The organism is Methanosarcina sp. 1.H.T.1A.1 (assembly GCF_000979295.1).
Classification (GTDB): Archaea; Halobacteriota; Methanosarcinia; order Methanosarcinales; family Methanosarcinaceae; genus Methanosarcina.
In genome coordinates, this window is sequence record NZ_JJQY01000120.1 from 1 (window position 1) to 55035 (window position 55035).

Consider the following 55035-nt stretch of genomic DNA (forward strand, 5'->3'; position numbering starts at 1 on the left):
CCACCGAGATCTACACCTCTCTATTCGTCGGCAGCGTCAGATGTGTATAAGAGACAGCCCCTATACTGTGCCTTACAGGGGCATTTATGCGGTCTGTGACGCGAAAAACGAGTATGCGGAAATTATTGAACACTCCAATTGCTACAGTGGGGCAGCCTGGTCCCTTTACCATTATGCAAAAGCTCCTCTTATCCTGAAAGCCCGTTCAACGGGAAATATGATCCGCTATTTTATGAAAACCGGAACCTCAAAACTCGAACTCAAACCCTCGGTTGCAGCCGCAGGCATAGAATCCGTGATCGTGCAGGGGGACGAAGTTGAGATCACCTATGCAGGGCTTGGAGGCGGAGGGGTTGGTGCAACCCGCTGCAGAGCGCTTGCAGACGGAGTTCTGAGCTACAGGATTTCCGAATCCGGAGGAGAGCGCTGTGCTAAGGGGACAGTTGTGGTTCCCCGCAGGGACCGCGTCCTTATAGGCATAGATGACACCGATTCAAAGGATATCGGAGCCACCTGGACCCTGACTCACAACATCGCAAAGGAACTGGACTGCCAGGAAGCCGTTTACCTATCCCATGCCCTTGTCCAGCTCTTCCCTGTCCCGGAAAAAACCCAGAACTGCATGTCAACGGTTCTGGAATTCGGCTGTGTGGACGAAAAAGCGAAGTCCAGGCTCGTAGACTCTTTTAAAAAAGCCCTTGAAAAATACAGTGCGTCCAGAGAAACAGGGCTTGTAGTACTATCTGATTTTTATGCAAAAGGGCTTTACTCCTACAGCAACCGCTGCCGGACCGAAAGGGTCTCGAAGGCAGACACCCTGCGCTGCGCTGAAGAAAATAATGTGGAAGTCCTGCTTGACGGCAACGGGGTAATAGGTGCTCTTGCCTCCCTGCCCTGGTTCGGAAGACCCGAAGAATCTATTGTCCCTGGGACCGAGATAAAGCCAATGAGCCTGGAAAAAACTAATTAAAAACTAATTAAAAACTGATTAAACGGTACCGGAATCTACCGAAACTCCTATAATTCCCGGATGGGGGGCCAACTTGAAAGAAGAAGCAGCACTATGTAACGGGTTTGAAGCCCTTTATCTTGCAGCCATTGACAGTGATGTTACACTTATAACAGGAGTCCCCGGATATCCTGTTACCTCCCTGATGGAACTTTTTTTGAAAACAGATAACCCATCAACCAACGCACACGGTCCAACTTATAGAGCCAGATGGCTTACAAACGAGAAAGTTGCGCTGGAAATAGCACTCGGAGCGTCGGTTTCAGGCAAAAGGGCTCTTGTGCTTGTAAAACACGTTGGGATGAATCTGCTTTCCGACCCCCTTATAACCTCGGTTACGCACACTATAGGCGCAGGTCTGGTAATCATTGCAGGAGACGACCCGGGTGTGAAAGGTTCTCAGAATGAGCAGGACTCCCGCTGGTATGGCAGGATAGCTGAAGTTGCAGTATTTGATCCAGTTGATCCTTATGCTGCGTACAGAACTCTCAGAAGGGCTTACGAACTTTCTGAAGAAACCCGTGTTCCGGTAATTCTAAGGGTAACCGCAGGTCTGGAGAAGAGTAAAGGAAAAGTCCGGCGCCTTCCTGCGTCTTCAACTGTCCACCCCGGGTTTGACCGTTCTATCTGGGGACTCCGGATGGTGGAAAAACACCAGCATTTCCATTCTAAAGTTTATCCGGTACTTGAAGCAGAAGCCGAAAAGACTGACCTTAACGAAATTAAAGAAGGAACTCAAGAGATCGAAGCGGAAGCACAGATTTCTGAACAGAAAAGAGTCGAACGGATTAAAGGAGTCGAACGGATTGGAATTATCTCCTCGGGTTTTGCGGTTTCAATTGTGGAAGATACGCTGAAAAAATCAGGCTGCTATCCCGGAGTTTCTCATCTTGTCCTCAACCTTGTAAATCCCCTTCCTCTGCAGAAAATCGGAAATTTCCTTAAAAATAACCGGAGAGTACTGGTAGCTGAAGAGTCAGAACCCTTCATAGAAGAGCAGATCCGGATTTCAGGCAATGTCTGCGGCAAAAAGACGGGACACCTCCCATACGGGCAAATAATGCCTGAAGATATCGAGTTTGCCCTTGAGCATATCGAAGAAGAAAAGGTTTCAAGACCTGCGGATTTCAAACTTATTGAATCCAGAAAGAAAGGCAGGGCTTCAATCTGCGAAGACTGCCCCTATCTCCCTCTCTACAATTTCCTCCGCATACCTGATATTCAGGTCGCCGGAGACATGGGATGTTCGGTCCGGAGCGCACCCGAACCCCTCGCAGCAGTTGATGTCAGCTTTGCCCTGGGCTCGGCAATCTCGGTTGCTTGCGGCTTTGAGAAAAAAGGCATAGCCGTAATCGGAGACTTTGCCCTTGCACATTCCGGCATCCTCGGGCTCTTAAATGCCGCAAGTGAAGGTTATGAAGTGCTTGTGCTTGTGCTCCAGAACGAAGTCGCAGCCATGACCGGAGGGCAGAAAGTCCCTGAACTCAGGAAAGTGGTAGAAGCGATAGTGCCTGATGTGTCTTTTTTTGATTTAGATGGAGAAGAAGGAATAGAAGACGGAGACGGAGAAAAAGAAAGCAAAAGTAATACCAGGCAGGAGACTGGAAAGGAGACAGTAAAGGAGATAGGAAAGGAGATGGGAAAGGAAGGAGAAAAGCTGACTCCCGGTTCAGAACTTTCGGACCTGATCCTGGAAAAACTCGCCCTTCCGGGAATTTCAGTTATTTTTATAAAAGGCCGGTGCAGAAAATATTGAGGCATCGGGCTCTTTAATTTTAACTTGCTTTAACTTTTGATGTATCTGAATCGGTTAATAGATTCAGATACAGATTTTTCTGCCGGTTTTACTTTGCAGCTTTTCTCTTCTTTGGCATTAAAGCACTTTCAACTTATTTAAGAATCGGTGCCTGTTATTCAAAGAATTCATGTGTGTTTTTTCGTTTCTTCTTCTTTTTTCGTAAGACCGCTCTCCTTCGTCGAGCGTGACAAAAACGACTCAAAGCAGCGAATGATGCTTTATAGGTCAGAAAGCTCTCTAAATTAGTCCTCTTGAGCAAAGCTCACTGATATAACCAGAAATTAGTCTGCTTGAGCGAAGAGAAACTCATTGCTAAAATCCATAAATTAGTCTGCTTGAGCGAAGCGAAACAGACCTCGTGCTCCCGAAGCGAAACTCGGGAAGCGAACCTCGGGAAGCGAAACTCGGGAAGCGAAACTCGGGAAGCGAAACTCGGGTGACTCAACGTTTGAGCGAATATACTTCGACCATGTGATGCGGGTAGTATCGCATTTTTGCTTCTCTGAGGCCGCCGACGCCGAGGTCGCTCTCCCTGTTGATGTACTCCACCTCGCCAGCAAGAACCGCTGCAGTTTCCTCATTGATAGCCTTATAGATCCCTTCGCAGTCCGGCAGCCCTTTCTCGAAATGGATGAGCGCCGTATCCGCGTTGAGGATTTCAAAGAGGGAGAAGGCGCCAATCTCTGAATCGACCCGGATCAAAAGGCCCCTCAGGGGAAGTTCGGAGAAATGCTCTACTGCATAGAGGGCTGCCTCTATTTCGTTGGCAAGGACGATATTTTTCTTGCACCCCTTCCACTCACACCACTTCTTCAGGAATTCCCTCACCTCTTCCAGGTTTTGGGATGTTATCGGCTCGACAGTGTTCAGGCAATTTTTCCGGAACCTGTTGAGATGGCTGCGGATCTTAAGGTATTTCTTTCCCGGAAGTTCCGCAAGGTCGGCAGCTCTGTACACATACTCGAAGTTGTTCCGGTCCGGCACCAGCACGAGCCCGGGATCGAGCCCCTGCATCCACCTCGCAGTATCCGGATCGATGAGCACAAGGGGCGTATCGTCGCTCACATCCAGCGCCAGTCTTATGAGCTCACGCATAAGTGCAGGGTCCCGGGGGCCGATTGGCGGGTGGAACCGGGTAACCCCTGCGGTGGTGCACGCAAGAATCACATTCCCGTTCACGTACGTGTACCTGTAAGGTGTAAAATGGTTCCAGCAGACCATATTCGTGAACGTGTTGCCGCTATGGGTTTGCGGGTAAAGCGCGTAATGACGCTCGAAAAAGCCCCTGTCGGCAAGAGTGACCGGTTTGAAATCTTCTTGACAAAGCATTTTAAACAAGACTCTGATTTGGCTTTAAATTTATTTGAATTGACAAAAACCATATACGGCCAGTTAATTAATCTCCAAATAATAATATTTTGCTAAATAATCGTTTATCCATTAGAATTTAAATGGATGAGGCTTGCTTCTATATTTACACTTACTTCTACAAATTACATTAAAATACTATCTTCAATCTAACAGGACTTACGGCCCCTGAATAGTGAAATCGAGTACATGAACCGCTTCAAACTTATTAGTATTATGTTAACTGATCAATTTAAAAAAGTACTAAAATGGAAGGAATAAAAATGGCTGAAACTGAGATAAAACCCGGTTTGAATATCCGCACTGCACAAAAAGAGGACGCCTCTCTAATTCTTGAATTCATCAAAGGGATTGCCGAGTTCGAAAATCTCTCCTACCTGGTCACAGCTACCGAAGAGACCCTGACAGAGTCCATGTTCGGGGAAAGGCCCTATGCCGAAGTTTTCTTTGCCGAACTCGATGGGGTGCCTGCGGGTTTTACGGTCTTTTTCCACAACTTCTCCACCTTTGTAGGAAAGCAGGGGCTCTATATTGAAGATATTTTTGTGAAACCCGAGTTCCGGGGAAAAGGAATCGGAAAAGCAATGTTTCTGCACTGCGTAAAGCTTGCAAAAGAAAGGAACTGCGGGAGAATGGAGTGGACAGTGCTTGACTGGAACCCTGCAAGGGAGTTCTACGAATACTTTGGGGCCGGGCCTGTTGACGGCTGGCACATTTACAGGATGGGTGCGGAAAAATTCGAAGATGCGCTTGAAAAATAAGCTTGAGAGAGTTGACTTACTCTCCTCTCCGCCCCTTTGATGCCCAGCTCTTGAAATATGACCTCCTTCCCTAATTACGCATCAGGGGGTTCAGGTCGTGTCTTCTTGCTGGATAAAAGAGTGGTGTTCCAGGCGGTAGATTCTTTTTTCAAGGTTCTCTATTTGAGTCAGGATTTCTTCTACTGCGGCTCCTTCCCCCAGTGCCGCAGCTTCAACCCCTTTCCCTCCCGATTTTTCAGCAAGTTCCTGGGCCATCTGCATGTACTTTTCTGCCTTCATGACCGGGAAGGTCTCGAACCTGCAGAGCCCTATAAATGGAAGGTTTGCAGCCGCATAAGCCTTCTCGCCGTCAGCCTCATAAATCAGGAACATGCGGTAGCCTGTAAGGTCTACCCACTCGTCGATTACTTTCAAGCCCTTCGGGTATTCGTAGTTCATGTAGCAGTTCTTGACCTTTTCAGAGTCTTTCGGCTCCCAGGTTACGATATCCATCAATAACATTGTGCCTGACACCCCCTAGATTAAATATGGGTCCAAATCCTGTTCAATCTAACTTGAAGCGGATTCAAAAATATATTTAGCAAAGTTTAGTATTGTTTCTCTTCAAATGGGCATAAACTTTCAGGAAGAAATGTTCAGAAAAAAAGGTTCGGAAAAAGACCTGAAATAGGATCTCTCCTGAAAAATCACGTAATTATCTGGAGAATTTCACCTTCCTGATCTAAAAGAAACTGGAGAATTCCACCTTCCTGATCTAAAAGATAATCTTTTATGATACGGAGGCAATCATATTTTACAGAATTTTCGGTACGTTGCCGACCTGTCTATGGGGGAAAATTGTATGCAAATAACTCCATTTTTTGTGAGGGGCATAGCACACAGTTCATATATTCTTGCAGGGAAGCAAAGCTGTGCGGTCATTGACCCGCAAAGGGATATGGATGTCTATATCAAAGAGGCAAAATCCAGGGGCCTGAAAATTACTCACATCCTGGAGACCCATCTGCACGCAGATTTTGTCTCCGGGCATATGGATCTTGCTGAGCTTACGGGAGCACCTATCTACGCCCCGAAAGCTGCTAACTGTGAGTTTGAACATGTAGGGCTCATTGAAGGGAATACTTTCGAAATCGAGGACACGATTGTAAGGATACTGGAAACGCCGGGGCATACCCCTGAACACATCTGCTATGTGGTTTCGGATACTTCCCGAGGTCCTGATCCGGCTGCTGTTTTTTGCGGGGATGCACTTTTTGTCGGGGATGTGGGCAGACCAGACCTTTTCCCCGGAAAAGCCAGGGAACTGGCTTCCATGCTTTACGACAGCCTGCACAAAAAACTGCTTTCCCTTCCCGACTCCTGTGAGGTCTATCCTGCACATGGGGAAGGCTCTCTCTGCGGAAGGGCTATGGGAGCTAAACGTTCGAGTACAATCGGATATGAACGCAAATACAACTATGCTCTCCGGATCCCTGATAGGGAAGGGTTCATAGAAAACCTTACAACAAATATGCCTCCCGCGCCGGACCATTTTAGCCGTTGCACCGAAATCAACCGGAAAGGGCCCACAAAACTCAAAGAAATTCCGCCTCTCAGGGAGATCCCCCCGGGGGAGTTTTTCAAATTTGCCGGAAGGGAGGATACAGCAATTCTTGACACCCGCCATTACGAAAGTTTCGGAGGAGAGCATGTCCCCGGTTCCTGGTGTATCGACCTCCGGAGCAACTTTGCTACCTACGCAGGCTGGCTCCTGCCTCCGGATAAGCAGATCCTGCTCGTCTCAGATAGTGAGGAAAATGCAAGGAAATCTGCGGTCTGGCTGTGCAGGGTTGGGCTTGACAGTATTGTCGGTTTTCTGTCAGGGGAAATGTTTGCCTGGGTAACTGCCGGATTAAGGGCTGCCCATGTGCCACAGCTATCGATTCCTGAGCTCTATGAAGGGGTCCGAAGTAAAAATCCTCCTGTAATTTTAGATGTCAGGGTTCCTTCCGAGTATGAGAGTTTCCATATAGAACATGCAGTAAATATTCCGGTTCAGGAACTGAGGGAAAGGCACATGGAACTTGACCCTGAAGCCGAATATGCAGTAATTTGCAGCACAGGCCACAGGTCAGGTATGGGGTGCAGCATTCTCAAAAAACACGGATTTTCCAGGGTGAATAACACTGCAGGCGGACTGACCGGATACAACGCTGCGGGTTTCGGACCTGAGTGTCCGATGTGTGCTCTTTCCTGGGCTGGAAAAGCAGGCCGGAAAGAGGCAGAGGTCTTCCAGAAAGTGAAGAATATATGAGCGTCATTTCCTTTATTAAGCCGCTCTTCCCGGTTCCTGTGGCGTCTGATGAAGAACTTTCTGAGACTTCCCTGTCGCGTATCCTGTAATTTTTGAGGGCAGGGCATCTGTTGAACTGTATAGCAAGTTAAAGGGCAAGCTCCTGAAAATAGTAATTCATGGACTCCGGATTTTACCGGATGGTTTTAATTAATTCTCTCAATTGCGTTTTTTTCTTGTTTTTCCTCCTCAGGGAGGCTCACCGGAAGGGTTGAAGATCTCTTGATTCCGAATACTTCAGTCCTGTTTTTATTTCCTTTCCGATATTTACCTGTCACTTTTATAACTAATATAGGGGGCTGAAAATAAATAAAACTGTCTAAAAATTAACGGGCGTGGTAGATAAATATTTATAATAAGTATAAGTAGTTTATAATGAGGTAAAAACAAAAAAGAACTTTATAGTGGGGGAAGACATAATGAAAATTAGAGTAGTTAGTTCCAGGGAAGAAATTTTTACACTTAACCCTAATGAGCGCGTTGTTCATCTTGCCTTCAGGCCTTCGAACAAGGACATCTTTGCACTGGTGGAAACCTGTCCGAAGATTGAGGTAATACAGCTTCCTAAATCTTACAGGCGCACGGTCTCAAAGTCCATAGAAATGTTCCTTGAGATGCAGAGAATCCAGCTTATCGAAGGAGATGTCTGGGGGCACAGGAAAGACATTAATGAATATTACAGTATCCCGTCCTCAGTGATTGAAAAGATAAGAGAACTGAAGATGGAGGGTACACCTGCTGAGAGAATCGAAGAAAAGGTTTCAAGGGAAAGCAAGCTGAACCCTGAAATGATTGCTTATATCCTGACCAAGGAAGCCCCTGCCTGAAAATCTTATCGGGACAGGATTTTCCTACAGGATTTTCCTACAGGATTTTCCTACAGGATTTTCGTATCCTCTTCAATGCAGATAAGGTAATGTTGAAATATTCAAAATCTTTCAAGAACCCTTGTTTGCGATACAATCTCCAGCTTAAAACTTTAAGTTTAAGGACTCTGGAAGGTACCCTGACTTGAGATAATAGTGAACATCTATCTAGCGAAAGCTATCAGGTCAGGGGGACTCCGGGGAGACTCCATCAGTTTTTCCTGTAAATGTTTAATTTTCAAAAATCTTTTTTAGTAGTTTTTTATAGTTTTTCAGAATCCAGTTTAGACTTTTTGCTAATCAGTATCAAGTTTAAACTTTTTGCTAATGTTTAATCTAATTAATCCGGACTTATTAAAAGACTCTGCTTTTTTCCCAGGTAAGTTGGGCGAGGGAAGGTAATAACTTATATATTTTAGGCGGTTGTAATCTTTTTAGTCTTACCTGTAATTTTTTTTAGTTATTATAACACTAATAGGAGACTGAAGGGTGAAACTGGAACTTATAGAGCTGATTTTTCTTTCCGATAAGCGAAAACAGTTATTGCTTTTTCTGAAAAGTGGACCCAAAAATATGGATGAAATTACGGAAGCCCTTCAGGCAACTTCCACTTCCATCCTTCCCCAGATTAAAAAATTAAAAGATATGTCCCTGGTTGTTCAGGAGGACAAAACCTATATTCTTTCTCTGATAGGAAAGGTTCTCGTTGAAAAAATGCAGCCCCTTGTCAGCACTATAGAACTTTTTGAAGATAACTTTGAGTACTGGTCGGAAAAGGACCTGCAGGGGACACCTTCTTCTTTTCGGAAGAGGCTGGGAGAACTTGGTAAATGTAAACTGATCCAGCCTGACCTGGACCGCATGTTCGAACTTGACCCGGAAGTTGTGGAAAATCTGTCCAAGTCCAGCCATGTTCTTGAAGCCATAGCCTACTTTCATCAGCCTATGATTTATCTCTGCCAGGAGCTTGCAAAAAAGGGAGTTGAATTCTCTTTTCTAATGCCGGAGTCTGTTCTTCAGCGGTACTATACTGATTATATGGAGGACTTCCGAATTATGATGTCTCTTGATAATGTGAAATTTTTCCGGTATTCGGGAGAACTGAAGATTGCAAATCTTGCCGTTAGTGATAAGTTTTTCCTGATATCTCTTTTCCCGAAGAATCAGAGGCACTTTGAAAGAGAGAGCCTTATATGCTACGAACCCTCTTCCAGGCACCTGGGTACCGAACTTTTCAACGAGCTACTGCTGGATTCGACCCCTGTTACCGAAATTCCCCCAGAATAATTAAAACTCTGGTCATAAAATGATACTGTACAGGACTACTTATACAAATAAAGATACTGTACAGGACTACTTATACAAATACCTCTACTACTTATACAAATACCTCTATTACTTATACAAATACCTTCTACCGAAAAACTCGGCATAGAAACATTGTAAATCCTTTCATACAGGAGGTAGTATCATAATAGGTTTTTACGAACAGAGGGCAGCCTACGGTAAACAAATAAGATTGCTTAATTTTGCAGGTCTGCTGCTTATCCTGGCATTTTACATGTTTTCTCTCACAGGGCTTTTTGGCTTTGGTACTGATCCTGAGGACAAGTACGCTCTGCCTTTTATCCTTCTCATTTACCTTGCTGCAATGTGGGGCTTTTTTGGCATGAGATTCCTGATTACTTCCGACAGTGTGGTTGCAGTTTTTCCACCATTCAGGTACAACATTCCCTTTTCAGATATCAGCTCTGTGGAGATCATGGACAAATTCCCGTGGTATATGGGGTGGGGAGTCAGAATACAGGGGCGCAGGCTAATTTTTGCGGGAAAACACGCAAAAGCTGTAGCAATCAGAAAAGATAAGGGTTTTTTCAGGACTGTTGTACTGGTTTCTGAAAGCCCTGATGAATTCAGGAAACGAGTGGAAATGGCCATGAAATAATTCAGGCCACTCATTTTTTAACAGTCCAGGCTGGTTTACTTTATTGCTGCTTTTGTTACTCTGCCTTTTTGCTTTTATGCTTCAGTTTTTCTGCAATGTCAATACCGAGCCGTTTGCATTCCTGCAGGTCCTTGTCTGTGGGCTTATGAAGGATCCGGAGTACGGGGTCCACAACACTCATCCCCATTTCCCGCATTTTTTCGGCTATCAATATGGGTGCTTCTCCGCTCCACCCGTAAGACCCGAAAGCAGCTCCTATCTTGCCCTGTGGGTTTGTGGAAACAAGGGTTTCATCCATGAACTTTTCCATGGGCAGCAGCATTTTGTAGTAAAACGTCGAAGATCCAACTGCAATTGCTTCTGCTTCATTGAGTTCTTCGGGCTTTACATCATAGAAACTGACAACCTTTACATCCACATTCTTTGACTCAATCCCGTTCCCTATTGCCTCGGCCATAGCTTTTGTATTCCCTGAGGTACTGAGATAAACTACTATTGCTTTCAACCTGTATCCCCCTAGCGATCTAATAAAGTCTGATAACGTCTGATAAAGTCTGATAAGGCAAACCCCGGAAAAATGAGAGCAAAAACCGGCAGTTGCGTATCTAAAGCTCAGAGCTTGAAGGCGTAACCCTGGGGCTTTCCTCGCTCCCCAATCCAGCATTATTTATAAAAATTATTTTAAATAAGGGTTTCGTCGTCCGGATATAGTTCGAGCTTCAGATTGGTTGCCTTTATAAAAGGTCTGCCTCTATGCGAATAGGGGCTATATGGGTAACTACCTGGAGGGCAACGCTCTCGAGGAAATCGCGGACGTTCTGGGGAATCCTGTCCACAGTATGGGAAGCAAAGTTCAGGCTGCCTATTATCTCTCCCCTGTGCTTCATAGGGATTACTGCAACTGCAGTGATCTTTTCTTTCCTTAGCAGATCTGCCATCTCTTCAGCAAAAAAGTCCAGTTTATAAATGGGTTTCTCGGTCCAGACCTGCTTTGCTTCCGGGGAGTCTGCCCTGTATGCAGAAACACTTTTCACAAATTCGGAGGAGAGCCCTCTGTGCGCCACCAGGTTAATCTGGTCCAGAAGCTCGTCTTTCAGGTATATGCCTCCGGCATCGATCTCTTTTATTTTCAGGCAGGCATCAAGGATACGGGAAAGCATGGTCTGGAGGTTCCAGGTGTTACTCAGGTACATCCCGAGTTCTCGCTGAATCTCGAGCATTTCCTGTGCTTCTTTTCTTTCGGTAACATCAACAATTATTCCTTGAAAGTGAACCGGGATACCTTCCTTATTTCGCTTGATATACGTTCTCTCTTCAACCCAGCGAATATTGCCATCTGCGGTGATAATTCTATACTCCATCTCAAAAGAGTCACACCCTTCTCTAATTGAGTGTGCAAGGTTTTCAGAGACCGAATTGATGTCCTCTTTATGAATTATGTCTCCGTAAAGGATTTTACCCGATGTGAAGTCTTCTACAGTATATCCAAACTGCGTTACATTTTCTGAAACGAACTCTACAGGCCAGTTTTCCACAGTTTTCCACAGGAAAGCTACTGCTGAGCTTTTGTTGATTATCGTTTTCAGCAATTTCTGCATTTCGAGAGATTTTCTCAGGGCTTCTTCAATTTTTTTCCGGGGGGTTATGTCCAGCACTATCCCCTGAAAACCGGTTACGTTTCCATCTACTTCTCTCTGGATAAAAGTCCTTTCGTTTACCCAGCGCAGGTCTCCGGCTTTTGTAAAAATCCTGTATTCTGAATTAAAGCTTACTTCCCCTTTCTGGACGTGTCTTTCGAGTTCTTCTTCAACCTTTTTCAGGTCATCGGGATGTATTATCTTTCCGTACAGGATTTTCTGTGATAGAAAATCGTCAACTGTATATCCAAACTGTATCACATTCTCCGAGACAAAAGCTGCAGGCCAGTAGTTTTCATCCCTCCACAGAAATACCACTGCCGGGCTGTTGTTGATTATTGTTTTCAACAGTTTCTGAATCTTAAGGACTTTTTCCAGTTTTTCTTCACTTCTCTTCCGCTCGGTGATGTCGAGAACCACTCCCTGAAAGTGAGTTACCTCTCCTTCCGGGTTTCTCTGGATGAAGGTCCTTTCGTTTACCCAGCGCAGGTCTCCGGCTTTTGTAATAATCCTGTATTCCATATTGAAATCCGGAGCTCCACTCCGTATTCTTTTTTCAAGCTCCTCTTCAACTTTTCCAAGGTCATCAGGGTGTATAATATCCCCGTACAGTACCCTGCCCGAGATAAAATCCTCTACCGTATATCCAAAGTTCCCCACATTTTCGGAAACAAATTCCGCAGGCCACTTTTCTTCGTTTTTCCAGAGAAATACCACTGCCGGGCTGTTATTGATTATAGTTTTCAGGGCTTCTTCTCTTTCCAGAGCTGCATGAAGAGCTTTTCCCCTTTCGCCATTTGCAGCATCTGCTACATGGGGATAAGTATCTGTTTCTTCTCTGTTTTCAGAAGTTTCGCTGTCCATTATCTTCTAACCGCCTGCACAGGGATGTTTTCAATAACTTCTTCCGGGATAATGCGTTGGAAATTGTCAGTATGCCTGATCGCAAATTCTTCTGCATTCTAATTTACAGATCTGTTGATTAGCCGTCGACAAGTTTGCCTGTAATTTTCTGTCCGCTTTCTATTATATAATTGTGTTTTTATCGAATATCAGTTTTTTTGATCCCGGAATCTCTTTTTCCAGTTTAGCTGCACTCTGTAAAGTTGAAAACTATTTATTCATAAATCTCCGGGCTCTCTCAAAACTGTCTCTGCCAGCCATATTCGTTTTTGAAAAACAATGGAAATCTATATATAGTATTTTAAAGGTAATAAGATTCCGTATTCCGTGTTTGTAATAAGTGCCTGCCAGCCAGAAGACCTCCATCTCCACACCACCAAAAATGGCAGGCTGGAGAAAACTGTGAACCCGCATGATCTGTCATGAACCCTTCAAGAACCCCTACAGAAGAATAGTAGCATCCAATCCGGATGTCAACCGACCAAACATAAAGCTAAAACGGGTTTCAGGAAACCACGCACAGTACAGTAAAGACCCACGAATACGGAATACCTAATATGGCAAAACTAAATGGCTAAAATCAAAAATAGCTCAAATCTAAAAAAGGCTAGAGTGGCAAAATAGTCCAAAAAACATAAAACCTCCATAAAAGGATCTGCGGTACGGTTTTGAGGGAAGCCTTACTGCGATTCCTTTGCTTCTCAAACTCTTTTGTCCGATTAGCTTACTTATTTCTGTTCTTCTTATTCCTATCTCTTTACTCTGGCTCTTTTACTTCAGCTCTGCTTACCCTGTGCCGAAATAAAACTCTGAATTTTTAACGAAAAGAAAAAGGGAGGGGGAAGGGAAAAAGGAAACAGAAAGGAAAAAGGATGTATAAGTGAAAAAAAGAATTAGTGAGAAAAATAATCTGGTGAACGGGTGCGACCCTGTTGTAGTTAAATTTTTTGTGGTGTGTTGCTTGGATGTGATCTTGTAGATGTAGTCCAGGGCAGGTCCGTTCACTATGCTAAATTCAAAATCTCTGACTGGTTATATAAATATTTGGATACTATTATATTAAATTGCCTTTTTGTGATATTATGTATCGGTTTTAATGGTTCAAAGGGAGGTTTTTGTCCCGATTTAATCCTTCTATTGCCAGAAGGCAGTTGTCATTCTTTCCATAAACCATTCCGGCCTATTTTTTTGATAGATCTTTTTTCACTGCTGTTTTCTGTACTTTTATTACCAACCTTTCTATAAGTTTTTGTAGATTTTCAGCATTTTTCTATATGGCTTTTTTACAGTTTTTTCGTCCCCAACCTGTTTATACTATGAAGTTTTTTCCTATCTATACATTATAACAAATTATACTGATCGTTTTCAATATCAAGATCATAAGGAGACTTGCAATGAGAAGCGCCATTATCAAAGAGGGGCCTGAACGTGCCGCCAACCGTTCCCTCCTTAAAGCAACGGGGGTTACGGATTCGGAAATGAAGAAGCCGTTCATCGCAGTTGTCAATTCCTGGAATGACATAATCCCTGGCCACATTCACCTGAATAAACTTGCTGAGGCTGTAAAAGCCGGAATCAGGAACGCTGGGGGAGTTCCTTTTGAGTTCCATACCATAGGGGTCTGCGATGGGATTGCAATGGGGCATGAGGGTATGAAATATTCCCTCCCAAGCAGGGAGGTTATAGAGGACACGATCGAACTGATGGTCAGAGCCCACCAGTTTGACGGTATGGTCCTAATCCCTACCTGTGATAAGATCGTACCAGGACACCTTATGGCAGCAGGCAGGCTTGATATCCCTGCCATTGTTGTGACCGGAGGGCCAATGCTTCCGGGATACGTGGACGATAAATACACTGACCTTATCTCAGTCTTTGAAGGGGTCGGAGCCTACAGGGCAGGCAAAATTTCCGAAGCCGAACTTAAAAGGCTTGAAGATCTTTCCTGTGCAGGGGCCGGGTCCTGTGCCGGAATGTTTACCGCAAACACAATGGCGTGCATGACTGAAGCCCTTGGGCTGAGCCTTCCTGGCTGCGCAACTGCCCATGCAGTGGATGCAAAAAAGACGCGCATTGCCAAGGAATCCGGAGAGCGCATTGTAGAGCTTGTAAAAGAGAACATCACCCCAAGAAAGATTGTTACTCAAAGGTCCTTTGAGAACGCCATAATGGTTGATATGGCAGTCGGAGGAAGCACAAATACTACCCTGCACCTTCCTGCCCTTGCCCATGAGTTCGGGCTTGAGCTGCCCCTTGAGGCCTTCGACGAATTGAGCAGGACAACTCCCCATCTGATTTCCCTCAGACCCGGCGGCCCGAATTTCATGCTGCACTTTGACAGGGCAGGCGGGGTCGAGGCAGTCATGCAGAGGCTTGCTTCAAAACTCCACCTTGACCAGCTTACAGTTAACGGTAAAACTATCGGGGAAAACCTGAATGAGCTTGACATAGTTAACCCGAAGCTGAATAAGGAGATCATTACAACCCTTGAGAATCCAGTCCATGCCGAAGGAGGAATTGCAGTTCTCAAAGGCAGCCTTGCCCCTGATGGCTCGGTTGTAAAGCAAACCGCAGTTGACCCCAGGATGCGTGTCCATACAGGCCCTGCAAGAGTGTATGATTGTGAAGAAGATGCCATGCAGAGCATTCTTGCAGGGGATGTGAAGCCCGGAGACATTATCGTTATCCGTTATGAAGGCCCCAAAGGAGGACCCGGAATGCGCGAAATGCTTGCAGCCACAGCCGCAATTGGAGGTATGGGTCTGCTCGAGTCCGTGGCTCTGATCACTGATGGGCGTTTCTCCGGAGGGACTCGCGGACCATGTATAGGGCACGTCTCTCCTGAAGCCAGTGAAGGGGGACCAATAGGTCTCGTAAAAGAGGGGGACCTTATAGAAATCAACATTCCTGAAAGGGTCCTGAACCTGAAAGTCTCTGAAGAAGAGCTCCAGAAGCGGAAAGCTACCTTTGTGCCTCCGAAAAAGGAAGTCACAGGTTACCTTGCCAGGTACCAGCGTTCCGTCCATTCCGCAAACACTGGCGGGATAGTGGACTGAAACCGTTTAATACTCTATTTTCAAGGAGGTCTTTTCCTCCTTTTTTTTCTTTGTTTGGATTCAGGTATTTTCTTTCAGGATTTCATTGTTTTTCCTATCTTTGAACTGCACCTGCTGGAAGAGCATCCTTAGAAGTTTCCAGATACAGCCCTCCGGGAAACGTTTATAGTGCCCAAAAACGATCTTTTATGCAGCCTTATTATTCCAAACAATTTATCCAAAACCATTCATTCAAAACCATTTATTCCAAACAATTTATTCAAAACCATTTATTTCAAACAATTTATTCAAAACCATTTATTCAAAACTATTTTTTTATTGAGAAATTCAGGAGGCTGAAATTCTGGAAGTAGAGGGGTTATGTTCAATCTGCGGGCGCCCGGCTAAACTTCATACCTGCCATTTATGCGGAAAACTTGTATGTAGCCAGTGTATGGATCGTAGAAAAGGTATCTGTATAAGGTGTGCAGGTGGGAGGGAAGGGTCTGAACCCGACTCAGGGGATATCGGGACATTTAAGTAAATCAATCAAAAGTAAATCCGTCAAAAGTAAATAAGTCAAAAAAATAGATTTTCGAAAGGAGTAGCCAGAAATCTTTACGTTTTTCCGGCTTACAAGCTTACTCATATTAGCTTACGCTTACCAGCCGTGGATTTCTCCTTCAGGTTCATCCTCATCAAGGTAAAAACGAAACTCTTTTTTTTCGGTATCTTCCACGAACACGAACTTCTCTTCAACCCCCACTTTAGCAAAAGAAAGGGCGTCGTCCCCGTCTCTTACAGCCGGCAGGATGTCTACATCTACATGGTCATAGATCTCGCTCTCCGGCAGAAATGCTGTGATGATAAACCAGTCAATGTCCCCTGCATAATCCTTACTTACATAGCGGCTCTGGTCAGGTGGAATTTTGGTAGCTTTCTGGTGCATCTGGGCTCCGTCAGCCCTGTAAGCTACAAAACGGACGGTATGTCTTGTTTTATTTTTGATTATAGCCAGTATCTCACTCCCCTATCTTTTAAATTTTTTAAAATAACCCCATTTCAAGGAAATTTATATTATGGATTAAATTCTGCCGAGTAAATACTTTTGGAAGCAGAGTTTCTGAAAAGTGTTTTGTTGCTTAAAAGTGGATGCCGTTTTCACCTGTCAATTATTTATGAATGATGTGGATGTTAATTGCAAGTTAAAGTCTACTAAAGCCATGGATGTTAACTTTGAATGGAAATCTTCTGGATAAAAGCTGAAAATGAAACCCGAAAATGAAACCCGAAAATGGGGGTCTGAAAACAGGAGTCTGAAAATGGGGGTCTGAAAATGACTGAAAACAGGACTCTGATAATAAGGGTTGAAGTGAAATAAGGGTTAAAATAGGGCTGGAAGCAAGAAGCTCTACGAATCAAATTTTTAAAAGGCAACCCGAAGGCTGCCATAATTTCGCTTAAACTGGCGGTTTCTTAAATAGCAGAAGGCGAAACCTGTATTTTTGAAGAAATCAGACCAGCAGGTTAATCGGGTGCCTGGCTGCAGGTTCGATATCAAGGTCAGCTACTGACTCTGCAATCATTATGTCGCTCATGGCAGCCATGGGAAAAACGTATGGGGCATATTCTATGGGGCCGTAGAGAATAAAATCCCCGCCTGCCGCCTGTTGCAGGCAGGTTGAGCCTATATCGCAGATTTTATACAGGACCGGGTCTTTTTCTTTCTGCCGGGTCAGCCAGTTCCAGGCTGAGGGAGCATTATGAATTCCAGAGCCTGTAGGATGCCCCCATTTTGCTTTTGCGGTAATGGTCATTCTGAGAGCTATTCCGGCCCCGTTTCCCATAGGGGTGATGCTCGGGTCGATAAGCTTGTTAACTATTCCACACCTGTCTGCAATTGAGAGAAGGCCCTCTTCTAACAGGCCTGCACCTGTTTCGAGCATTTCCATCCTGCCCTGGAGGGAGGAGTCCATTGCATTAAAACCCAGGATAATAGAACTGTCAATATCGGACTGCGCAAGAGCTTCTATTTCAGAAGCATTTATGCTCATGTTTATGGAGTTATAGACTGCTCTATCTGCAAGCCCTATTTCACTCACATACTGTGCTGCATGTGCACGTACGGTCCCTTCGGGGGAATCGATGAGAAAAGGAGAATCCGAGATCTCTGCAATAAAATCAATATAGCGCGTGATGCTTTCGTTGGTAGTGCCAAAGATATGGACTATATGGGGATTTCCGGTAGTATCCGAACTCGACTCCTGCAGGTTTACGAGTTTTTCGGCAGCGGCCCTATCAAAAAGTCCTTTTGCCGCGTCTTCTACGATTTCGTGTTTATTATAAAAAATAGTCCCTGCAAGTACGGTAGGTAGTTCTCCAGGCTGTCCGCCTACCTTTACCCCTGCAATGTTAACAATTTCCTGTTCTTTCTGGAACTTAAACATCTTTACGCCCTCAAAATCCACACTTTTCAAAATTCACTTACTTCTTCTGATCAATTCACTTACTTCTTATGATCAATTCACTTACTTCTTATGATTTCAGGATTCGAATTGAATCTCTTAATTATGAAACATCCATATAAAACATACTAACTCTAAATATATTTTCAAATCAATATATCCCCGGATTGAAAGATCAGAGATTTTCTGCCAGGCAGATAATTCCTGCCATTGAATCCATTACGAATTCTCCTGAGATTATTACATCCCCTGAAGTGGGAACTGCAAAAGAGGACTGCCTCTTTTTCGGGGCACAGACAACCATGGGCTCTTCAGAGTATGCTTCTTCCCTGTCCTTATAATCTTCAACGACCTTCCGGATCTCTTCTGTGTCGTTCAACCCTATTCTGTCCAGGAGTGTAACCTGCTGCTGGAAACGGTCGACTGCGTCTCTGGAGATATTTTCTATAAAGGGAATTGCACCCTGCGAACCTATAATCCTGCCTTTTTCGTCAATCCCATTTGCGTGGATTGCAAGCAGGGAGTGGCCTGCCAGATGTCCCCTTGACTCGGTCCCGCAGATCAGGACATACCGGATATTGGAGTTTGAAATTACATTTACAATTATTTTTTCGACGCCAAGGTTTTCGGTCTTTGAACTCCCCCAGATGGCAGCATCAGGGCAGGCATCAAAGTGGCTTGCAAGGGTTACGACTGCAATCCTGGAATCAGGTTTTCCTGTGATGTAGTCCCCTTTTACAGGGGGCCAGTTCTCTGCAACGGTCTTCAGTGAATCACCTTTTTTCTTTCCTTGTGAAGGTAGGAGAGGGCACTTGCAAGCATGATGGCTTTTGTGAAATGCCCGCCTACCCTTGACGTGTCTACAAACACATAATCGTCCATTAATACCGGAGCTCCGAGTCCGTCACCTCCGCCAAGGAAGGCAATGGTCCGGAAAATAAGGTTGCCGGATATCCCGTCAGGGGCAATAATGAAGTTCGATTCCTTTATGGCGTCTTCAATAAGAATGGTATAGTGCCTGGTATCAATTCCGAGCTCCAGAGCTCGTCCTGTTACAAATTCCCCATCTGCGAGGGTTCTGTCCACGCGCCTGTCCCTTCCTATATCCCCTATCCTGCCTCCGGAAAGCACTCCGACTACAGGCTCGACTCCTAACCTCCTTATATACTCTGCACCAAGGGTAATCATACGGAGCTTATCTGCGATCGTGTTTCCTTCATCGATTCCAACAGGAGCGAGGAAAAAAGGTGTGCCGTCCGCTGTCAGAAGGAGGGCAAGTCTGCAAACCCTTTTCATGCCAAGGGCTTCTTTCAGGTTTGAGATCGTTCCTGATGCCTTTGCAGTGCCTCTTATAGCTGCATCCACCTTTCTTGAAACCAGGAGTTCCGAAAGGACTTTTTCGGGGTCGTCGGTATCCACAACCTCAAGTTCTGTCCCGATCTCGTCAATTTCTTTTTTGTTCCCTACAAGGACAACCTGTGCATATCCCAGTTCCTGGGCTTTCCAGGCACTCTCAAGAGTTTTGGGATTCGGTTCCCTTATTCCCATAGCTACCCTCGCCCTGTTCGTCCGGGCTCTTGCTTCGATAGCTTCAAGGAGGGCATACATGCCGTTCTTTTCCATATCCATCCAGACTTTTATGTAAGATTTGAAGTAGTTCAAAGAAAGACAAACACACACATTAATTAATTTTGCCCCCCGAGTTATCCCTCGGGAGTACGCAGTCCTTTTCGCTTCGCTCAAGAGGACAAACTTCTGGACAAGTAACACTACTTTAGATTCACTCAAAAGGGCTAACTTGTGGGTTTTATCAGTTATTTTCGCTCAAGAGGTATAATGAGCAATTAATGTTGCTCAGGTCTGAGTACTGATTCATGGGTTATGCTTTATTCTAAAAAAACGATGCTGGAAAAATGGTAGGAGTACAGGCGAGGAACTTGGGAAAAAATTAAAACATATAAAGTTAATAATGAGTTCCTTTTTTATTGGAATAAATTCTTTTTCATTGCCTTATCCTTTTTTCGAAAGTCATTCATTTTTTGAAATATCAAACCGACAGGGAATTAAAAGGAAACAAATCAAAGTTGCGCTGGCGCACCCCGCTGCAAGCAACGGGGTATGTTCCGCGCCAGCGCTCTGGTTATAATGATTATTGAAAATCGAATATTTTCATTTGTTGATATGCTTCTTTTTCTTCCTGATTTCCCTGGTTTTCAACATAGTTTTTGATAACATCTGACGTTGTTCCGTCTCCTACAGTTCCAATGTAGCCCCCGTCACTCCATAGTTCACCACCCCAAAGCTGTTTTTTGATTTCAGGGTATTGTTTAAAGATTTGTCTTGCTGTAATACTTTTTATAATTTGCATAACTTTTGAAGGAGAATACTTTGGTTCAGCTCCAACAAAAAGATGTACATGGTCACCATCACTACCAATAGCATCAAATTCAAAACAGTATCTTTCACTAATTCCAAAGCATACGTTTTTCAAAAAATTAATGAGCTCGGTCTCAAAAAGAAGCTTTTTACGATACTTAACACAAAAAACCATGTGATATCTGATTTTATAAACACAATGATTTGCATGTCGTAATTCCATCAACAGTACAAAGGGAATTAAGGATATAAAATCAGTTATTTAACAACGGTTACCGGGGAAGTTTTCCATCCCCGCAGCAAGCTAGCGGGGTATTCGACTGAAACAAAATGAAACATTCTTATCGATTTTTGCTGGTATTGTTCTTTTGTGAAACTATATATAAGAGCATATGAATTATAAGCAATTTTAAACTTTGTTGGAAGTATATTAGAACGTTTCGTTAAAATTAATGAGTGAGTTATCATAGTCATTTACGCAAAGAATTACACTTGAAATTGGATTGAACCTTTTCTAGTTCGAAAACTTGTGTTTTTTAGTTTGTGATGAGGTTTTAAGTGTAAATTGTTACATTCATAACTTTAGTAACTCACTCCATAACCTATCTTAACAGTCTGGATATAATATAGTACCGTTTTCATGGTTTTAAGTCGTTTTAGCCCCACTTTTTATGAGCATCTCGGCAATTTCCTTACGCCCCGTCTGTACTGCTAACATTAAAGCAGTTTCGCCTTTATTACCTTGAATGTTAACATCAGCACCATTTTTTATGAGCAGTTCTGCAATTTCCTTACGCCGTAGAATATATGGGATGCTAGCTGCTGCAAGCATTAGTGCAGTACGTCCGTCTTCATCTTGGATATTAAGATCAGCTTCACCTTTTATCAGCATTTCGACGAGTTTCAGTTTACCTTTATACGTTGCTCTCATTAAAGCAGTGTACCCATACCGATTTATAAGGTTTAGATCAGCACCATTTTTTATGAGCAGTTCTGCAATTTCTTTACGACCGTTATTTATTGCAATTATTAGCGCAGTGTTGCTTTCTTTTTTCTCTCGAATGTTAATATCAGCACCGCTTTTAATATAGGACTCAACCGTCCATTTGCCACCATTTGCTGCTGAATCTAAGAAAGATGCAGCCCTCCAAGCAGTAGCTTTTTCTGGTCCTAGTAATTTATCAAGTAATCCCATAATAATACACCTCAAAGCTATAACTCTTCAATTAATTAGCTTTGTCTTAACACAAAACTGTTTTTCATACTTACATAAAAGATCAAGGACACATCACTTAATTTAGCTCTTTTTCGAAGCTTTTTATTGGATAGAATAGTTTAACTTTTATTACGAAAGCCACCATAGAGGATAATAATAAGCAATATCAAAGCTGCGTAATTACGTACCTCTAAAGCCGCATAAAGTAAAAAAAGGAACACAAATGTTACTATCCAAGTGATTACCTTACTTACAGTACTCACAAGATTACCCCCATAATCTTTAAATTTTTATAGTAGAAGTTCTACTTCAAATTAGAGTATGAGCCTATATCCCAAAACCACTATTTGTCTATAAGTTCTAAAAATTTCAGATCTACTTCTCTAACCAGTAACTCGGTTAATATTTCGAAATCTACAATCAAGGAAGAATTTTTTGAGTTTTGGTATTAGCTCAAATATACACTAACAGAATAAATACTTGATTATATATTTCATTTTGTATATCATGAATATTTATATATACACGCTAAAAGAATAAGCATAGCAGTTTAACAATCAATATTCAACAAGACAAAACAATTATGAATTAAAAGAATTCAAGTGAAAAAACTCTAACTTTTGATTTACAGGTATAGTTAAAATCTCTGTAACTCGTAGTAATTACTAATCTTAAGACTGACAAAATACGAAAAAACGACATCTTTCAACCTCCTGTCAATTATTCTATATATGCCAAGAGTATAAGAATTCCCACAGCAGAGCCCTGGGCAAAAGCGTTCTGATCATTCTTGATAGACTTAAGTTTCATGGTCCTTCACCTCCCAAAAAGAAGAAGAGTTTTGTACTATTTAATTAAGTAGGTAAGGCAATAGCAAGACATCACTTTTAGATGCATAGAGTAACTAAATCTAAACAGATTTACATAAGCCAGGATAAAACATATAGAGCAAATAGTCTATGAACAGAGTCGCCCACTCTCATTGTCGCACTTCCTAAATAAGAAACATGGTAATGTGTTCGCCTGATGCCGAAAGTAACAATTAGCAAAACAAGGAACAACGACAACAATTTTTTTGCAATATACTTAATACTACAAAACAAAAACTACTTTCTGCGGCCTTAAGCCTGAAAAAAAAATCAAAAACTTCGTTGTTTTTGGCATGAAAGTCCGTGATGAAAAATCTCATCACGTACTCTCCCCGTCCTTTTTTCCCATAATTGCGATAATTCCACTAATTATTGTTATCCTTTCATCAACCGAGAATATCTCGGTTTCCACAATCTTCCTCTTTTGAACTTCTCCCTTTTGATATCCTGTTTCATCTTCATACATCTCATCGTTTGTTATCAGATGCCATATTATCGTTGCAATTTTCCTTGCCAGTGCAATAATCGCCTTTGCATGTCCAATTGACTTCTTTTTCCTGTTAAAAAACTCTTTTAACTTGCTATTTTTCTTTCTTGCTGCTGCTTGTGCAATCTGAGTCAGAATCCACCTTGCTACTTTTGATCCTCTCTTAGTGATTCTTCCGTTATGGTATTTATCCGCAGATTGATACACATTTGGAACAATTCCAAGCCATGAAGCAAGCTTATCTCCCGATAAAAAATCCCTGAAATTTCCTATTTCAGCAATAAGAATTGCTGCACCAAGCTCTCCAATTCCTGGAACTGACATCAAAATTTCCATTTCTCTTTTATGCTTTTGATAAGCATAATTGAAAATTTGTCTTTCCAGAACTTCAATTTCATCATCTAAATTTTTTATCAGGTTCAGGCATATCTGAAGCCTGATTGCAGCACTCTGGGAGATCTCTCTGTCCAGAATTTCTCTTATCTGAACACTTTTTTTCCTTACATTTGAAGAAAGCGATTCTATAATCTGATCAACATTCTTACCTGAAGATATTCCTGCTAGAATTGCTCTTCCATTTTTTCCAAAAATGTCAGTCAGCACATCACCGAGATGTAACATTTCGGACGAAAGAATAGCATGAGCTCCATTTTTAATATCTGTTCTTTTCCTTACAAGAGTTAGCCTTAACCTGACGTATGATCTGTAGTCCCTATGCTTTTTCGGAAAAATTCTTGATGGTTGAACCATTTTATTCAATGCAAGTTGTGCAATTACTTCCGAATCTATTTTATCTGTTTTTTTATGTGTAAATGCCTTCATATCTCGAGCATTTCCAACTATAACAGGCAAATGATCTATCAAAGACTCATAAATCGGAACCCAGAAGTCACTTGTTGATTCACATGCAACAACATCACATTTTTCTGATGTTACCCAATTTTTAAGGTTTAAAATCCCATCATTATCTCTGGCAAAACGTTGTTGCTGTTTTTCACCAGATCTACTGAGGATTGTAGCAATAACAAAACGTTTGTGAATGTCTAAACCACAAGATTTGTTTATTTCTCCTTCCAATTTACATTACTCCATCATTTCCAGGACAGTAGAATTGCCTCAAAGGCAATTTGGCATCCGTGATCAAAGTCACATCTGAGCCTTCGATGGCAATTAAATGGTTAGTTTTTTGACGGTTTCGTAGAACCAAAGTAAAAACAACCTTCCTGTCCAAGGTAATGATGGAGTTCTATTATCAAAAAAGGTAAGGAAAAAGGACTTTCATTCTTTGGGCATGTTATTCAAAGAATATCATGTGCGTTTTTTAGGAAAAGTTGGTTTTGTCTAACCCCATCCTTACTATCAGATGTCCTATTTCGATATTCTAAATATTCTAAAACGGCTCTCGATGCTTCAGGGGTTAAAAATGTATAAAATTCATATCCTACTTTTTCCCGAACCAAGTGCAAAGTTGTAATCTGGGTCTCTGGGTCATAGCCCTTAAAAAAATCTTCTACTTTAAGGTTTGAAATTTCGTTAATGGCTAAACCTGAAGCTACCCCTGTAAGGACCAACGCTTTTTCGATAGGATCAGCAACCGTTAATGCTTCTCTGATATCTTCCTTTGTTGGTATGGCCCTATTCTCCATCAACGGCCTTGCACATGTAGCAGACCGAGGCAAAACAGGCAGGATAATATTATAATAATTAAAAAAACTCCTGACTCCGGTTAACTTTGCTTTTATTGACATTGGAGCAATACCAGATCCTTCCAGGTATTCCCTAAACTCTCTTAGTTCGTTGAATATTTTCCTTTCCCGCATTAGTTTTCCAGATCTGATATCTTCCTCAGATTCCTTTATTATCTGCTCAGGGGTTTTATCAAGAAACTCGGTATAAACCCTTAAGCTGTCTATGTACCCCCTCTCTGGTTGTTTTCTTAGCACCGATTCCAGATAACCAGTTTTTTATATAATGGTCCTCAAACAGTTCTTTGTAATTCATGCTTTTTTCACCAACTCCCTGATAATATTAACTTAGATAAGTTCACATATAAGTAGTCCTCCTTATTGGTATGGTTTAAGATGATGTCGGCAATCGAATGGGCTGAAAAATACCGACCCCGGACCCTTGGAGATGTCGTGGGGAACAAGAAGGCAGTGCAGGATTTCAGGGCATGGGCTGAGGAATGGCAATCCGGGACCCCTGAGAGAAGGGCAGTTATTCTCTATGGGCCTGCAGGGATAGGGAAGACTTCAAGTGCTCATGCACTTGGCAGGGATCTGGACTGGGAGGTTATTGAACTCAATGCAAGCGACCAGAGGACTGCAGGTGTTATTGAGAAGGTTGCTGGCTCTGCAGCGTCAATGAATACGTTTTTTGGTGGAAAGCGTCTTATTATCCTTGATGAGGCGGACAATATACATGGGACTTCGGACAGGGGCGGAATGAGGGCTATTGCCGGGATCATAAAGGCCACACTCCAGCCGATCGTGCTTATTGCAAATGACATTTACGGGTTAACACCCACAATCAGGAACCTGTGCCTGGAAATTAAGTTCGGGTCCGTGCAGAGCCGTTCAATGGTCCCTGCTTTGAAGAAGGTTTGTGAGGCTGAGGGAATTTATTGTAGCTCGGAAGCTGTCCTTCAGATTGCAGAAAATGCGGGTGGAGACTTCAGGAGCGCCATGAATGACCTCCAGGCTGCAGCGAGCGGGAAAGAAGCGCTCGAAGTTGAGGATATCGGTACTGCAGGCAGGGATGTAAAGGAGAACATCTTTAAGGCGATGCAGAAGATCTTTAAAAGCACTGACTGTAAAAGGGCTCTTGAATCTGCACGCGGGCTTGATGAAAGCCCTGAAGATCTCGTACACTGGATCGATGAAAACCTGCCTATCCAGTATGCCCGTAAGGACGGTGACCTCGAAGATATAAGGACGGGTTTTGAATATATTTCAAAGGCTGACCTTTATCTGGGGCGTGTAAAAAAGCGCCAGAATTACAGGATGTGGAGGTATGCCAGCATGCTTATGGTCTGCGGGGCTGCCCTTTCAAAGACAAGACCGTATCCCGGCTTTATCAAATACCAGCAGCCTTCACTCTGGAGAAGGCTCGGGCAGACGCGTTCGAAGCGGGACATGCGGGACAATATTGCTTCAAAAATCGGAGAGCACAGCTTTGAGTCAATGCATTATTCGAGGAACAACCTTCTAGGGTTTTACTCGCGAATGCTGAAGGATGAGGAATCTGCAGTTGAAGTTACTGCAAATCTCGGGCTTGAGCTTGAAGAGCTGATGTACCTCTCAGGAAGCGCAAAGGCAAGTAAAAAACTGCAGAAAATTTACGACGACGCGCAGAAACTTCTTGATGAAAGAAAAGATAAAACCGAAGAACCGGAATTTTTTAAGGCTCCTGCTCCTACAGTAGACAATAAGCAGAGAACCCTCAGCTGCCCTGTTATAATTTCGGAGGAAGAAAAGGAGACTCAAAAGGAGACTCAAAAGGAGACTCAAAAGGAGATTCAAAAGGAGACTCAAAAGGAGACTCAAAAAGAGACTCAAAAGGAGGTTCCCGCCTGCAAATCTGAAGCTTCTGATTCTCATCCTTCGGAAGACAAGCAGAAAACCCTTATCATGGGATTTGACACACCGCCGGAGATTCCCGAAAAGAAAGAGACTTCAGGAAAGATACTGCCTGATGGGCCGAAACCTGTAGAAAATAATTTATTTTCTTTTTCCGCCCCCCTGCCTGAAAATAAATCCCTTTCTGAATCTGTAGAGAAGAAAGCTTCTCCTATACCTTCAAAAAAGAAAGTTCCGACTAACAGCGACCTGTCAAAACAAAGTATATCTGACGAAGCTTCGCCCTCCGCAGGCACTCAGGATAATACAGGAGAGGTTTTGAAAAAAGCTGAGCCTAAAACCCAGAAAACACTTTTCGACTTTTAAATTTTTTAGAGCGCAAATCGTTCATTTTTTCCATTCTGGATTCCCCAATCCAGAAAAATTCTTCTTTATTTTCCTTAAACTTTTTCTAAATTTTCAGTTTTTCTGACAGTCGGTTTATGTATGCCGCATTTTCGTACTTTACCTCTTTCAGTTTCAAAAGATGACGATATATGTTTTTTTGTGGGTTTGACAGCATATGTATTTGAAACTATTATACACAAATAAACAACCATACACAAATAAACAACCCGACTAAACAAATACACAATCCTCGCTACTGCAAAAGAGGAACTGAGGTTTTATGTGAGCGGAACCAACTGGGTTGACTTTGAATTAAAGAAGAAGTTGTTGGTGTGTTTGGGAAGTTTGGATTGGAATCCGCTCACAAATGCAAGTATACAACTTTAGTTATAAATACTTATTTAATATATTTAGTATATTCTCTTACCTACCTGATTTAGTGTTTCTTTACATGTAAAACTCTTTTTGTTTTATTCTATCGAGTTACAGTTATTTCAAAAGGTTCCCAGGAATTAAACCTGTAATCCGTATGATAACAGTTAAGATTAGTTAATATAAGTTGAGATAAATTGCGATAAATTGAGATAAGTTGAGATCAATTGAGATAAGTTGAAATTCTGCAGGCCTAATTGAGGTAACATATGGTAAAGTTGAGACAAGTCTGAAAAATGTTAAGAAATGTTAAGATTATAATATTATTTTTAAATAAAGTTGAGAAAAAAAAGCCGTGAGAAAAGTTTGTGAGCGGGCTTGGGGAGTTGGGGGAATAGTTGGGGGAATAGTTGGGGGATATGGGTTTGGGGTTATACTATGGAAAAGAGGCCCGCTCACTTAGCATGAGTAATATTACATCCTATAAATAGCTTTCTATAATATGCATTATAATTTATAATTACAATTTTATAGTTCTCATTTTCTCAAACAGTTCTTCACAATAATGTTTTTCTGGAACCTGTGCAGTCAGATAATGGATCTCAGGGTTTTTAATAACACTGGAAGAAGCACGGATAAGAAGGGATAGCACTTACTTGATAGTCTGGTGACGGCCCTCCTCACTGAAGAGGGCTGTTTGATTATTCAATTTCAGGGCAAAAATATGTGCATTATTATCTTATTTCCGTGACAGCATTTCCATTATTAATAGAGTTTAAAATAGGGTATTACCTGGTATTATCCTGAAATACGCCTGAATCACCCTGCAAAACTAGCTTGACTTCTATAGTCATTTTTTACAAGCCTATCAATAGTATCCTGATAATAGTATCTTATTGACAGTATCCTGATGACAGCATTATATTATAAGATCACGTAAACAGGTAGCAATAGAATTCGTATGAGCGGGTTGGGGAGTATGAATTGGGGTGTTGGGGGGTTGGGGTTATCTTACAAAAGAGAGACCCGCTCACATATTACACCATGTTAATCTCGTATAAATATATTTTGCTTGTATGAATTCTGATACAAAAAATGCCGAAAGAATACCTGTAAAAGGTGGGGATTTTCATACTTTCAAAGCAGTAACTTTATATTTTCCATTTCAGTTGTTTCCAGTTCTCTCTCCGAAAAATATAGGTCAATAATCCCCCTAAAGTGGGAGGCCCGTTTTTGCAAGCCTTGATTGACCAGCCAAAGTCTTAATTAACTCCTTCGGATATGTCGTGATACATTTGGATGCTTCCTCAGTCCACTTCCCTATGTGTATAGGGTCCTCAAAAAATCATCAATTTTTTAAGGGCTAATTAACCTCATTTAGTAGCCTAAGTGCATTGATCGTGCTTCCCCAATAAAAGTACAGGTGGAAAATAACTTATTTCAAATTTAAACAATTAATCACCCTTTATTTAAAATTTAAGGTTTTATTGCCCCTCTTTTTAAACACCAAACATAATGTGGTGGAAAACAAGCTCAAGAGCCTTAATTTCAAAGAATTTTAACGTTTAAATGAATAAAGCCTTAATTTGCCTTATTTAGCATCCCCAAGGATTAATAGAGAGTATTTTACTAAAAAATGAATTTTTAATGTGTACTTTTATTTGGGGGCCTATATTATGTGCCTATTGCCTAAAATAAATGATATAAACTCTCAAATTACACCCTCTTTTAGAAGGACCCTATATGTGTAGCATCAAAAGTCCTGAGAGGTAGGGGCGGCGTGTTACACACAAGAAGCATGTCCAACATTGACAAGATGAGACGTTTTTCCAAAACCGTGTTACTTGCTACGGAAATTCGTTTCCAAATCAGAGTGAATAAATCCAATAAAGTGGAAGGAATGTCCGAAAGTTGACGGATTTCCTCCCTAACTGAAGTAACGGGCATCCAACCTTAGAGATTGTGAAATTATGGGTATATATAAATATCATCCGTCTAAATAAATTTTCAAACCCTTCTCCGAACAAAAGACATATATATTACTAGTGACTTGTTGACTCTGCATTTCAAGCAACTGCTTGTAAGGCAAGCATTTAAATGATGTAAATGTAGCAAACTGGGCTCGTGGTCTAGTCGGTCATGACATCGCCTTTACACGGCGGGGATCCTGAGTTCGAATCTCAGCGGGCCCACTAATCTTTTTTAAGTTTACTCAGATTTTAAAACTGGGTAGTTTTTTTATATAGTAACGTTCATGTTTGTATTATTGTGTATTAACCGTATGTTAATTTTTCGATTTATAACTTAATACTTTATATAATACTGATATTGTTATATAGAAAGGGAAACGATAAAGACTTAGAATCTTTGTTACCTACAAAAAGATACGCTTTAATATATTTTGAAAGCGTTGATTCTTACAAAGATTATTCTGAATCTACAGTGGGGGAGGAGTCAGTATTGAAGAGAAGGAGCAGGACAGATATTGCAGTAGATATTCTAAGAGTAGCAATGAATGGGGCAAAGAAAACACATATCGTTTATGAGGTAAATCTTAACTTTAACATTGCTCAGAAATATCTGGAAATGTTGAAAGAAAAAGAGCTTATAAAACACGAAAACGGTGTTTTCATCACAACTGATAAAGGAAAAGTTTTCCAGGAAATGGCTAAAGAACTTAAACTCTAATATTTTTCCTTTTTCATTTATATTAGACTTACGCACTTGAGAAATGAAATCAAGTGCATATGGTCTTATCAACATTATTGTGAGTTATATCGTTAAGTGTTTTCAGCTTTTGTTTTCAGTTCAACTGCGTAAGTCCTATATATGTTTTTATTTTGTTTTCATCTTTTTTCTTTTTATTTCTACTATTCCGCTTTTCAGTTTTCTATTTTCCTTAATCTATGAGTCTATTTTCCTTAATCTATGAGTCTATTTTCCCATCTATTTTTTATCAAAGACTAAGTAGTGAAACCCATCCGAGAGAATAAAAGATGAATCATGACTCCAGAAGGAAACCGGTATCCCGGCAGTAAATCCATAATAAGGCTTGGTGAAGTAATAATCCTTCTGAACATTTATACGTTTCCGTATATATAACGGCATTTGGAAACATATATACTATGGCGATGATACTATGGCGATAAGGGCGCTTTTTTTAAACTGCACACTGAAAAAATCACCTCAGGTATCGAACACCCGTGCTCTTGTTGACAGGGCTGTGATTATTTTTAAAGAACTTGGTGTTGAGAGTGAGGTCATGAGGGTTGTTGACTACAATATAGCTTTCGGGATTTCTTCAGATGAAGGAAACGGAGACGAATGGCCCTTTATACTTGAAAAAATAAAAGCCTGTGATATCCTGATAATAGCATCTCCCATCTGGTTCGGCGTACGCTCTTCGGTGGCCCAGATGGTCCTCGAAAGGCTGGACGGGACATATATGGATGGGAATCCCGTAACAGGGCAGTATCCCCTTTATGGGAAAGTGGCAGGGGTTATAGTCACCGGCAACGAAGATGGAGCGCACAATGTTGCTGCGACCACACTCTTCAACCTGACCCACCTCGGATGTACTGTGCCTCCCAATGTTGACTGCTACTGGGTTGGTGATGCAGGTCCGGGACCCAGTTACATCGAAGCCGGAGGGGAAAAGCACCTTTACACGAATCGGACAGTAAGATACATGGCACATAATCTTGTGTACTTCGCCAGGCTTCTCAAAGAAAACCCTATCCCTACAAACTTAAAAAAGCTTGATGAGGAGGCAAAGAGGGTAAGCGACTGAAGCCAAACCAGCCTGAAAAGTCACACATTGATCTTATTTTTTCAAAAAGCCGTATACTTTTACAGAGGGGAATATTTTACTATGGAGATGGAGGGTGTTATTTGACTGAGGGGGATAAATCGATTGTAAAACTTAAGGTTGCGGAAGCCGATCAACGGGATGTCGGAAAAGGAATTGTCCGAATTGACGAAATATACAGGGAGAAACTGGGCCTGAAACCCTTTGATGTTGTGGAGATCAAAGGTGGAAAATCAACTTCTGCCCTTATAGGCCGTCCTTATCCCAGTGATGCCGGGCTTGATATTGTCCGTATGGACGGGCTTATCCGTAACAATGCAAAGACAAGTATAGGGGAATATGTGGAAATCCGGAAAGCTGAATGGAAAGAAGCAAAGCATGTGACCCTGTCTCCCGTTACGAGAGGCATGCAGATCTATGCTCCCAGTGAGACCCTCAGTGCGGTCTTCATGAACCGTACGGTTTCAAAGGGGGACTTTATCTCCACCACCAGCTTAAGGAGGTCCAGGGAGAGGGACACTTATAGCAAGGGGCTCATGTTCGATGACTTTTTCCAGGACTTTTTCGGACAGGGTTTCGGCCCCTCGTTCGGGCTTGGGGAAATCAAGCTGCAGGTTATTTCCACTTCCCCTTCGGGGATCGTAAAGATCACGGACATGACCGAAATCGAACTCCTGCCAGAAGCCGTGGAAATTCCTCCGGAACAGACCATTCCCACTGTTATGTACGAAGACCTGGGCGGGCTCAAGGATGCCATTACAAAGGTCAGGGAAATGATAGAACTCCCTCTGAAACACCCTGAACTTTTTGACCGGCTTGGGATTGACGCCCCAAAAGGGGTGCTGCTTCATGGCCCTCCCGGGACGGGCAAGACCATGCTTGCAAAGGCAGTTGCAAATGAGTCTGATGCCTATTTCATTTCCATCAACGGCCCGGAAATAATGTCCAAATACTACGGGGAATCTGAAAAAGCGATCCGTGATCTCTTCGATGATGCCGAAAAGAATGCCCCTGCAATCATCTTTCTGGACGAGATAGATTCCATTGCCCCAAAAAGAGCAGAGGTCACAGGGGAAGTAGAAAGAAGGGTGGTCGCCCAGCTTCTTTCCCTGATGGACGGCTTAAAAAGCCGCAAGAACGTGATCGTGATAGGTGCAACAAACCGCCCCGAAGCCCTGGACCTTGCACTGCGCCGTCCAGGCCGGTTTGACAGGGAAATAGAACTCCGGGTCCCTGACACCGAAGGCAGGCTTGAGATTTTCCAGATCCATACCAGGGGGATGCCTCTTACCGAGGACGTAAACCTCAGGGATCTCGCCCAGATTACCTATGGGTTTGTGGGGGCTGACATTGCGGCACTCTGCCGGGAAGCTGCCATGAGTGCTCTTCGGCGTATCCTCCCAAAGCTCAACCTGAAAGAACCCCAGATCCCAAAGGAACTCCTGGACACCCTGCAGGTCACAAGAGCAGACTTCGAAGAAGCCATGAAAGAAGTCCAGCCCTCAGCCATCCGGGAAATTCTTATTGAGATCCCCAATGTCAGCTGGAACGATGTGGGCGGCCTGGAAGATGTAAAATGCCTCTTAAAAGAAGCTGTGGAATGGCCACTTAAAAACCCTGAGTCTTACCGGGACATAGGAGTGGAAGCTCCAAAAGGCGTGCTCCTCTACGGTCCTCCGGGCACTGGAAAGACTCTTCTTGCAAAAGCCATTGCCCATGAATCCGACGCCAACTTCATCACAGCCAAAGGAAGTGACCTCCTCTCCAAGTGGTACGGGGAGTCTGAAAAGAGGATTGCCGAGGTCTTCATGCGGGCAAGACAGGTTGCTCCTTCCATTGTCTTTCTGGACGAACTTGACTCTCTTGCTCCCATACGTGGGATCTCCGCAGGAGAGCCTCAGGTTACAGCCCGGATCCTTAATCAGCTCCTCTCCGAAATGGACGGGCTCGAAGAGCTCCGGGGTGTTGTGGTAATTGGCGCAACCAACCGTCCTGACATCATAGACCCGGCCCTGATCCGTCCAGGGCGCTTTGATGAGCTTATCCTTGTGCCTATTCCGGATAAAGGGGCCCGGAGGGAAATCCTCAAGGTCCATACAAAGAAGATGGCTCTTGCAGAGGATGTGGATATTGAAGAACTCGTTGACCTGACTGACCAGTACACAGGTGCAGATCTCGCAGCCATATGCAAAAAGGCAGGAAGGTATGCCCTGCGCGAAGAAATCCATGCAAAAAACGTCAAACAGAAACATTTCCTTAAAGCGATTGCAGATACAGGGCCTTCAGTTACTCCGGATACCATGAAATATTATGAAGCTATTAAAGGCGAACTGAGGACCAAGAAGTCCAAGGAAATAGAAAATCCATCTTATATCTAAAAATGAAAATATAACAGATTTATTTTTTATCTTTTATTCTTTTTTTCTTCTCTATTATTATTCTTTTTTTATCTTTTATTCTTTTTTACTTTTCTATTTTCAATCTTTTTGAATATACTCATCGCACCCAAAATTATTCTATTGATATAGATTTTAAGATTTTGAATACATGAACATACCACCTTTTGTAAAACTGAAAACACAATCAATAATCAACAATAAAATAATATGGAATCAACGACTTTTACCCATTTTATATTTACTAAGATGCCTATTAATATTGATTTTTATGCGCTGACTAGTTACCTTTTTAATATTGATTTTATTTATAGTTCTCTTTTCTTTGTTTTTTATTTAATATTTTTTTACTGTCTTCGCATTGATCATTGTTTAAAATTGACCCTTTTTAGATTTTGTTCTTTTTTGAAAACCTATTTTGCAGGTTTTTTTCTGATCGGTATTTCGTGTTCCCGAAAGCAATTTATATATCTACTCTTTAAATAATGTTAACCAATGACATTAAATACCATAATTACTATCGGTAATATATATGCAGCTTCCAACACCCGAAGATCTTAAAAAAAGACGAAATGAACTCGGGCTTACCCAGAGCGACCTGGCTAAAAGGGCAGGTGTCAGTCAGCCTCTTATAGCCCGTATCGAATCGGGAGATGTAGACCCCAGGCTTTCAACGGTCAGGAAAATCCTTAATGCTTTTGAGGAGGCTGAAAAGGAGCAGCAGATCATCATAAAGGACCTGATGCATTCCCCTGCAATTCATGTTTCTCCTGAAGACTCGGTAGAAGAGGTGGTAAACCTTATGCATATTCATGGTTTTTCACAGATTCCCGTGCTTGACAGGGGTATTCCGGTTGGAAGTGTTTCGGAAGATATGATCATAAAACTGATGGGCGAGAGCAAGAAAAAATCCATCTCTCAGTTGAAAGTTTCAGGGATAATGGGGGAGGCGTTCCCGACAGTATCTCCTGGAATATCGATCTCAGTAGTTTCGCATATACTGGAAGGAAACCCTGCCGTACTTGTGGTAGAAAAAGGAACAGTCGTCGGCGTTGTAACAAAACATGACGTGATGAAGCTCCTCCAGGACCAATAACCGGAATCCTTTTTCCTTGAAGGAAATCTGAGACCGAACATGGAAAGCACATGAATTATATACTAGGATTCATTTAAACCTGAATCCTTAATCTAATTCAGTGCTCAACCTGTCTGAAATTGCCGAATAAACATGGCAAATGCGGTCGAAAATGTATCAGGGCATGAGATACTGCAGAGCCATCCTGGCACACCGTATCATAAAGATATAACCCTGAATTATTTCAGGACTACATGATTGAAAATTATAGAGTTTACATAAATTTCCTTTATATATAGAAAACAAAAACCGATTAAATCTTTGAAAAAGTGTGGAGTCTTATATAAATGGATCTGGAAGATACCCTTCTCATGATGCCTGGTCCCGTACCTGTCGCACCCAGAGTCCTTAGAGCAATGTCAAAACCGATGATCAACCACCGGAGTGCTGAATTTGCCGCAATATATACTGATTGCAGGGAAATTCTTGCTGACGTTTTTCAGACAAAAAACGACATCTTTTTGCTCAGTGGTTCCGGGACTGCGGGAATGGAAGCTGCAGTCGGGTCTGTGGCCGGAAGAGGGGATAAAGTTATTGCTATAGAAAACGGAAAATTCGGAGAGCGTTTCAAAGACCTTGCATCCCTCTATGCCGAAGTGGTGCCCCTGGAGTTTGAATGGGGTCTTCCTGTTGACCTTGAACAGGTTAAGGAAAAGCTCGAGGAAGGAGCAAAAGCCATCACCCTTGTCCACAACGAGACCTCTGCAGGTATCATGAATCCTGCTGCAGAAATCGGCAAACTTGCAAAAAAACACGATGCTCTTTTTATTATGGACGGCGTAACCTCCCTTGGGGGAGATGTAGTCAAAGTCGATGAATGGGGCGTTGACATTGCAATAGTTGGTTCTCAGAAATGCCTTGCAGCTCCACCTGGAATGGCAGCTGTTTCCGTAAGCGAAAAAGCCTTTGAGGTTATAAATGGCATGAAGAAGAGGCCTTACTATAATGACCTTAAGGCATATAAAAAGAGTGGGGATAAACCCAAGCCGGAAACACCTTACACTCCTGCTATTCCTCTATTTTATGCTCTTCAGGAAGCCCTTCACATCGTTAAAGAAGAAGGCATGGAGGCAAGGATTAGAAGGCACGCGACTCTTTCCGAAGCCGTAAGGGCAGCAGCCGGCGCAATGAACATAGAGATGTTCCCTCAGCTTAACGAGTACAGCCAGTACTCCAACACCATCACTGCAATGAAATCTCCTGCAGGGATTGATGGGGAAGACATTAAAAATGACATGAAGAAGCGGGGCATTATTATAGCCGGCGGACAGGAACGCTTGAAGAGCAAGATTTTCAGAATTGGAAGCATGGGGAATGTAACTGCAAGGGATGTTCTTTCCACTATCCAGCAGATGGAAATCGTGCTGAAGAAGCGGGGTTACATTGACAGCGTGGGAGCAGGCACAGAAGCTGCAACACGCGTTATTGACAGGTTATGAGAGGATTTAAAAAATCTTTCATAACCAAAGTTTATAAACGTTTCAGGAAAACCAGAAGAATATTAATCATTAAATTCCGATCGGATTCACATGCCCACAATAGGAATTGCAGATACCACGTTTGCGCGCTATAATATGGGGCGTGCAGCAATCGACGAGATACAGAATAACGTATCCGTAAAGATTAAAAGGGTAACCGTGCCCGGGATAAAGGACCTTCCGGTAGCAGCCAAAAAGCTTATCGAAGAAGAAGGCTGCGATATCGTAATGGCCCTTGGAATGCCTGGCAGGGAGCAAAAAGACAAAATGTGCGCTCATGAAGCCTCTCAGGGCCTTATCATGGCCCAGCTCATGACCAATACCCATATTATCGAGGTCTTTGTCCATGAGGATGAAGGAAAAGACGAGAAAGAACTCGCTTTTCTCATGGACAAGCGGACCCGGGAACACGCCTTAAACGTGATAAAGCTGCTCTTCAAGCCGGAAAAACTGGTCAGGGAGGCCGGTACCGGTCAGAGGCAGGGTTTTGAGGACGCAGGTCCTTTGAGAATGTGAAGCGACTTTAAGTTAAAAACAAGACTGGAGACCTTACTAGATGACTATCAGCCTAGGATTTGTTGTAGCTGAATTTAACAGGGATCTGACCTATCAGATGGAGCTGCTTGGAAGAGAGCATGCGGAATTTCTGGGGGCAACAGTTAAAGAGACAATTCTCGTGCCAGGAGTCTTTGACATGCCCCTTGCAATCAAGAAGCTCTGCCAGAGGGAAGACATTGATGCAGTGGTTACCATAGGGTCGGTAATCGAAGGTGAGACCGACCACGACCAGGTGGTTATGCAGCATGCCGCAAGGAAGATCATGGATCTTTCCCTTGAGTTCAACAAGCCAGTAACTCTCGGAATCCCGGGTCCGGGTATGACCAGGATGGCTGCTCATGAACGTGTCGACTATGCTAAAAGGGCAGTAGAAGCTGCAGTAAAGCTGGTGCGGCGGCTGTGAAGTTCCTTGATGCTTCAATAAGCTAGCAAAAAAGTAACAAAGCAGGACTATTCCTATGACATCCGCAAGGCTCAAGCGTGTAGAAGAATCCGCAACGATCAGGATCTCCAACATTGCAACCAGAATGATTAAAGAGGGTACAGACGTTATCAATTTTAGCCTTGGCGAACCTGATTTCGACACCCCTAAAAACATCTGCGATGCTGCAGCAAAGGCTATGTATGAGGGAAAAACCCACTACGCTCCTTCTGCAGGCATTCCGGAGCTAAGGGCAGCTATTGCCGAAAAACTGAGGACTGAAAATAATCTGGATGTGACCGAAAAAGATGTGCTGGTCACCCCGGGCGCAAAGCAGGGGATTTTCGAAGTGATGATGGGGGCCCTCGACGACGGGGATCAGGCCCTTCTCTTTGATCCTGCCTGGGTAACTTATGACGCCTGCATCCGTTTTGCAGGAGCAGAAACTGTCTGGGTTCCTACGGTTCCTGAGAAAGGTTTCCTGCCGGACAATTTCGCCGATTACATAAATGATAAAACAAAGCTCATTGTTGTAAACAGCCCGGGCAACCCGACAGGCGGAGTATTCGGGAAAAAGACCCTCAAGTGCATTGCCGATCTTGCAATTGACCACGACCTTCTGGTAGTCTCAGATGAGATCTATGAGAAAATCATCTATGACCGGGAACATATCAGTATTGGCAGTTTTGATGGGATGCAGGAGAGAACCATCACTGTAAACGGTTTTTCCAAGGCATACGCAATGACTGGCTGGAGGCTTGGATACCTTACAGCTCCCCCTGAGATCTATAAACTTCTACAGAAGATCCAGTCCCACTCTGTAAGCAGCGCCACTACCTTTGTCCAGTACGGTGGGCTTGAAGCCCTTCAGGGCCCTCAGGACGGCGTCAAGGCAATGGTTGACCGCTTTAAGATGCGCAGGGATATCCTCATCGACGGGCTGAATAAAATAGGACTTGAGTGCAAAAAGCCAGACGGGGCCTTCTATGCTTTTGCCAATGTGAGTGAGTTTGGAAACGGGACCAGGGTTGCTGAAAGGCTCCTGAAGGAAGCTCATGTGGCAGTGACCCCGGGAATTGCTTTCGGGTCTTCCGGCGAGGACTTTATCAGGATTTCCTACGCAACATCCATTGATCGAATCCGGGAAGCTCTTGACAGGCTTGAAAAGATATTTGCATAAAACACTATTCCGAAGCAACCTATTTAAAAAGAGATCAAAAAATATTTTCTTAATAAAAACGGTAGGGGTAAATTTACCCATACCGTTTAAGGACCTCTTTTATGATTGCGCCGGTACTGCAGAGGGGGCACTCCTTTGAAAATGGAACCCTTACTACTTTTGCAGGTAGCCCTCTTTTAGTAAGTTCTTTTTCCAGAAGCTCAATATCAAAATACTGATCGTAACCCAGGGCAACGATGTCCGGCTTTATCTCTTTCAGGGGTTCGAACATGTCTGTTTCACTACCAAGAAGGGCTTTGTCCACCGTTCCAAGTGCATTTACCATCTCAAACCGCTGCTCCTCAGGAACTATTGGTTTCGGCTTATGAGTCACATTGGAATCCCTGGCAATAATGACGAAGAGCTCATCTCCAAGAGCTCGTGCCTGGGTCAGGAAATAAACATGTCCCGGATGCAAAATATCAAAAGTTCCGGTAGCAAGTACACGTGTCAATAAATCACCTGATCTCGGGTAATATCCTGCAAGCATAAGAAACTTACTGAAAATAACCCCACTTCCTGACTTATAAAAATTCAATTTTATTCAACCTGTATATGGTATGAACGATTATTGCTAATTTAAGAAATAGCCTTTGTGGAAAGAGACTTTCAATTACCATAAGTAATATATATGGCTCATAATTATGACTATTAATCATTGGAATGAAGATCTGACAGCGATAGTCTTAAAATAAATGATGCAAAGCCAGAAATTTTCACCTCTTCCGGAAGTGGCTGTTACCCCGGGATTATCACAAGTAATATATAATTCTGGCAAAAATTACCATCCAGATAAATTTGTACTAAGAGGAAACCCGCATGGTTGAAAAATCGGTTCATGAGATCAATAAAAAAATTGAAGATGGAAGCGTCAATGTAGTCACAGCCGAGGAAATGGTCGGGATTGTTGAAAACCTTGGCGTGGAAGGTGCCGCAAGAGAAGTGGATGTGGTCACTACAGGCACTTTCGGAGCCATGTGCTCTTCAGGTTTGATGCTTAATCTAGGTCATTCGGAACCCCCAATTAAGATTCAGAAAGTCTGGTTCAATAATGTGGAGGCATACAGCGGGCTGGCTGCCGTTGACGCTTACCTTGGAGCTGCCCAGATCTCGGACACACGCGGGATACAGTATGGTGGAGCACATGTTATTGAAGACCTGCTGAGGGGAAAAGAAATCGATGTGCATGCAACTTCCTATGGGACAGACTGTTACCCCAGGAAAGTACTTGATACGACAATCACCCTTAATGACCTGAACGAGGCAGTCCTTCTCAACCCCAGGAATGCCTACCAGAAATATGCTGCTGCAACAAACAGTTCAAAAAGGATTCTGAACACCTATATGGGAGAGCTTCTGCCCAACTTCGGGAATGTAACCTATTCCGGAGCTGGAGTGCTTTCTCCTCTCTCAAATGACCCCAGCTATGAAACTATCGGGATGGGCACAAGGATTTTTATGGGCGGAGCCCAGGGCTACATTATCGGAAACGGGACCCAGCACTCCCCCTCCAGCGGGTTTGGGACCCTCATGCTTAAAGGGAACCTGAAGGAAATGAATCCTGATTATTTAAGGGCTGCTTCTTTTACAGGCTACGGGACAACCCTTTATATGGGAATTGGAATTCCGATCCCTATTCTTAATGAAAAACTCGCAGCCTCAACTGCAGTGCGTGACGTGGACATTATGACCAGTGTCCTCGACTATGCTGTGGGCAGCAAGGATAAGCCTGTGATAAAGCAGGTAAACTATGCCGATCTCAGATCAGGCTCGGTGCAGATTGATGGAAAGGATGTTCCGACTTCCTCCCTCTCAAGCTTCAAGAACGCAAGAAAGATTGCAAATGAACTTAAGGAATGGGTAAAGCACGGGAACTTCTTTGTCAGCATGCCTGTGGAAAGGATTTGCTGTGAAGGCTCGGCAAAATCCATGAAACAGACTCAGGCAGTACCTCTCGTAAAAGACGTCATGTCCGATTTTATTGTAACAATCAAAAAGAACCAGACGGTTCAGGACGCTGCAAAGAAAATCTGGGAGAACTCTTTCAACCACCTTGCTGTGATTTCGGATACAGGTGAACTGGTAGGAATCCTGACCGCCTGGGATATCTCAAAAGCCGTCGCCGAAAACAGATTTGATTCCGTAGAAAGCGTCATGACGAAAAAAGTCCTTACCTGTGCCCCGAACGAACCTGTAGATCTTGCAGCTCGCAGGCTGGACCGCTACGGCGTTTCTGCAATGCCTGTAATCGATGCACAGAGACAGGTCCTCGGAATAATCACCAGTGACAATATAAGCAAACTTCTTGCAAGGAGGTACTGAGCGTGAAAATAAAGATCAGCATCCCTACGGAAAGGATCCATAATCCCATTATCTCCGAGTCCATTATCGAAACAGGAATCCTGCTTAATATCATGGTCGCTAATATCGACTCGACTTACGGAGAACTGATTGCAGATGTGAAAGATTCCAGGTTCGACAAGATTAAAAATGCTCTCGAATCAAGAGGGGCAATAGTTGCAATTCTGGACCGGCCCATTCACAGGGATGAGGAAGAATGTGTTGAATGCGGAGCCTGCATCTCAGTCTGCCCGATGAAGGTTTATGCTTTTGATGAGACCTGGGGCCTCTGCGTGGACGAAAAGAAGTGTATCCAGTGCGGCATGTGCATCAAGATGTGCCCGCACGGGGCTTTAAAACTTGGAGAATGAAAGAAAACCGATCCGCGGATTTTTCTTCTCTTTTCCTTTTTTCCTCACCTTTTCTTTTTTTCTCTCTTTTCTTCCTTCCCCCGGTTTTCAGCTTTTTTTATCCGGCATAGAGCGCTCATACAGGAGTTTAGTTGTGGATACTGATTTCTATTTTGAAACTCCTCTTATTTATAGATTGAAACAAATAATTATAATGTATAGTAAGATGATAACAGGTAAAAGTCATCTGCTGTTAGAAGTGTGTGCTGTCTGAAGTACTTTCTTCCAGAGCTGCATTTTAAAAGCATATCAGCAACTCCCGCAAAAGCAGATTTTTTGTCTCTGTATTTTTTCATTCTGAGAAACAAAACAGGCGGGGGAATCTTTACAAAGAAAGTGAATTTGCATAGTGCCTTTGGAATCCTTGATAAAGGGGGAGCAAACCTATGAGAATCCTTGTACTTTATTCAGGCGAACTCGGAAAAAAAGTTATCCAGAATCTTATAAATCCGTCAAGTTTCTGCGTGTCGTGCGGTGAGCTCTGCAACCACTGCCGCCAGGCAAGGAAATCTTATGCAAACCTGATTGTGGGAATCCATGAGTTTCCGGACGACCTGCCTCCATTTATTGAAGAGCCCGCCCAGTTCCTGCCTCCAAAGCTTCCGGAATGTGATTTGATCCTTGCTATAGGGATCCACCCCGACCTCCTTGCAGCCCTTCCGGAAGTCGTGCAGAAAACGGGGGCAAAAGCCGTAATTGCACCTGCTGAAGACTCAAAGAAGACTCCTGCCGGTGTCCTTGAGCAGCTCAGAAAAGAACTCGAAGCCACAGGTGTTGAATTCGAGGCTCCAAAACCCTTCTGTGCCCTTGAAAAGACCGGAAAGCCAATCATAGATGCTTTTGTGGACCTTGGCTTCGGAAGGCCGGTGCTCAGGATCGAGATGAGCCCTGATGGGAAGATGTTCATCGGAGCAGGCGTAATCCGGGATGCCCCATGTGGCTCAACCTGGTTTGTCGCAAAAAAGCTCGGCTGGACCGATCTTTCGGGATACAAAGAAACCGTCTCAGGAGCCCATCACTCCTATCCCTGTACCGGAAGCATGGACAAAGACCCCCAGATCGGGGATACTATCCTGCACAAAGCCGGATATATCATCAGGGAGGCTGTGGAAGATGCAATGGAATGTGCAAAAAAAGAAAAGGACAGGCTTTCGACAACCTGCGGCGAGGAAGTTCAAGCCCTGGCTTCTGAAAATTAATACGGAAAAGAAGAAAAGGCACAATTTTTTCCTTGCCCTTTCTTATTTTCCGGAGTAAAGGACCTGGTTTGGGTTAAGTGTAAATTACGTTTGAAACTCTTTTTTCGGTCTGCGCCTGGAAATATACCTCTTCATAAGGCTGGACCACTACAAATCCTTCTCCTCTGAAAACCATCTGGACGGATTCTCCGCTGCTTTTTCCAATGAGAGTTTTCAGGGAGATATCGGTTTTTATTTCCGGCTCAAGGTTTCCTGACCAGGCAACTGTGACGCTGGGGGAAGTGAAGACCGGACGTTCTTTAGTTACCCTGAAGGTCAGAGGGTCATGGTGGGTGGTGATGGCAACTATGCCGGTTCCTTCAAGTTTTACGTTGTAAACCTCATTGTCCATTACTCCTGAGAGCTTTCTCATCATCTTGATATCCCAGTTGATAGAGTTTTCAATAGCCAGGATGTCGTTACAGTTTACGAAGATAGAGTCGTTTTCAAGTTTCAGAACCGAGACCTTCTTCCCTTTGTCCGCAAGGTAGAGTTTTCCCCGTCCTTCTGCTTTTATGAGGCTGATACCTTCTCCTGCAAGGGATATTTTCACGAGCTTTCCAAGCCCGTGTTCAAGGCCCCCTTCCCGCATAAACCTTATATCCCCTGTGTATGCGACCATGGAGCCCATTTTTGTCCATACCATGCCGTTGAGGTTTACCTCTAGCAGGTGTTCTCGTTCCAGTTCAAAAACTCCCTGCCCAGGGGCTCTTTCTCCTGTGCTTTTGATAAAATCTTCTAACGAATGGCGTCCCATCGTTTTTTCACCTCTGGTCATATTTGTATTTTTATTATAGTGTCACTGTTTAATATTTTCTAATAAATATAAATAAGTATTCCTGTATTCCTTTCAACTAAACTGATGTGAGTTTATGTATTTGGAGCAAACTTCCTGTTATTTATATGAAGCGTGCTAAACAATTGTAAAATATAAAATCTCGTTTTCAGTTTTAATTTCAGGAGGTAGCCATGAAACCAAAGATTGATTCCACAAGTTTTGGTTCGATTACTGTAGAAGGAGAGACTTTTGATTACGATATTCTCATCCGCCTCGACGGCAGGGTTGAAAACCGGGAGAAAATGCTTTCAAAAGAAAAGTACGGGACTTCTCATAAAATATCTCTTGAAGAAGCAGAGCATATTTATGAGGAAGGGACAGAAAAAATCATCATAGGGACCGGGCAGACAGGTTTTGTGAAACTTTCGGAGGAAGCGGAAGACTTTTTCACGGGAAAAAAATGTGGAATAGAGCTTTTCCCGACTCCCTGGGCAGTTGAACGCTGGAATGAAATCGAAGGCAGAGTCTCTGCAGTGTTCCATATAACCTGCTGAGAAACAAAGACAGACAATTGACAGGCAATTTTAAGAAATAAGGCAGAGCTGTCTGGATTTTTGCTGAAGCAGCCCTGCCTTACGGTAAACTCCTGTAACTGCATTTTTTCTGCATTTTATCCGGTTATATTTACTCAAATGCTTTTATTCCAATGCTTTTTGCTTGAATTTCCTTTATTTCCTTTTTTATTTCTTTTACATGTACATCCATCTGAGGGAAGGGGATTTCAATTCCTTCTCTTCTGTAAGCCTCAAAGATCCCGGCAGTCAGATTATTCTTTACAGCCGCAAAGTCCCCGGTTTTTGTCCAGGCCCTTAGCTGCAAATTTACGGAAGAATTAGCAAGTTCGGTAGTGACCACTGCCGGTTCAGGGTCCGGGAGTACAAGAGGGTGCCCTTTCATAAGGTCGAGAGCTATCTTGATAGCTATTTCAATGTCTGAAGAATAGCTTATGCCCACATCCACGGAAGCCCGTCTTGTAGGCATGCGGGTCATATTGACAATGGAACTTCCCCAGACAAGCTTATTCGGGATTGTTATAAGCTGGTTGTCAGGGGTCAGGAGTTCTGTTGACATAATCCCGACTGCTTTTACTTTTCCCGTCTGTCCGTTTACTATTACCATCTCTCCCATGTCAATAGGCCTGATTGCCGCAACCCATACTCCGGCTGATAAGTTCGTAAGGGTATCCTGCATCCCCAGGCCCAGAACCAGGCCTATTATCGCAGAAAGCCCGACTACAAAACTATCCACATCAAAGCTCAGGCTCTTCAAAAAGGCCAGGATAACTATCACATACAGGAGGATGCTCAGAAAATGTGCCAGAAACTGAGTCGTAAGGTCAGGTAGTTTTGTTTTCTGTATTCCTTTCCTGAAAATATAAACAAGAAATTTTACTGAAATAAATCCTCCAATCAGCACTATTATTGCGAAAATCAGCCTGGATACTGTTATATCAGTATACGGAATCATCTGTTCTATTATTCCATTGCTTATTCCATCAATTCCATTGCTTATTCCATCACCCATTTTTTATTTCCCTCGCTTTTTAACACATATAGGGATTTAAGAAATATACCCCAAATAACTGCGTCAAATAATTAACTTTACCAAATTATTTATCCTATTAAATTATTAATTATTTTAAGTATTAAACCCTAACGAGTTCTAAACCGTATAAAATTATTAATCTATAGATTTATTGGCTGCATATATTTATTAAACTCATCAAATTCAGGAAGGCCTAAATTGAAGTGGATCAAAAAGCTCTTCGGAAAACAAGAAAGCTCTCACGAGAAAATTATTTCCAGTGAAGTTAGTTTTGATGAACTGCCCGTATTGCTGGAAGAGAGTTCTCAAAAAATATCTTCTGAAATAGAAAAGGATGTCTCGGGCCTTTTCAGAAAGCTTGAAGTTGCGATTTCTGAGCTTAAAGAAAGCAATTCCAGACTTCTGGAAGCAAAAGTTGAGGGAGATTTTGACATAAGGGCTGTAAAACGAGCAAAGAGCAACCGGGAAAATGTAACAAAACAGGTCGGAGTCTTCATAGATAAATTAGGAATTCTGGAGAATACGGATTTCAGGGCTCTTAAAGGGTTTCATGAAGCAGCTGTGCAGAATCTGGACACCTGCCTTGAACATATGAACCAGAGTTTCCGATACACCAGGGCTGTCTTTCCTCAGGAGTCAAAAGACGTTACTGAAAGCCTTGGCAGGTTGGGTCAGGTTCTTAATGAGCTAAGGGAAACGATTCGGGGACATAAAAGGGAAATGGAAGCTATTGAAGCAGCTTCTACAGGCATGAAAGATATTCAGGAATTATCTGCCTCAATGGAGGCTGAAAACCTGGAAATCGAATCTAAAAAACGGAAAATCCAGACTTTAAAAGATGAAATTGCCAGAACCGGTCAGGCTCTCGAAGATTTCAAACAGGGAGAAGCCTGGCAAAATCTGCAGAGCCTTCAGGGAGAATTAGATATTGCCAGAGACAGGCTCAAAAAAGCCGAAACAGGCCTGAACTCCCTTGTCATTCCTTTTTCAGGCAACCTCTCAAAGATAAAAAAACTCCATGAAAGCAGCAGGTATACTTTAAAGCCAGAGGTAAAGCAGCAGCTTGATATCTGCCTTGAAGCTCCTGTAAACCTTGACCCTTCTTTTTTCCCGGAGCTTCAGAAGGTTTTTGAGGATCCTGCCCTTGACATACAAACTCAGAAAAAAGAGAAAACCCTGGCACAGGTCAGATCTGCAAGTTCGGGCTTTGAAGAGAAGAAAAAAGAATATATTGCAGCCCAAAAAGCGTTTGAAGCAAAAAAAGCCGAACTCGCAAGCTCAGATACCGGAAAACTTGCCGGCCTTGAACACAAGGAGGCAGAACTGCTGGCAAGAACCCGCATGCTTGAAGAAGAAGTTGAAATTTCCGAAAAGAAATTGACTGTTTTAAAGGAAGAACTTAAAAGTAAAGAAAAAGAGCTTCAGTCCAGTGTGACCGTAATTGACAGCAGCGTAAAAATTCAATTCCTGCCCTGAGATTCAAGAATTTATAATATTACCAGGAGAACCTGAATTTTAGAGGGGATTTTTAGAGAAATCCCCCTTACCTGAGTAATACCTTCCCTTGACCACAAATTACTTTTCCAATCTAATTTTCTATCTCTTCTAGTTTTTGCTTTTTTCCTGTCGCTTTTACTTCTGGCTTTCCTCTTCTCTACTTTTTTGCAGGAAAGACCACTATTCTGCGTCAAGCGTGACAAGACGGTTCGGTAGAGCGAATACGGTTGTATGGATCAGAGATATTTGTAATTCAGTCCTCTTGAGAGAAGCTCACTGCAATAAACTATAAATTAGTCTGCTTGAGCGAGCGAAGCGAGTGAAACGGACCGCGTACTGTTGCGATTACATCGCAACTCCCAGGAAATCTTCGATTTCCTGTGATCCCGAGGCGCAATTCGGGCGAGGCGCAAATAGGAATGTGCAACTCGGCAAACAAACTTTTAACCTGACCAAACTGGAGGCTTTAATCCAGATTGTATGCTTTGAACCTCCGCACACTTGCATAAAATTTTGTTAACTTCCACTCAGTTATTATTCTATTTTTGGCAGGAAAATAGTCAACTTTATTCTCTAACAATGGCTCAACTTTTTTCTCACTGAATCCAAAAATATTCACCCTTATTTTTTTGAAGCTGGTTTTCCATAGAGACTTCAATAAACCAGGTTTGTTCTCTTATTCAGATTCATAAGCCTGTTTTCTTCAAAACATAACTTCAAAATGGTTTGAAGTTTTATAAAGAATTAAATGCTTTGCGGAAAAATAAATAACTAAAGAGAAACAATTAGTTATAGGGAATCAGGGTATATTTTAATGACTTATGTAAATAATTTAAAAATTTTAAAACTCAAAATGGGATGTAAAGGGGATAAAAAAGTTTGAACAGAAAATTCCAAATTCTGCTGTTAATAGGGGTTTTGCTACTTGTTGCGGGTACACTTCTTAATATAACCAGAGATCCGCTTCTCTTGAGCTCAGGAGCTGTGGCTGCACTATTCATGATTCTACTTTTCAGAATAGACCCTCTGAGCCCTAACGAATAACAGGGAAAGAGGGGTTTTATCTTTTTTACATACAAAAAACTTAATAATTTTACGTTAAACTTATTTTTTACTGGTTTTGCCTGAGGTATAGAGAATGGATCTTAGAATCAAATTCGTATCAATCTTCCTGATGCTTTTGCTTTTCGTTTTTTTTGCTGGCTGCTCCGGCCAGGAGACAGAGCAGGACACGCCCGGCTACGCCGCAGATGTACTCAAAACAGAGGCTGTAACTTATTCGGGGCTTCTGGGCCAGGGTGCCTCCCTGCCGATAAATTATAATCTGGAAGCCCTCGATGTCGAGTTAAAAGCGCCTTCTTATGAGTTGCCCCTGGAAAGAAATAAAATCTCCAACTATGGAAACTTTTCAGGCAGAATCCCTCTGAACGAATCCGCTCTTAAAATGCTGGAAAGTAATGGTTTTGTGGTAATAGAAAACCCTTACAACCCCGCAGAAGAGGACATAACTTCAATGTACATTACCCTCAAAGAAGAGGAAATACCTGTTTTTATTACTACGGACTCCCTTCTGCACCTCTACCACATCCAGTTTGATGAGACCCTGCGCCAGATAGAGGAAAAGGAGTTTTACGATACTCTCTGGGAGACTGACCTTGCCCTGCTAAACGCCTCGGTAGAAGAATATAACAGTGCTTCTAACGGTGCTTCAGGAGAGGAAAAGGAAGCCGCAAGAAGAAACACAGCCTACTTTGCGGTTGCTTTGAGCCTGCTCCAGCCGAAGCCTGAGCAGATACAGGCAGCAGAAGACCCTTACGGCTTTGTTGATGAGGCTCTTTTCCCGGCAGGTTCGGCAGAAAAATATCAGTTTGAGGTCCCGTCGTTTGTAAAAGAAGAGGTCGAAGCCGAACTCGTTTTGATAGAAGCTCACGGAGGTTTTGCCCCCTCTCCGATTTTCCTGTACAAAGAAGACTATTCCCAGTACGTGCCAAGAGGCCACTATACCCGCTCCGAGAAGCTGCAAAACTATTTCAGAGCCTTTATGTGGCACGGCAGGATGAGCATGCTCCTGAAGGATGAACTGATTAAATCCGAAGACCCTGCAAAAGATGCCCGCATCCAGACCATCCAGGCAAGCCTGATTTCTTCTCAGCTCGAAAACGAGCCTGAGCTTCTCAAAAACTGGGATCGGATCTACGGGGTTACGGCTTTTTATGTGGGCTTTTCCGATGACCTGGGGCCTTACGAATATATGGAGGCTATGGACTCGGTTTTTGGCAATGAGGAGAGGGAATTTAACGAAACAGCGGTAGAGGAGTTAAAGACTGTACTTGCCGAAAATCAGGGCCCGAAGATCTACGGAGGCACAGGAAACTGTGTCCTGGAGCCGCCCTTCACCCCGGAGCAGGCTGACGAATGCCTTGAAAATACCACAGGCTTCCGTTTCATGGGGCAGCGCTTCATCCCGGACTCTTACATGTTCTCAAACCTGGTCGGAGCCTATACAGGCGAATATCAGGGAGAGAGGGAAGAGCCCTTCACTTTCGTAATTTCAGGATCCGGAAGGCCTATCCGCGGCTTCCCGCGCGGGCTTGATGCAATGGCTCTCCTTGGTTCGGAAAGGGCGGTTTACTGGCTCGACGAACTGAATGATTCCAGCTACGAAAATTACAGTGTCCGGTACGGGGAACTGGACTCGGAGTTTTCGAACTTCAGCGCAGCCGAGTGGAACAGGAACCTCTACTGGTCCTGGCTCTATTCCCTCCAGCCTCTCCTGAAGGACTATGGGGAAGGATACCCGACCTTCATGCAGACCGATGCCTGGAAGGACAAGGAACTGAGTACCTCGCTGGCTTCCTGGGCCGAACTCAGGCACGACACTATCCTCTATGCCAAGCAAAGTTATACAATACTTGAGGGGTCCGCAATGCCGATGCCTCCAGAAGAAAAACCGTTTGTAGGCTATGTAGAGCCAGTCCCTGACTTTTACGCCAGGCTGCTTGCCTTAACGAAGATGACAAACCAGGGACTGAATGAAATGGGTGTGCTTGATCCTGTTTCAAAAGTAAGGCTTACCGAGCTTGAGAGCATCCTTTCCAGGCTTCAGGCAATTTCGGAAAAGGAACTCGAAAACGAGGAACTGACAGCAGAAGACTACGAGTTCATCAAGAATTTCGGGGACCAGCTTGAAGGAGTCGTAGCTGAAGTTGACGATAAAGCCAGAAAAACAACAGTTGTGGCTGATGTCCATACCGACGGGAACACGGGAGCTGTACTGGAAGAAGGAGTGGGATACGTGGATATGGTCGTAGTGGCATATAAGCTTCCGGATGGCAGAATCCTTGTAGGAGCCGGACCCGTTATGAGCTATTATGAATTCAAACAGCCAATGTCCGACCGCCTGACCGATGAAAAATGGAGAGAAATGCTGGAGGCAAACCCGCCGGAAAGGCCGGAGTGGAGCTCCACCTACATTTCTTAATTTTTTTATTTTTCAAAGTCAAAAAGATCGATATTGCCTGAAAAATTTCTTGAGGGCATAAGCAAGGACTGATTTGCATGGACTCGTTTACTGCGGTCAGAAATTGCCCGGAGATAGACATAGAAAGATATTAATTGTATAAGTATGAGTAATAATATGTGGGTTATATCATTATAGTAAGCCCCTTGATAAAACAATGAGGTAATAATATGTGTAGTGTTGGAGATTCGTTTGATATCGATATGGAAGGGAAATTGCCGTTTAAACAGTATGCATGCAAGGACTGTGGGAATAAATTCAAAGGTATTGGCAAGAATGTGAAGTGTCCTTCCTGCCAGTCTGCAAATGTAGCAGAGTCCTGATTATCAACTGGATTTTTTAGATACTTATTTTTAACATGGAAAAACCGACTTCTTCTAAAGACATTTCACTGAAGGAAAGTGAAATGCTTCTCCTGCGCGGCACGGCAGGAATAGTGGCTATTGTGAAAGCAGGTCCGCATGGGCAGTACTTTCTGGAAACTGAAAACGAAGAAATTGTACTCGGACTGGAACCTCATGACCTGATTGTTGCTTCTGCGTTTTCGGTGGATGAGAAAACTGAAAAAGGTCTTAAATGCGTTCTCTTCATGATTCGGGAAATCAGGTCCCCATTAATAGTTCTTCCAAAGAAACATCCTGCATCACCAAGGCTTCCAATCGTAGTTTCGGCTGGTAAAAAGACCGTGCTGAACTGCAATATCACACCTGGCACGCACCCGAATCAGGACGTGCTCTGCGGTTCAAATGAATTTGATAGCTTGGAGGTAACGGGAACACTGGAGGGCGTGCAAATTAAAAATATGCCACAGTGTGAGGTATTAAAAGTTAACTTTGATATCTGACCAACCCATTTCTTTAATCCAATTATCCCTAATTCTAATATCAGATGTCAGCTTCCGTTTTTTAGTACTCTCTGATTGATTTGTGTATATATTGATAAATATACTCCAGAGCCCGAGACAGAATTTTTCAGTTTCTCTTCGCGTTGCAGTGGTCTGGAGCCGGCCTGTCAGGTTAAGACAAAAACAATATTAAGCCAACCGCAGGTCGGGATCCTGGATAACATTTATAAACAGATCACGATCTGAAATGATACTTTTTCTTAACCCCGAACCTGTATTTAAATCCAGGTAAAAATAAGCTCCTCCGCCAGCTTGTCTGGCGGCCCTTCTCAAAAGGAAGAAAAGAGTAGAAGTAAGAAAGAAGAAGTTTGAAAATACAGTAAAAAGCAAATTTAGATTACTACTTGCCTTTTCTCTTCTTCATATTGTTTTTAAGTCTGCTGTCCTGCATCGAGTGTGACAAAAACGACACAGTACAGCGAAAAGGTTGTACGGGTTAGAAAGATCTGTAATACACTTCATATAGAGTAATACACTTCAGATCGAAATCTTCTCTTCCCCTTCAGGTTTACTTGTTTTCTGTTCCTGCCTGACCTGACTGATTAGCTTTTCAAGCTGCTCCCGCGAGATGCTTTTACGCTTTTCTTCGGTGCAGACCTTAACTTTTTCGATCAGGGCACAGAGTTCGTCCCGTTCGAGGCAGAAACCGATGCTATTGAGGATTCCTTTCAAGGCTTTTGTGCCCGTGTGCTTTCCTACAACAAGGTTACGCTTTCCGCCAACCATCTCAGGGAGGAAGAGTTCGTAGGTCCTCGGCTCTTCAAGGATTGCAGCGACGTGGATTCCGGATTCGTGGGTAAAGGCATTATGTCCGACAACGGCTTTGTTTACCGAGGGTGTAATGCCTGAGTATTCCGAGACCATTCTGGAAAGTGCAGTCAGCTTTGTTGTATCATAGCGGTCGATCCCGTACTGTACTCTGAGAGCTACCATCACTTCTTCAAGGGAGGCGTTTCCTGCCCGTTCTCCTATTGCATTGACTGTTGTATGGAGCTGCTTTGCTCCGGCTTCGGCGGCTACAAGGGTGTTAGCGGTAGCCATTCCGAGATCATCGTGGCAGTGGATGCAGATTGAAGTGTTTACGGACTTAAAGATCTCACTCACAAGGTAGTGGGTTGTGATCGGGTTCAGGATGCCAATGGTATCTGCGAGGCTTACATACTGCACTTTGTACTCGCTTTCAACTTCCTTGAAAGCCTGCTTGAGACGGTCAACCGGAGTACGGCTTGCATCTTCGGCTGCAAAACGCACTTTTAAACCGTGGTCAGTTGCATATTCAATGGCTTCCTTGGCACAGCCGAGCATTTCCTCAAAACTCCTGTGGTATTTGTATTTGAGGTGCATGTCGGACATTGCAATGAAAATGCTCACGATATCGACGTCACATTCAAGGGCAGCGTCAACATCCCCTTTTACTGCTCTTGAGAGACAGCAGATCCTTGAATTAAAGCCCTGGCTTGCAATTTCCTTTACGATTTCCTTTTCGTATGCGGAAACTACCGGAAATCCGGCTTCTATAACCTCAATACCCATGGAATCAAGCTCATTCGCCATTGCCAGCTTCTGTTCTTTCGTGAACACAACGCCAGGGGTCTGTTCCCCATCGCGCAGAGTCACGTCGCAGATTTCGATATCAAGGGGGCGATATTCGACGAAGTCCATAAGTGTATTTCTGGAGTACTGCTCGCTCTCTGACATGGTTATTGTTTCCCGTGATTTTTATCATTTTGAGGAATTTATGATTATTTTTAATGATATTTGTATCAACTGCCCTGAAAAATAATTCAAAGGCCTGGATAAGAAAGTACGAGGCTAAAACGCCATTAAAAGTCAAAAAATCTAATATTTAGTAGAATTAAGCATTAGCTTTACCTACACATGTATAAATGTTTTCCTTGGAGGAAAAGAGTTTCCGAGACCAACGTTCCCATATTCGGGGTAAAAAAGACGCTTTCAGTTCTTTAACCTGAGAGCTGAAAGTGTCAGGGAATAAATTTCAGGGAATATCAGATGTAAAACCCGGATTTTAAGGAAAAAGGTTCTAAAAAAATTGTGGCCATAAGACAAATTAAAGTTAATGAGAAGTCAAACCTGAAAGAAGGCTTTTCAGGAAAGTTTCCGCTGAACCCTCTCGTAAAAGCAGGTATCTGAAATCCTTACAAAACGCGCAGGGAATTTTGATTTCTTCAGTTTGACAACATCATCAGCCCTGATCCTGTAAGACTTCTGCCCGTCAATTGCAATTACAGCCTCTTTTTTAGGGTCTGACAATTTTACTGTAATCTCGCTGTCCGAAGGGATAACCCAGGGTCTTGACGATAGCTTGAAAGGAGCAACAGGGACTACCACGATTGCATTTACCCTCGGGTTTACGATAGGGCCTCCGGCGCTCATTGCATAGGCTGTTGAGCCTGTGGGGGTTGCAAAAACCACACCATCCGCGCGAATATCATCAAGCCGGCAGTCATTAATGTGGACTTCAAACTGAATAATCTTTGCGGGTTTTGCAGACATTACAGCGACCTCGTTAGTGGCTGTTTCAAGCATCTCCCCATTAAGGAAAACGTCTACCCGCATCCTTTCGAGATACGAAAAACCATAGAGAACTTCCTCTATGGCCTCAATTGCATCTTCAGGCTCCACATCTACAAGGAAACCGAGAGTGCCCATATTAATTCCCATTATGGGAAGAGGGTCTTTCATTTTGGCAATGTTCCGCAGGACTGTCCCATCGCCTCCCACAGTTATGATAAGTTCGACTCCCTCGTCCCTCATTCTTTCGACAGGAGTCCCCTCAATTCTCAGGACATCGGCTGTGGCAGTGGAAACATAGATCTGCACCTTCGACTGGAAGTTCGAGATAATATTCCTTACCATCTCAAGTACTTCAGGACTATCACAGCGCGATGCGAGCCCTATTTTTTTAATTGCCAAATTATCCCTCTGCGAGTAAGCTTAAAAGTTTTTTATGTACGTGTCCGTTGGACGCGACCATCTCCACTCTGGCAGTAACATTATCAGGAAGTCTTAAAGTCTTTCCGTATCCGTCCGTAACAAGCCCACCGGCTTCTTCAAGGATAAGCTGACCTGCTGCCACATCTGTTACACGCAGAGCCTTTCGGACATCCACAAAGGCATCAAGCCTGCCTGAGGCTACATAACACAGTTCAAGCGCCACGCTCCCGAACAACCTCACGCGACGGACATTGCTGTATATCTTTCTGGTCCTTTCCACGTTTTGCCTGTAGCCGTATACACTGACACAGAGTTTATTCAGGTCCGAATTCGCGGAGGGTTTGATTTTATTCCCATTCAGATATGCGCCCTTTCCGGCTTCTGCATAATACTCTTCCTTGAGGGCAAGGTTGCTCACATACCCGAACCTGAGGTCTAAGAGGTCGTGAGAGGCAAAAGCTATTGAAACGCTGTAGAAAGGAATTCCTGCAGAAGCATTATATGTCCCGTCGAGGGGGTCAAGCACAACAGAAAACTCAGGAGACTTCCCGATTACAAGTTCACCAAGTTCTTCACTGAGTATCCTCATGGACCTGCCGTCCGCCTTAAACACCTCGATAATGGCATCCTCTGCTGCAAGATCTATACCGGTAGTCGGCGTCCCGTCAGCTCCCATACATACGAAGCTGCTTGCCGAATCAGTGCCCACAAGGTCACAGGTTGCATCGTATGCAGCCTTGAAAGCCTCCCGGCACAATTTTAAAAAGTTTGAATCTGAAGTCATTAAGGGTCGGATCCTTCTTATCTCAGGGTTCCAGGTTCCACATACCAGGTTTTCGGGTACCTGGAACTGAGGTTTCGTAAATCAGGACTCAGGAAATTCGTCAGAAATTTCATTAGAATTTTCGTCAGAAAGTGTATCAGATACCCTGAGTCCCGGAAATCAAGAGCCTCGGGAAGGCTCAGAGCCCAAGGGCTTTATTTGTTTTCTGGATTGATTTTGCGCCGTCGCTCTCAAGCTCCATCATTGCGCGGATAGCATCCACGTTTTCAGGGACCACAATGGATTCCTGATGGATAGCCTGGAAGAAGTAGAGTTCCCCTTCGTGCATGGTGACGGAATCAGTCCAGACGCAGTTTTCCCACATATCGTTTCTGGGGCGCTTTATGTCCCTGGCAACTTCCATGATTTCAGCCGTGGAAGATATGCCCTGCCCTACGAAACGGATTCGTGACTGGGAACCAAGCACTTTCCTGATGTCTTCGGCAGTGCACTCGTTCTTAAGCTCCATGTTCACGGTGTGCAGGTGCTGTCTCTTATACACATCTCCGAGCCCACGAGACGGACTCCTATCTCGTATGCCGTCTT

At 43.3% G+C, this 55035-nt stretch carries 44 protein-coding genes, 1 tRNA gene and 1 pseudogene; 26 read left to right on the forward strand and 20 right to left on the reverse strand.

Translation table 11 applies throughout. From position 1 onward, the window contains the following. The first annotated feature begins 40 nt into the window (after positions 1–40). Together mmp11 and EO95_RS12190 are read left to right on the forward strand one after the other, a co-directional pair. The gene (mmp11, locus tag EO95_RS12185) at positions 41–970 is read left to right on the forward strand and encodes a methanogenesis marker protein 11 (protein WP_200895045.1); all 930 of its coding nucleotides are present in this window, start codon (positions 41–43) and stop codon (positions 968–970) included. Between the two features lie 73 nt (positions 971–1043). Next, positions 1044–2765, forward strand: coding sequence for an indolepyruvate ferredoxin oxidoreductase subunit alpha (locus tag EO95_RS12190; protein WP_048134970.1), 1722 nt, complete (start codon positions 1044–1046; stop codon positions 2763–2765). Positions 2766–3248: 483 nt separating this feature from the next. Here EO95_RS12190 and EO95_RS12195 read toward each other — a convergent pair whose 3' ends face one another. Continuing rightward, positions 3249–4136, reverse strand: coding sequence for a DUF2156 domain-containing protein (locus tag EO95_RS12195; protein WP_048134972.1), 888 nt, complete (start codon positions 4134–4136; stop codon positions 3249–3251). A 302-nt stretch (positions 4137–4438) separates the two neighbouring features. Between EO95_RS12195 and EO95_RS12200 the strand changes: the two genes are divergently transcribed. Further along, positions 4439–4936: a GNAT family N-acetyltransferase gene (locus EO95_RS12200; protein ID WP_048134974.1), complete on the forward strand. Its 498-nt coding sequence runs from the start codon at positions 4439–4441 to the stop codon at positions 4934–4936. Between the two features lie 90 nt (positions 4937–5026). Here EO95_RS12200 and EO95_RS12205 read toward each other — a convergent pair whose 3' ends face one another. Further along, positions 5027–5437 carry a DUF3303 domain-containing protein gene (locus tag EO95_RS12205; RefSeq protein ID WP_048134976.1) on the reverse strand — a complete coding sequence of 137 codons (411 nt, stop codon included), beginning with the start codon at positions 5435–5437 and terminating at the stop codon, positions 5027–5029. 340 nt (positions 5438–5777) lie between these two features. Here EO95_RS12205 and EO95_RS12210 point away from each other — a divergent pair, with 340 nt between their 5' ends. From EO95_RS12210 to EO95_RS12225, 4 genes are all read left to right on the forward strand, one after another. Beyond that, entirely contained in the window at positions 5778–7229 is a 1452-nt protein-coding gene (locus tag EO95_RS12210) for a rhodanese-like domain-containing protein (RefSeq protein WP_048134978.1), read from the forward strand. Between the two features lie 458 nt (positions 7230–7687). Further along, the gene (locus EO95_RS12215) at positions 7688–8095 is read left to right on the forward strand and encodes a DUF1699 family protein (RefSeq protein ID WP_048134979.1); all 408 of its coding nucleotides are present in this window, start codon (positions 7688–7690) and stop codon (positions 8093–8095) included. Positions 8096–8707: 612 nt separating this feature from the next. Next, the gene (locus EO95_RS12220) at positions 8708–9421 is read left to right on the forward strand and encodes a winged helix-turn-helix domain-containing protein (protein WP_235282997.1); all 714 of its coding nucleotides are present in this window, start codon (positions 8708–8710) and stop codon (positions 9419–9421) included. A gap of 232 nt (positions 9422–9653) precedes the next feature. Next, positions 9654–10079 (forward strand): hypothetical protein, encoded by a 426-nt coding sequence (locus tag EO95_RS12225; RefSeq protein WP_048134981.1) that lies wholly within the window; start codon positions 9654–9656, stop codon positions 10077–10079. A gap of 55 nt (positions 10080–10134) precedes the next feature. Here the strand turns inward: EO95_RS12225 and EO95_RS12230 are convergent, their stop codons facing one another. Further along, positions 10135–10584, reverse strand: coding sequence for a flavodoxin domain-containing protein (locus EO95_RS12230; protein WP_048134983.1), 450 nt, complete (start codon positions 10582–10584; stop codon positions 10135–10137). A gap of 229 nt (positions 10585–10813) precedes the next feature. After that, positions 10814–12580: a PAS domain-containing protein gene (locus tag EO95_RS12235; RefSeq protein WP_048134985.1), complete on the reverse strand. Its 1767-nt coding sequence runs from the start codon at positions 12578–12580 to the stop codon at positions 10814–10816. Between the two features lie 1433 nt (positions 12581–14013). Between EO95_RS12235 and ilvD the strand changes: the two genes are divergently transcribed. Then, positions 14014–15675 (forward strand): dihydroxy-acid dehydratase, encoded by a 1662-nt coding sequence (ilvD, locus tag EO95_RS12245; protein WP_048134987.1) that lies wholly within the window; start codon positions 14014–14016, stop codon positions 15673–15675. Positions 15676–16315: 640 nt separating this feature from the next. Here the strand turns inward: ilvD and EO95_RS12250 are convergent. The 8 genes from EO95_RS12250 to EO95_RS17890 all read right to left on the reverse strand — a co-directional run bounded on the left by EO95_RS12250 (position 16316) and on the right by EO95_RS17890 (position 25010). Further along, positions 16316–16603: a hypothetical protein gene (locus EO95_RS12250; RefSeq protein ID WP_048134989.1), complete on the reverse strand. Its 288-nt coding sequence runs from the start codon at positions 16601–16603 to the stop codon at positions 16316–16318. Between the two features lie 565 nt (positions 16604–17168). After that, entirely contained in the window at positions 17169–18101 is a 933-nt protein-coding gene (mtrH, locus tag EO95_RS12255; protein WP_048135045.1) for a tetrahydromethanopterin S-methyltransferase subunit H, read from the reverse strand. Positions 18102–18294: 193 nt separating this feature from the next. After that, positions 18295–18843, reverse strand: coding sequence for a tetrahydromethanopterin S-methyltransferase subunit A (locus EO95_RS12260; RefSeq protein WP_048134991.1), 549 nt, complete (start codon positions 18841–18843; stop codon positions 18295–18297). Between the two features lie 41 nt (positions 18844–18884). After that, entirely contained in the window at positions 18885–19742 is an 858-nt protein-coding gene (mtxX, locus tag EO95_RS12265; protein ID WP_048135047.1) for a methanogenesis marker protein Mmp4/MtxX, read from the reverse strand. Positions 19743–20268: 526 nt separating this feature from the next. Further along, positions 20269–20718 (reverse strand): IS200/IS605 family transposase, encoded by a 450-nt coding sequence (tnpA, locus tag EO95_RS12270; RefSeq protein WP_048134993.1) that lies wholly within the window; start codon positions 20716–20718, stop codon positions 20269–20271. Positions 20719–21141: 423 nt separating this feature from the next. Further along, positions 21142–21690 (reverse strand): ankyrin repeat domain-containing protein, encoded by a 549-nt coding sequence (locus EO95_RS12275; RefSeq protein WP_048134994.1) that lies wholly within the window; start codon positions 21688–21690, stop codon positions 21142–21144. Positions 21691–22899: 1209 nt separating this feature from the next. After that, entirely contained in the window at positions 22900–24144 is a 1245-nt protein-coding gene (locus EO95_RS12280; protein WP_048134996.1) for an IS110 family transposase, read from the reverse strand. A 221-nt stretch (positions 24145–24365) separates the two neighbouring features. Continuing rightward, positions 24366–25010: a hypothetical protein gene (locus tag EO95_RS17890; RefSeq protein WP_048134998.1), complete on the reverse strand. Its 645-nt coding sequence runs from the start codon at positions 25008–25010 to the stop codon at positions 24366–24368. Positions 25011–25148: 138 nt separating this feature from the next. Here EO95_RS17890 and EO95_RS12290 point away from each other — a divergent pair, with 138 nt between their 5' ends. The 10 genes from EO95_RS12290 (at position 25149) to EO95_RS12335 (ending at position 38380) form a co-directional block, all read left to right on the forward strand. Then, the gene (locus EO95_RS12290; protein WP_048134999.1) at positions 25149–27011 is read left to right on the forward strand and encodes a replication factor C large subunit; all 1863 of its coding nucleotides are present in this window, start codon (positions 25149–25151) and stop codon (positions 27009–27011) included. Positions 27012–29522: 2511 nt separating this feature from the next. Then, a tRNA-Val gene (locus tag EO95_RS12295) sits at positions 29523–29596 on the forward strand. Between the two features lie 175 nt (positions 29597–29771). Continuing rightward, on the forward strand, positions 29772–30092 hold the full coding sequence (locus EO95_RS12300; RefSeq protein ID WP_235282998.1) for a winged helix-turn-helix domain-containing protein: 321 nt from the start codon (positions 29772–29774) through the stop codon (positions 30090–30092). 451 nt (positions 30093–30543) lie between these two features. Further along, a complete protein-coding gene (locus EO95_RS12305) occupies positions 30544–31194 on the forward strand; it encodes a flavodoxin family protein (protein ID WP_048135001.1) in 651 nt (216 codons plus the stop codon). 101 nt (positions 31195–31295) lie between these two features. Then, positions 31296–33590 (forward strand): CDC48 family AAA ATPase, encoded by a 2295-nt coding sequence (locus tag EO95_RS12310; protein WP_048135002.1) that lies wholly within the window; start codon positions 31296–31298, stop codon positions 33588–33590. 550 nt (positions 33591–34140) lie between these two features. Further along, positions 34141–34704: a CBS domain-containing protein gene (locus EO95_RS12315; protein ID WP_048135003.1), complete on the forward strand. Its 564-nt coding sequence runs from the start codon at positions 34141–34143 to the stop codon at positions 34702–34704. Positions 34705–35030: 326 nt separating this feature from the next. After that, entirely contained in the window at positions 35031–36182 is a 1152-nt protein-coding gene (locus tag EO95_RS12320) for an alanine--glyoxylate aminotransferase family protein (protein ID WP_048135005.1), read from the forward strand. Positions 36183–36272: 90 nt separating this feature from the next. Then, positions 36273–36737 carry a riboflavin synthase gene (gene ribC / locus EO95_RS12325; protein ID WP_048135006.1) on the forward strand — a complete coding sequence of 155 codons (465 nt, stop codon included), beginning with the start codon at positions 36273–36275 and terminating at the stop codon, positions 36735–36737. A gap of 40 nt (positions 36738–36777) precedes the next feature. Then, positions 36778–37182: a 6,7-dimethyl-8-ribityllumazine synthase gene (gene ribH, locus EO95_RS12330; protein WP_011032198.1), complete on the forward strand. Its 405-nt coding sequence runs from the start codon at positions 36778–36780 to the stop codon at positions 37180–37182. A 55-nt stretch (positions 37183–37237) separates the two neighbouring features. Continuing rightward, a complete protein-coding gene (locus EO95_RS12335) occupies positions 37238–38380 on the forward strand; it encodes a pyridoxal phosphate-dependent aminotransferase (protein ID WP_048135008.1) in 1143 nt (380 codons plus the stop codon). A 73-nt stretch (positions 38381–38453) separates the two neighbouring features. On the opposite strand, the gene EO95_RS12340 is transcribed toward EO95_RS12335, so the two are convergent. Then, a complete protein-coding gene (locus EO95_RS12340) occupies positions 38454–38909 on the reverse strand; it encodes an adenylyltransferase/cytidyltransferase family protein (protein ID WP_048135010.1) in 456 nt (151 codons plus the stop codon). 329 nt (positions 38910–39238) lie between these two features. Here EO95_RS12340 and EO95_RS12345 point away from each other — a divergent pair, with 329 nt between their 5' ends. The 3 genes from EO95_RS12345 (at position 39239) to EO95_RS12360 (ending at position 42368) form a co-directional block, all read left to right on the forward strand. After that, positions 39239–40741, forward strand: coding sequence for an L-aspartate semialdehyde sulfurtransferase (locus EO95_RS12345; protein WP_048135012.1), 1503 nt, complete (start codon positions 39239–39241; stop codon positions 40739–40741). Between the two features lie 2 nt (positions 40742–40743). After that, positions 40744–41130 carry a 4Fe-4S binding protein gene (locus EO95_RS12350; RefSeq protein WP_048135013.1) on the forward strand — a complete coding sequence of 129 codons (387 nt, stop codon included), beginning with the start codon at positions 40744–40746 and terminating at the stop codon, positions 41128–41130. 425 nt (positions 41131–41555) lie between these two features. Next, on the forward strand, positions 41556–42368 hold the full coding sequence (locus EO95_RS12360; protein WP_048135018.1) for a DUF166 domain-containing protein: 813 nt from the start codon (positions 41556–41558) through the stop codon (positions 42366–42368). A 73-nt stretch (positions 42369–42441) separates the two neighbouring features. On the opposite strand, the gene EO95_RS12365 is transcribed toward EO95_RS12360, so the two are convergent. After that, complete coding sequence (locus EO95_RS12365) at positions 42442–43164, reverse strand: AIM24 family protein (RefSeq protein ID WP_048135020.1); 723 nt, start codon at positions 43162–43164, stop codon at positions 42442–42444. Between the two features lie 212 nt (positions 43165–43376). Here EO95_RS12365 and EO95_RS12370 point away from each other — a divergent pair, with 212 nt between their 5' ends. Then, positions 43377–43739 (forward strand): Mth938-like domain-containing protein, encoded by a 363-nt coding sequence (locus EO95_RS12370; protein WP_048135022.1) that lies wholly within the window; start codon positions 43377–43379, stop codon positions 43737–43739. A 130-nt stretch (positions 43740–43869) separates the two neighbouring features. Here EO95_RS12370 and EO95_RS12375 read toward each other — a convergent pair whose 3' ends face one another. Continuing rightward, a complete protein-coding gene (locus tag EO95_RS12375; protein WP_048135024.1) occupies positions 43870–44769 on the reverse strand; it encodes a mechanosensitive ion channel family protein in 900 nt (299 codons plus the stop codon). A gap of 219 nt (positions 44770–44988) precedes the next feature. Here EO95_RS12375 and EO95_RS12380 point away from each other — a divergent pair, with 219 nt between their 5' ends. After that, positions 44989–46266, forward strand: a complete 1278-nt coding sequence (locus tag EO95_RS12380) for a hypothetical protein (protein ID WP_048135027.1) — start codon at positions 44989–44991, stop codon at positions 46264–46266. Between the two features lie 11 nt (positions 46267–46277). Here the strand turns inward: EO95_RS12380 and EO95_RS17685 are convergent, their stop codons facing one another. Continuing rightward, positions 46278–46481, reverse strand: a complete 204-nt coding sequence (locus EO95_RS17685; RefSeq protein ID WP_156161354.1) for a hypothetical protein — start codon at positions 46479–46481, stop codon at positions 46278–46280. A 944-nt stretch (positions 46482–47425) separates the two neighbouring features. On the opposite strand from EO95_RS17685, the gene EO95_RS12390 reads away from it, so the two are divergent. The 3 genes from EO95_RS12390 to EO95_RS12395 all read left to right on the forward strand — a co-directional run bounded on the left by EO95_RS12390 (position 47426) and on the right by EO95_RS12395 (position 50651). Continuing rightward, positions 47426–49768, forward strand: coding sequence for a DUF3160 domain-containing protein (locus EO95_RS12390; RefSeq protein ID WP_048135031.1), 2343 nt, complete (start codon positions 47426–47428; stop codon positions 49766–49768). Positions 49769–49977: 209 nt separating this feature from the next. Continuing rightward, complete coding sequence (locus tag EO95_RS18065; RefSeq protein WP_200895046.1) at positions 49978–50130, forward strand: hypothetical protein; 153 nt, start codon at positions 49978–49980, stop codon at positions 50128–50130. A gap of 35 nt (positions 50131–50165) precedes the next feature. Continuing rightward, positions 50166–50651, forward strand: coding sequence for a hypothetical protein (locus EO95_RS12395; protein ID WP_048135033.1), 486 nt, complete (start codon positions 50166–50168; stop codon positions 50649–50651). Positions 50652–51188: 537 nt separating this feature from the next. On the opposite strand, the gene EO95_RS12405 is transcribed toward EO95_RS12395, so the two are convergent. From EO95_RS12405 to EO95_RS12420, 4 genes and pseudogenes are all read right to left on the reverse strand, one after another. Next, the gene (locus tag EO95_RS12405) at positions 51189–52409 is read right to left on the reverse strand and encodes a homocitrate synthase family protein (RefSeq protein WP_048135036.1); all 1221 of its coding nucleotides are present in this window, start codon (positions 52407–52409) and stop codon (positions 51189–51191) included. 408 nt (positions 52410–52817) lie between these two features. Continuing rightward, a complete protein-coding gene (locus EO95_RS12410) occupies positions 52818–53645 on the reverse strand; it encodes an NAD(+)/NADH kinase (RefSeq protein WP_048135038.1) in 828 nt (275 codons plus the stop codon). Position 53646: 1 nt separating this feature from the next. After that, the gene (locus EO95_RS12415; protein WP_048135040.1) at positions 53647–54450 is read right to left on the reverse strand and encodes a bifunctional fructose-bisphosphatase/inositol-phosphate phosphatase; all 804 of its coding nucleotides are present in this window, start codon (positions 54448–54450) and stop codon (positions 53647–53649) included. A 178-nt stretch (positions 54451–54628) separates the two neighbouring features. After that, positions 54629–55035, reverse strand: a pseudogene (locus tag EO95_RS12420) (hypothetical protein); the annotation flags it as partial.

Coding starts and splice junctions, on each gene's coding strand:
- mmp11 (WP_200895045.1), top strand. CDS start 41: ATGTGTATAAGAGACAGCCCCTATACTGTGCCTTACAGGGGCATTTAT.
- EO95_RS12195 (WP_048134972.1), bottom strand. CDS start 4,136: ATGCTTTGTCAAGAAGATTTCAAACCGGTCACTCTTGCCGACAGGGGC.
- EO95_RS12200 (WP_048134974.1), top strand. CDS start 4,439: ATGGCTGAAACTGAGATAAAACCCGGTTTGAATATCCGCACTGCACAA.
- EO95_RS12205 (WP_048134976.1), bottom strand. CDS start 5,437: ATGTTATTGATGGATATCGTAACCTGGGAGCCGAAAGACTCTGAAAAG.
- EO95_RS12210 (WP_048134978.1), top strand. CDS start 5,778: ATGCAAATAACTCCATTTTTTGTGAGGGGCATAGCACACAGTTCATAT.
- EO95_RS12215 (WP_048134979.1), top strand. CDS start 7,688: ATGAAAATTAGAGTAGTTAGTTCCAGGGAAGAAATTTTTACACTTAAC.
- EO95_RS12220 (WP_235282997.1), top strand. CDS start 8,708: ATGGATGAAATTACGGAAGCCCTTCAGGCAACTTCCACTTCCATCCTT.
- EO95_RS12235 (WP_048134985.1), bottom strand. CDS start 12,580: ATGGACAGCGAAACTTCTGAAAACAGAGAAGAAACAGATACTTATCCC.
- ilvD (WP_048134987.1), top strand. CDS start 14,014: ATGAGAAGCGCCATTATCAAAGAGGGGCCTGAACGTGCCGCCAACCGT.
- EO95_RS12250 (WP_048134989.1), bottom strand. CDS start 16,603: ATGCACCAGAAAGCTACCAAAATTCCACCTGACCAGAGCCGCTATGTA.
- mtrH (WP_048135045.1), bottom strand. CDS start 18,101: ATGTTTAAGTTCCAGAAAGAACAGGAAATTGTTAACATTGCAGGGGTA.
- mtxX (WP_048135047.1), bottom strand. CDS start 19,742: ATGGAAAAGAACGGCATGTATGCCCTCCTTGAAGCTATCGAAGCAAGA.
- tnpA (WP_048134993.1), bottom strand. CDS start 20,718: ATGGAATTACGACATGCAAATCATTGTGTTTATAAAATCAGATATCAC.
- EO95_RS12275 (WP_048134994.1), bottom strand. CDS start 21,690: ATGGGATTACTTGATAAATTACTAGGACCAGAAAAAGCTACTGCTTGG.
- EO95_RS12290 (WP_048134999.1), top strand. CDS start 25,149: ATGATGTCGGCAATCGAATGGGCTGAAAAATACCGACCCCGGACCCTT.
- EO95_RS12305 (WP_048135001.1), top strand. CDS start 30,544: ATGGCGATAAGGGCGCTTTTTTTAAACTGCACACTGAAAAAATCACCT.
- EO95_RS12315 (WP_048135003.1), top strand. CDS start 34,141: ATGCAGCTTCCAACACCCGAAGATCTTAAAAAAAGACGAAATGAACTC.
- EO95_RS12320 (WP_048135005.1), top strand. CDS start 35,031: ATGGATCTGGAAGATACCCTTCTCATGATGCCTGGTCCCGTACCTGTC.
- ribC (WP_048135006.1), top strand. CDS start 36,273: ATGCCCACAATAGGAATTGCAGATACCACGTTTGCGCGCTATAATATG.
- ribH (WP_011032198.1), top strand. CDS start 36,778: ATGACTATCAGCCTAGGATTTGTTGTAGCTGAATTTAACAGGGATCTG.
- EO95_RS12335 (WP_048135008.1), top strand. CDS start 37,238: ATGACATCCGCAAGGCTCAAGCGTGTAGAAGAATCCGCAACGATCAGG.
- EO95_RS12340 (WP_048135010.1), bottom strand. CDS start 38,909: ATGCTTGCAGGATATTACCCGAGATCAGGTGATTTATTGACACGTGTA.
- EO95_RS12345 (WP_048135012.1), top strand. CDS start 39,239: ATGGTTGAAAAATCGGTTCATGAGATCAATAAAAAAATTGAAGATGGA.
- EO95_RS12360 (WP_048135018.1), top strand. CDS start 41,556: ATGAGAATCCTTGTACTTTATTCAGGCGAACTCGGAAAAAAAGTTATC.
- EO95_RS12365 (WP_048135020.1), bottom strand. CDS start 43,164: ATGGGACGCCATTCGTTAGAAGATTTTATCAAAAGCACAGGAGAAAGA.
- EO95_RS12370 (WP_048135022.1), top strand. CDS start 43,377: ATGAAACCAAAGATTGATTCCACAAGTTTTGGTTCGATTACTGTAGAA.
- EO95_RS12375 (WP_048135024.1), bottom strand. CDS start 44,769: ATGGGTGATGGAATAAGCAATGGAATTGATGGAATAAGCAATGGAATA.
- EO95_RS12390 (WP_048135031.1), top strand. CDS start 47,426: ATGGATCTTAGAATCAAATTCGTATCAATCTTCCTGATGCTTTTGCTT.
- EO95_RS18065 (WP_200895046.1), top strand. CDS start 49,978: ATGTGTAGTGTTGGAGATTCGTTTGATATCGATATGGAAGGGAAATTG.
- EO95_RS12395 (WP_048135033.1), top strand. CDS start 50,166: ATGGAAAAACCGACTTCTTCTAAAGACATTTCACTGAAGGAAAGTGAA.
- EO95_RS12405 (WP_048135036.1), bottom strand. CDS start 52,409: ATGTCAGAGAGCGAGCAGTACTCCAGAAATACACTTATGGACTTCGTC.
- EO95_RS12415 (WP_048135040.1), bottom strand. CDS start 54,450: ATGACTTCAGATTCAAACTTTTTAAAATTGTGCCGGGAGGCTTTCAAG.